The sequence below is a fragment of the Litorilituus lipolyticus genome, assembly GCF_006439335.1.
GTDB lineage: Bacteria > Pseudomonadota > Gammaproteobacteria > Enterobacterales > Alteromonadaceae > Colwellia > Colwellia lipolytica.
In genome coordinates, this window is sequence record NZ_SAWY01000021.1 from 57,672 (window position 1) to 115,342 (window position 57,671).

General features: G+C 37.2%; 45 protein-coding genes, 1 tRNA gene and 1 pseudogene (2 of these 47 cut by a window edge). 13 read left to right on the forward strand and 34 right to left on the reverse strand.

All coding sequences use genetic code 11. From position 1 onward, the window contains the following. The 12 genes and pseudogenes from EPA86_RS10900 to EPA86_RS10960 all read right to left on the reverse strand — a co-directional run. Positions 1 to 309, reverse strand: the 5' end (the start) of a protein-coding gene (locus tag EPA86_RS10900; protein ID WP_140603497.1) for a hypothetical protein. 396 nt of this gene lie to the left of the window's left edge; 309 of the gene's 705 nt are visible here — the first part of the coding sequence; the start codon lies at positions 307 to 309; its stop codon lies off the left edge, out of view. Between the two features lie 561 nt (positions 310 to 870). Beyond that, a pseudogene (locus EPA86_RS18375) lies at positions 871 to 1,395 on the reverse strand (DUF4823 domain-containing protein). Between the two features lie 774 nt (positions 1,396 to 2,169). After that, positions 2,170 to 2,922, reverse strand: a complete 753-nt coding sequence (locus tag EPA86_RS10915) for a DsbC family protein (protein ID WP_140603501.1) — start codon at positions 2,920 to 2,922, stop codon at positions 2,170 to 2,172. Positions 2,923 to 3,016: 94 nt separating this feature from the next. After that, the gene (locus EPA86_RS10920) at positions 3,017 to 6,604 is read right to left on the reverse strand and encodes a M43 family zinc metalloprotease (RefSeq protein ID WP_140603503.1); all 3,588 of its coding nucleotides are present in this window, start codon (positions 6,602 to 6,604) and stop codon (positions 3,017 to 3,019) included. Positions 6,605 to 6,962: 358 nt separating this feature from the next. Beyond that, positions 6,963 to 8,012, reverse strand: a complete 1,050-nt coding sequence (locus EPA86_RS10925) for a PEGA domain-containing protein (RefSeq protein WP_140603505.1) — start codon at positions 8,010 to 8,012, stop codon at positions 6,963 to 6,965. A gap of 74 nt (positions 8,013 to 8,086) precedes the next feature. Continuing rightward, the gene (locus tag EPA86_RS10930; protein ID WP_140603507.1) at positions 8,087 to 10,975 is read right to left on the reverse strand and encodes a TonB-dependent receptor; all 2,889 of its coding nucleotides are present in this window, start codon (positions 10,973 to 10,975) and stop codon (positions 8,087 to 8,089) included. A 347-nt stretch (positions 10,976 to 11,322) separates the two neighbouring features. After that, the gene (locus EPA86_RS10935; RefSeq protein WP_140603509.1) at positions 11,323 to 12,879 is read right to left on the reverse strand and encodes a sulfatase family protein; all 1,557 of its coding nucleotides are present in this window, start codon (positions 12,877 to 12,879) and stop codon (positions 11,323 to 11,325) included. Between the two features lie 218 nt (positions 12,880 to 13,097). Next, a complete protein-coding gene (locus EPA86_RS10940; RefSeq protein ID WP_140603511.1) occupies positions 13,098 to 14,285 on the reverse strand; it encodes a trans-sulfuration enzyme family protein in 1,188 nt (395 codons plus the stop codon). 7 nt (positions 14,286 to 14,292) lie between these two features. Continuing rightward, entirely contained in the window at positions 14,293 to 15,768 is a 1,476-nt protein-coding gene (locus EPA86_RS10945; protein ID WP_246058366.1) for a Na+/H+ antiporter NhaC family protein, read from the reverse strand. Next, entirely contained in the window at positions 15,743 to 17,707 is a 1,965-nt protein-coding gene (locus EPA86_RS10950) for a glycoside hydrolase family 97 protein (RefSeq protein ID WP_140603513.1), read from the reverse strand. Before EPA86_RS10950 ends, EPA86_RS10945 begins: the two co-directional genes overlap by 26 nt. Positions 17,708 to 17,853: 146 nt before the next feature. Then, on the reverse strand, positions 17,854 to 18,735 hold the full coding sequence (locus EPA86_RS10955; protein WP_140603516.1) for a helix-turn-helix domain-containing protein: 882 nt from the start codon (positions 18,733 to 18,735) through the stop codon (positions 17,854 to 17,856). 365 nt (positions 18,736 to 19,100) lie between these two features. Continuing rightward, on the reverse strand, positions 19,101 to 21,020 hold the full coding sequence (locus EPA86_RS10960) for a glycoside hydrolase family 36 protein (RefSeq protein WP_246058368.1): 1,920 nt from the start codon (positions 21,018 to 21,020) through the stop codon (positions 19,101 to 19,103). Between the two features lie 379 nt (positions 21,021 to 21,399). Here EPA86_RS10960 and EPA86_RS10965 point away from each other — a divergent pair, with 379 nt between their 5' ends. Both EPA86_RS10965 and EPA86_RS10970 read left to right on the forward strand, forming a co-directional pair. After that, entirely contained in the window at positions 21,400 to 21,837 is a 438-nt protein-coding gene (locus EPA86_RS10965; protein WP_140603518.1) for a glutaredoxin domain-containing protein, read from the forward strand. Positions 21,838 to 22,382: 545 nt separating this feature from the next. After that, positions 22,383 to 22,649: a DUF4156 domain-containing protein gene (locus tag EPA86_RS10970; protein WP_281284881.1), complete on the forward strand. Its 267-nt coding sequence runs from the start codon at positions 22,383 to 22,385 to the stop codon at positions 22,647 to 22,649. Positions 22,650 to 22,680: 31 nt separating this feature from the next. Here the strand turns inward: EPA86_RS10970 and EPA86_RS10975 are convergent, their stop codons facing one another. The 4 genes from EPA86_RS10975 to EPA86_RS10990 all read right to left on the reverse strand — a co-directional run bounded on the left by EPA86_RS10975 (position 22,681) and on the right by EPA86_RS10990 (position 26,623). Continuing rightward, positions 22,681 to 22,869 (reverse strand): hypothetical protein, encoded by a 189-nt coding sequence (locus EPA86_RS10975; RefSeq protein WP_140603522.1) that lies wholly within the window; start codon positions 22,867 to 22,869, stop codon positions 22,681 to 22,683. 51 nt (positions 22,870 to 22,920) lie between these two features. Beyond that, the gene (locus EPA86_RS10980) at positions 22,921 to 23,892 is read right to left on the reverse strand and encodes a lipid A deacylase LpxR family protein (RefSeq protein ID WP_140603524.1); all 972 of its coding nucleotides are present in this window, start codon (positions 23,890 to 23,892) and stop codon (positions 22,921 to 22,923) included. A 144-nt stretch (positions 23,893 to 24,036) separates the two neighbouring features. After that, on the reverse strand, positions 24,037 to 24,900 hold the full coding sequence (locus tag EPA86_RS10985) for an acetoacetate decarboxylase family protein (protein WP_140603526.1): 864 nt from the start codon (positions 24,898 to 24,900) through the stop codon (positions 24,037 to 24,039). Between the two features lie 199 nt (positions 24,901 to 25,099). Further along, positions 25,100 to 26,623, reverse strand: coding sequence for an aminotransferase class V-fold PLP-dependent enzyme (locus tag EPA86_RS10990; protein ID WP_140603528.1), 1,524 nt, complete (start codon positions 26,621 to 26,623; stop codon positions 25,100 to 25,102). A gap of 324 nt (positions 26,624 to 26,947) precedes the next feature. On the opposite strand from EPA86_RS10990, the gene EPA86_RS10995 reads away from it, so the two are divergent. Then, on the forward strand, positions 26,948 to 27,253 hold the full coding sequence (locus EPA86_RS10995; protein WP_140603530.1) for a putative signal transducing protein: 306 nt from the start codon (positions 26,948 to 26,950) through the stop codon (positions 27,251 to 27,253). A 162-nt stretch (positions 27,254 to 27,415) separates the two neighbouring features. On the opposite strand, the gene EPA86_RS11000 is transcribed toward EPA86_RS10995, so the two are convergent. The 7 genes from EPA86_RS11000 to rlmE all read right to left on the reverse strand — a co-directional run bounded on the left by EPA86_RS11000 (position 27,416) and on the right by rlmE (position 34,017). Beyond that, positions 27,416 to 27,501: transfer RNA gene (locus EPA86_RS11000), tRNA-Leu, on the reverse strand. Between the two features lie 34 nt (positions 27,502 to 27,535). Further along, a complete protein-coding gene (gene secG, locus EPA86_RS11005; protein ID WP_140603532.1) occupies positions 27,536 to 27,943 on the reverse strand; it encodes a preprotein translocase subunit SecG in 408 nt (135 codons plus the stop codon). A gap of 2 nt (positions 27,944 to 27,945) precedes the next feature. Beyond that, a complete protein-coding gene (gene tpiA / locus EPA86_RS11010) occupies positions 27,946 to 28,716 on the reverse strand; it encodes a triose-phosphate isomerase (RefSeq protein ID WP_140603534.1) in 771 nt (256 codons plus the stop codon). A 169-nt stretch (positions 28,717 to 28,885) separates the two neighbouring features. Beyond that, positions 28,886 to 30,223: a phosphoglucosamine mutase gene (glmM, locus tag EPA86_RS11015; protein ID WP_140603536.1), complete on the reverse strand. Its 1,338-nt coding sequence runs from the start codon at positions 30,221 to 30,223 to the stop codon at positions 28,886 to 28,888. 115 nt (positions 30,224 to 30,338) lie between these two features. Further along, positions 30,339 to 31,118: a dihydropteroate synthase gene (folP, locus tag EPA86_RS11020; RefSeq protein ID WP_140603733.1), complete on the reverse strand. Its 780-nt coding sequence runs from the start codon at positions 31,116 to 31,118 to the stop codon at positions 30,339 to 30,341. Positions 31,119 to 31,265: 147 nt separating this feature from the next. Next, positions 31,266 to 33,242: an ATP-dependent zinc metalloprotease FtsH gene (gene ftsH, locus EPA86_RS11025; RefSeq protein ID WP_140603538.1), complete on the reverse strand. Its 1,977-nt coding sequence runs from the start codon at positions 33,240 to 33,242 to the stop codon at positions 31,266 to 31,268. A gap of 145 nt (positions 33,243 to 33,387) precedes the next feature. Continuing rightward, positions 33,388 to 34,017, reverse strand: coding sequence for a 23S rRNA (uridine(2552)-2'-O)-methyltransferase RlmE (rlmE, locus tag EPA86_RS11030; RefSeq protein WP_140603540.1), 630 nt, complete (start codon positions 34,015 to 34,017; stop codon positions 33,388 to 33,390). 112 nt (positions 34,018 to 34,129) lie between these two features. Here rlmE and yhbY point away from each other — a divergent pair, with 112 nt between their 5' ends. Next, entirely contained in the window at positions 34,130 to 34,426 is a 297-nt protein-coding gene (yhbY, locus tag EPA86_RS11035) for a ribosome assembly RNA-binding protein YhbY (RefSeq protein ID WP_140603542.1), read from the forward strand. A 352-nt stretch (positions 34,427 to 34,778) separates the two neighbouring features. Then, a complete protein-coding gene (locus tag EPA86_RS11040; RefSeq protein ID WP_140603544.1) occupies positions 34,779 to 36,164 on the forward strand; it encodes a tryptophanase in 1,386 nt (461 codons plus the stop codon). A gap of 128 nt (positions 36,165 to 36,292) precedes the next feature. Here EPA86_RS11040 and EPA86_RS11045 read toward each other — a convergent pair whose 3' ends face one another. From EPA86_RS11045 to bamJ, 8 genes are all read right to left on the reverse strand, one after another. Further along, a complete protein-coding gene (locus EPA86_RS11045; RefSeq protein WP_140603546.1) occupies positions 36,293 to 36,490 on the reverse strand; it encodes a type II toxin-antitoxin system antitoxin in 198 nt (65 codons plus the stop codon). Positions 36,491 to 36,514: 24 nt separating this feature from the next. After that, positions 36,515 to 37,375: an SPFH domain-containing protein gene (locus tag EPA86_RS11050; RefSeq protein WP_246058372.1), complete on the reverse strand. Its 861-nt coding sequence runs from the start codon at positions 37,373 to 37,375 to the stop codon at positions 36,515 to 36,517. Positions 37,376 to 37,538: 163 nt separating this feature from the next. Beyond that, entirely contained in the window at positions 37,539 to 38,015 is a 477-nt protein-coding gene (gene greA / locus EPA86_RS11055) for a transcription elongation factor GreA (RefSeq protein WP_140603548.1), read from the reverse strand. A 101-nt stretch (positions 38,016 to 38,116) separates the two neighbouring features. Next, positions 38,117 to 41,335, reverse strand: a complete 3,219-nt coding sequence (gene carB / locus EPA86_RS11060; protein ID WP_140603550.1) for a carbamoyl-phosphate synthase large subunit — start codon at positions 41,333 to 41,335, stop codon at positions 38,117 to 38,119. A 27-nt stretch (positions 41,336 to 41,362) separates the two neighbouring features. Further along, positions 41,363 to 42,526, reverse strand: coding sequence for a glutamine-hydrolyzing carbamoyl-phosphate synthase small subunit (carA, locus tag EPA86_RS11065; RefSeq protein ID WP_140603552.1), 1,164 nt, complete (start codon positions 42,524 to 42,526; stop codon positions 41,363 to 41,365). Positions 42,527 to 43,105: 579 nt separating this feature from the next. Then, positions 43,106 to 43,912, reverse strand: coding sequence for a 4-hydroxy-tetrahydrodipicolinate reductase (dapB, locus tag EPA86_RS11070; RefSeq protein WP_140603554.1), 807 nt, complete (start codon positions 43,910 to 43,912; stop codon positions 43,106 to 43,108). Between the two features lie 37 nt (positions 43,913 to 43,949). Further along, positions 43,950 to 44,369 carry a ketosteroid isomerase family protein gene (locus tag EPA86_RS11075; protein ID WP_140603556.1) on the reverse strand — a complete coding sequence of 140 codons (420 nt, stop codon included), beginning with the start codon at positions 44,367 to 44,369 and terminating at the stop codon, positions 43,950 to 43,952. Between the two features lie 70 nt (positions 44,370 to 44,439). Beyond that, positions 44,440 to 45,060 (reverse strand): BamJ family beta-barrel-assembly machinery protein, encoded by a 621-nt coding sequence (gene bamJ, locus EPA86_RS11080; protein WP_140603558.1) that lies wholly within the window; start codon positions 45,058 to 45,060, stop codon positions 44,440 to 44,442. Positions 45,061 to 45,411: 351 nt separating this feature from the next. Between bamJ and EPA86_RS11085 the strand changes: the two genes are divergently transcribed. Continuing rightward, the gene (locus EPA86_RS11085; protein WP_140603560.1) at positions 45,412 to 46,749 is read left to right on the forward strand and encodes a Na+/H+ antiporter NhaC family protein; all 1,338 of its coding nucleotides are present in this window, start codon (positions 45,412 to 45,414) and stop codon (positions 46,747 to 46,749) included. 114 nt (positions 46,750 to 46,863) lie between these two features. Then, positions 46,864 to 47,262, forward strand: coding sequence for a hypothetical protein (locus tag EPA86_RS11090; RefSeq protein ID WP_140603562.1), 399 nt, complete (start codon positions 46,864 to 46,866; stop codon positions 47,260 to 47,262). 68 nt (positions 47,263 to 47,330) lie between these two features. On the opposite strand, the gene EPA86_RS11095 is transcribed toward EPA86_RS11090, so the two are convergent. The 3 genes from EPA86_RS11095 to zipA all read right to left on the reverse strand — a co-directional run bounded on the left by EPA86_RS11095 (position 47,331) and on the right by zipA (position 51,016). Further along, the gene (locus tag EPA86_RS11095) at positions 47,331 to 47,666 is read right to left on the reverse strand and encodes a DUF3392 domain-containing protein (protein WP_140603564.1); all 336 of its coding nucleotides are present in this window, start codon (positions 47,664 to 47,666) and stop codon (positions 47,331 to 47,333) included. After that, positions 47,666 to 49,738 carry an NAD-dependent DNA ligase LigA gene (gene ligA, locus EPA86_RS11100; protein WP_140603566.1) on the reverse strand — a complete coding sequence of 691 codons (2,073 nt, stop codon included), beginning with the start codon at positions 49,736 to 49,738 and terminating at the stop codon, positions 47,666 to 47,668. Before ligA ends, EPA86_RS11095 begins: the two co-directional genes overlap by 1 nt. A gap of 117 nt (positions 49,739 to 49,855) precedes the next feature. Beyond that, entirely contained in the window at positions 49,856 to 51,016 is a 1,161-nt protein-coding gene (gene zipA / locus EPA86_RS11105; RefSeq protein WP_140603568.1) for a cell division protein ZipA, read from the reverse strand. Positions 51,017 to 51,193: 177 nt separating this feature from the next. Between zipA and cysZ the strand changes: the two genes are divergently transcribed. The 6 genes from cysZ to EPA86_RS11135 form a co-directional block, all read left to right on the forward strand. After that, positions 51,194 to 51,961, forward strand: a complete 768-nt coding sequence (cysZ, locus tag EPA86_RS11110; protein ID WP_140603570.1) for a sulfate transporter CysZ — start codon at positions 51,194 to 51,196, stop codon at positions 51,959 to 51,961. 194 nt (positions 51,962 to 52,155) lie between these two features. Next, positions 52,156 to 52,776 carry a hypothetical protein gene (locus EPA86_RS11115; RefSeq protein ID WP_140603572.1) on the forward strand — a complete coding sequence of 207 codons (621 nt, stop codon included), beginning with the start codon at positions 52,156 to 52,158 and terminating at the stop codon, positions 52,774 to 52,776. A gap of 150 nt (positions 52,777 to 52,926) precedes the next feature. Then, positions 52,927 to 53,517, forward strand: coding sequence for a GNAT family N-acetyltransferase (locus EPA86_RS11120; protein ID WP_140603574.1), 591 nt, complete (start codon positions 52,927 to 52,929; stop codon positions 53,515 to 53,517). Between the two features lie 129 nt (positions 53,518 to 53,646). After that, entirely contained in the window at positions 53,647 to 53,928 is a 282-nt protein-coding gene (locus EPA86_RS11125; protein WP_140603576.1) for a hypothetical protein, read from the forward strand. A 120-nt stretch (positions 53,929 to 54,048) separates the two neighbouring features. Next, a complete protein-coding gene (locus tag EPA86_RS11130; RefSeq protein ID WP_140603578.1) occupies positions 54,049 to 55,983 on the forward strand; it encodes a tetratricopeptide repeat-containing diguanylate cyclase in 1,935 nt (644 codons plus the stop codon). Between the two features lie 7 nt (positions 55,984 to 55,990). Next, on the forward strand, positions 55,991 to 57,671 hold the 5' portion of the coding sequence (locus EPA86_RS11135; protein ID WP_170309633.1) for a GGDEF domain-containing protein. Its footprint extends 224 nt past the window's final position; only the first 1,681 of its 1,905 coding nucleotides appear in the window; it begins with the start codon at positions 55,991 to 55,993; its stop codon lies off the right edge, out of view.

Genomic DNA, 57,671 nt, shown 5'->3' on the forward strand with positions numbered 1-57,671 from the left:
CCCATTTACAAGGAGTTCTATATTTGAAATAGGCCAATCCAATTTAGAAAGTAAATTCACCAAACTATCTAGATTCTTGCCATCATTTAAAAATGGAGAGTAAACCAACGTTGATTGATTAATTTTTTCAGGAAAAGATAAAGTGTTTGTTACAACATCAAAGCCTAATTCTTCTATCTCTTCGCTAACTTTTTTTATTTCAGAATCAGATAAATACCGGCTATACAAATGAACCTTCGATGAAGAGCAACCTATTAAATAAAAGCAAATTAAAACACTAAATATGACTTTCATAACACTCCAGCTCATTGATGTATGCCTAACGCCTCTTAAGATACTAAAAATGTGTAGCGTAGTGAAACCAAGCAAACTGTTAGCAGCCCCGCTTTAAATTCTTGCTAGCTTTATTTATGTATCCGTGTAAATACATACATTACACTTCCTGCCAAGAAACCGACTAAAGACATAATACAAACTAACGTAAGTGACTTTGAATAACCAAAAGTGTACGCCACCATAGCAGATATAGATGTAGTGACCAATATAGCGGTCAAAACTAACGAACTGAAGCCAAATGGTAGCCACAATAATGTTAATACGTGCGTAAAAAGAGCTATTGGTGAAATAAAAAGCAGCAAAAGCAGTACAATAGGAAATGCTTGTAAATAACTGTCCTGAATCTGAAAATTAAAAACAAAAGTAGAAGCGAGCGAAACTATTGCAGCTGCAAAGAAGTAACCCACTGTAATTATAAGGTGATGTCGTTTCATAGAAAGCAAACGCCTCGTTAAGAGGCTAAAAATAGTTGATTAAAATAAGTGACGAAGGAAAAAACTTTATTTTTTCCTTGTTTAACAGCTTGTTATACTACTATCTGAATAAAGTCTTAATATAATCAGAAGTTGGTTTAGGCAACAAGTCTTGCGGATGATCTCCACCAAAAGTAGCTAAGCCGCTAGAGCCTTTAATTATGACCGATGATTTTACTTCTAAAGTTTTAACATCTACAACAACAATTTTAATATCTGCTTTATCAGCGATACCTGACCATTCAGTAGCGCGATCTTACCAGTGTAAAATACTTGGATAAAATAAATAATCATAGTCTTGCTCTTTTGCTTCGTTGAGCGAATTTTTATAATTAGATAAGCTTGGGGCTATGTCTGCCTGTATAACAAACTGTAAAAGTGATGAACGCAAAATATTTGCAACTGCCTGGCCAGAGCCTGAATAATACTTTTCTCCATACTGACCATCTTTTGGTAAAGAAATATAAATAGATGAACTGTTGGATAAAGCAAAATTTGAATATAAAGGATCATATTTTATTTTGCTTGTATCAACACAACCAATAACAAACACTGACAAAATAATTATGAATAATACCGACTTCATTTAATGCTCCTTGTCGCATAACACCCACTGAGGGATAAATAATTAGCTTAACTATACTTTAATATGTAGTGACAAAGCTAAGCTTTATTTACCGCTTTAGTTACTTGATAGGTTTTGATTTGATATCTCTCCACACTAAGTACGCAATATGCATAACTATCAGTACAGGGAGTATATATAATATGGCATCACTGACGCTACTAGAGACTTTTATCCCTAGCGGTATCCAGATGAAAAACCAAAATAGAACAAATGAAGCTATAAGTGTAGGTCTTTCGATTGCTTTACCGTGAAATATAAGCTGAGACATTTTCCACACACCTATAGCAGACAAACAACAGCTAACAATAAAAAATAATGGAAAAAAAAGAATCTCTAAAGGAGCCTGGATTAATACAACTAATGCTGCGCCTAATATGCCATTAACAAGAAGAACAGAATAGATGATTATTTCAATAGTGATCCATACTCTAGTTATTGCACTCATAAACACCTAACAGCTTATTACAAAGACTTCTCTGTAATATCCGTTCCATGATTTAAAATAATTAACAGCTAATATTCCATAATTTCAACAAATTAGAAAGGTAATTTTATTGCTAGTCGTTTCTCTTTTGATTTTACTGAGCACGCTCAGTAATATGCAAATAGAATCTGTTTTCCAAAATTTTAACAGCTACGCAGTTTATGAATAATCCTATCTGTATGAGGCATTAAAGTGACTAAAGAAAGTAACTCATTATGAGTTTTTTATAGCGATTAAGTTAAAATGAACTACTGAATCGAAAACACTTTGCCAGCTAATATTTTTGCTTGCTGATATCCTTCTACTAGCTCACCATTAGCTAGCACTATAGACGGGGTAACACGCACCCCTATTGATTTTGCTAATTTGTAATGAGAGTCAATTGAACCATTACAAGTATTAGCATCGATTTCTTTATTTAATTTGGCTTGAGTTAACGCACTTTGCTTATCATTAGCGCACCATATGGCATTCATAGTTTTATAGGTTGCTGAATTAAGCCCCATTCGCGGATAAGCATAATAATTAACAGTAATGCCAAGCTCATTCAACACTGTAACTTCACCATGAAATCGTCTGCAAAAACTACAATCGACATCAGTAAAAACACTGATCTGCGCTTTTTCTGTTCCCATGGCTGGGTAACTAATGGCAGTATTTGTAGATAAATTTTCAATAATACTTTGTCGTCTTTGCGTTTTATTTGCTTTAGTTACATTAAGATAACTGCCACCTTTTTCTGCTTTAAATAAATTTCCTGCCAGAAAATACTGTCCATTGGCAAAAGCGTAAATCGTCTCACCTGTCGCTAACTGAACTTCATACAGCGCATTAACAGGTGATTTGTGAATAGATTCAATAACTAGCTTTGGTGCATGCGCTAACAAGTTACTTTTTAAGGTTTCTATTTCATTGGCTTTGGCATTGGCAATGCCAATAAATGTTAAACCAAACAAACGGATCATGGTAATTAGGCTGACATTTGCAATGAGTTGCTTCATTAATACCTTCCCTTATTTCTATATAAAAATAACCCTGCATCTGCAGGGTTATCAATAATTTAATTAGATATAGCTTTACAAAGTAATTTTACGGCTAATTACAGTAATCACTCGCCACATCAACTTCAATGTTAAGCGCCGCACCAGTTTTATCACCCAATACACTGATATAGGTCCAAGTATTGCCTTCGCCAATGGCTTTAGTTATCACTAAACATTCTTGGTTGGCTGCATTTTCAGAGCTAGCATCACTGCCATCGGTTGCTGGCCAGCCGCCATTTTTAGCAAATAAACTCAGGTCTCCTGTACCATTATCTGTTCTAATACCAATATTGCCGTAGTCTTTTGAGTTACCTAAATAAAAGCCTAAAGCACTATTGCCGTCTTCCAGACATATTGCCTCATTAGGGTATAAATCAGAGCGATTAGCAACGGGGGCTTGAGTTAAACAAACATCTTCAACCGTTGAGGTTGGCGTAGTGCCACCACCATTATCACCACCGCCAGTACTGCCACTGTTATCAACACTTACTGAAAAGTTAACATCATTGTATGAAGCGAAGCCATACAACATTATTTGATAAATACCTGCACTAGGCGTATCAATTACACAGCTTTCTTCGTTACCTGACTTATAAGGAACACAAGTCCAGTTACTTCTGTTGGCTTTATCAATACGCGTTGCTTCATTAACGTATAAATCTACATCACCACTGCCACCCGTCAATGTCACAACTAAATTAGTCGAATCTACCGGTACATTAACAAAGTAATCAGTTTCAGAGTATCGCTCGCCCGATACCACGCTATTGGTATTAATTAAAACTTCTTCACCAACACCGGCAACAGCCGTAATATCATCAGCTTCTTCAATAGTTCCTGCTTTAATGCCCGTATCAGGTTTGCCGCTTAAACCATATTCAATAAAGGTGACTGTTTCACCATCGCTACTTACTGACAGTTTTATCCAACCATAGTGCATTTTCCCACTTCGTCTAAAGCGCACACCAATAAAACCAGTTTCACCACGCCAATCAGTGAAATTAGATTCACCATAGCTTAAACCATCAAGCATATGCTGACCTTTATCGCTCCAATATTCACGACCCGGCTGCCACGGACTATTTGGTCCAATGTTATCACCTTGAGATAACTTGATAACTTCGTAATTTCCATTCGCTAAAGCATCTTTACGCCAAGTAATAAACTTAAAGCCCGCAAGTGGGCCATCACCTGGTTCATAATTTTGCATCTGATAAGTTAACTGGTTATCAATACTTTCGTAAGATTGTAAAAATGACACATGACCACTCGTTTCATCAGCAACACTCGCTTCTTGATAGCGATCAACTGTTTGAATAAAACTATCGCCAATGTACTCAATAGCAAACAGCTTAGTTTTGCCAGTAACATCAACTGTACTAAAGGCGCTATCTAAAAATGAAATAGAAAACTCACTATAGCTTGAATCGCGCCATGTATGCCTTGATGCGTTACCATTGAGAGTAATTGTGGCTTGTGAGGCACTTATAACATCAACATTAACACTATGACCTGAAGGCAAGTTACTTACAGTAAAGTCTGTGCCTTGAGCCAAACTGCCAGTATTTGCAAAGCTCGCATTTTCAAGTTGAACTGTTAAGGCTGACTCAATAGAGCCATCATTGTCACTACTTTCATGGAATCTATCACCAAAGAACTCAAGTACCGGTTTATCAATGGCAGCACTAATTTCTTCGTTGGCATTTTCATTAATACCGTAACTTAGAACATTTACGGTCGCGCCATCTTCACTGACTCTTAACTTCAACCAACCATATAAGAAACCTTCGCTAAAAGCGGTAGGGATCCTAATAGCTGCAAAGCCTACTTTACCGTGCCATGCTGTATAGTCAGGTGAAGTAATAACAGGTGGATATTGGTTTATGTCTGGTCGAACAAACCAATCACCAGAGCTTGATGCAGATATAACATCGCCCTCAGTAAAGCGTTGTACATTATGGCTACCTGCAGTTGTTAGCATTTCAATCTTATTAATGAAGTTGTTAAATGCAACGCTATCACCATCAAAGTTCAACATATCAATGGCAACATCACCGCCCACTAATAATGATGAGTAGCCAATTTTGGTTGGTAGCATGTTAACAGACGACCAAGCCGTGTAGGTTTGCTTAGTTAAATTGCCGTAAATCACCTGATAATCATCAGAGAAGTTAATATCGAACGAACCACTCGTTGCATACAGTGCACTTGCACTACCCGTAACAGCGCCATCAAGCAAGGTTAATGAGAATGTTGCGTTATCTGCTTTATCATGCGCTGAGGCATTACCTGTTACATTAATCGTTGCAGTAGTGGCATCAATCACATCAACCGACAAAGACAAGCCTTGCGGTAAGTTTGCAACGTTATAATCTAATCCTTTAGTTAATTGACCTGTTTTGCTAAACGTAGCGCCATCAACGGCTTTAATAGTACGTTTATTTATAATGCTACCATCGTTTAAATGCGGACTCTCAAGGAAATACTTAAGCTTGTCTAAATCTTCATCTTCTCGTGTACTGTAATTAAACAGCACCCTTGGCCCTAGCGGTTGGGCAACACCAGTTTGCACTAAATTGTCTTGTTGCCATAAAGTCATGCGTGATGACTCTGCCAGTGCCGCATCCATGCGCGCAGTCTGACCTGCAGTAAACATGGCTTCACACGAATTGTAATCCATATGGTTTTGGCTATTTACTAGCTCACCAAAACAGTTATATTGCTCTCCACAGCCTAAGCCACCTGACGTTGCTGGTGTATCATCAACAAAATCACCATCACCTGCAGTACAGCCACCATTATCAAAGGTGTGATATAAACCAAGGTAATGGCCTACTTCATGAGTTAATGAAGAGGCTGGTGGTGAATACTCTAAATATTTACCGTTATAAACAATACGCGCGGTATTTTCATCAGTCATTCCTTGGCTTGGTAACCAAGCCGTACCTGAATTGGTTGTACTTCCTGCTTTAAGCACCACTTGTATGTATACATTCATATACTGGCTATTATCCCAAGCATATTTTTGAATGTCGGCATCTTTACTGCCATTTAAGGCAAAGCCTTCTTCATATTGGTGAAAAATCACCCCATTAGTGGTGTTTCCATCAGGATCAATTTGTGCCAAACGAAACTCAATATCCATGCCCGCTTCTATAGCATCAAATGGTGAGTCTATGCCTGATTTGTCACTATTAAAATTAGCATTAACTTCGGCTAAACCAGCTTTAACTTTGGCTTCATCGATTATACGCTCAATGGTTGTACCATCAGATGCTGTGCCAAAGTAATCATCATCTCCACCATAAACATGGAATACAATAGGAATGACATAACGCGGGTTACCATTGCTTGATGTTTCTACTTGTGCTGTACGCAATAGTCTTGATAAGCCCGTTGAATTTTGCGCAATTGATTGTTGGATTGATTGTTCAAATTTAACAACTGGATCTTCTTGACCTTTTTTGGTCATTAAATCAGAAAAATCTTTCATGTCTTGTTCAAATGAACAAGCCACTCCATCAGTATGTTGATGATTTAATGATGTTAAATGAGGTATTTCTTTACTATAAGTAGAGAAACTACCAATGCTTAGCGCTAAAACACTGAGCCGAGTAGCTGTTGTTATTATGTTCTTCAAAATGACTACCTTCTATTTTTATTATTGTATCACTGTAAAAGTGACTGACGATCTTGCGGTTTAAAATTTCACCACCTTTCGATACTATTCGCGATAGAAGCCATATTCAATCCGGTAAAATAACAACCTATTACGGATAATTAACCTAAGCTAACATATAGTTAAACAATGAATAAAAACAGGAGAGATATTTTGTAACAAACTGATTTACAATGACTTTAACGGCCATTCAAATCAGTTTGTTATAGAAGGGAGTCAAATAAAAACCAAGTCATTCTTCGTTGAAAAAGCTAAGTTTCAACAAGAATTCATCAGCGAATGTCAGCAATTATCATATTCCATTAGCTAACCTTTGGGTTTACTTTTTACAAGTGTCCAACGCTGTTCTAGCAACACTGCAACTAAGCAATGCCTCAGGACCTATGCCAACATACTTTTGTCCAAGTGGTACTTGACCAGAAATTAAGTCTTTATACCATTTAATCCAAGGGTAGTTATAACCATAAGCTTGAGCAGAATGTAGAATTAACTTATCTTTGGGCGTTAGCGGTGTTTGTACACCTAAGTTAGGGTAAAACTGTTCAATTACCACATGTAGCCATTCATGAGTCCAAACGCCTGGATCTGTTGCTAAATACTCATCAATTCTTGCTTTCACGCCAATATCTTTAGGATTGAATTTCACCGTAACATACCCTGTTTGCTTGGTTTCTTTATCTGTTGGGTCAAGCCATGCTAAACCAAAATAAGGGCTTTTAAAGCTACAATCACCCTGCTCTTCACGCCAGAAAAGAAATACCGTATCGTATTGACCTGCCTTTAAAGCGCTTAACTCTGCTAGCCCTTGCTCTGCTTCTACCGTATACCACTTGTTTTTAGGGTTGTAAGTTAATTCAACAGGTGTGGTTAAATCTTGACGGTCAATTTGCCATTTAACGGTGTTATATGAGAAAGGCTCAATGTGCTCTGTTAAATTATGATTAAAAAAGCTAAAAGCTTCATCAAGATCATTTTCATTAAAGTGTGTGCTACATTCCCCTGTGCTCGACTTTCCTGTAACGGTTGGCACACCAACAAATAGCGCTTTCCAAACAGCAGGAGCAACTTTATCTTGTGCTGTTAAATGCACGTTTTGTGGAGCATCAGTAAGGGTTAGTTGTTTCTTTAAATATTGACGGCTGTTTTCAGTTCCTACCGAGATACTGTATTCACCTGCTTCCATGGTGAAACTATGTGGCGTTTTTTGCCCAGTATACTCACCATCAATATATATACTGCCTATTTCTTCACTTGTTACTAAAACATTACCACTCATAGGTGCTTGTTCAGACTCAACAATGCTTGAGCAGGCAGATATACCTAGCAACATTAAACTCGTCAGTATTAACTTTCGATTATGGCTTATCACAATCCTTTCCTCTAAATTTCAAACAAAAAAATCCCCGAAGCAAAATTAATTGCTTCGGGGCTAATCAGTTTATATTAAAACTTATATCGCATTCCTACAGAGAAGCTACGACCATAACTTGCTGTGCCAGTGGTATATTGACCTGTGCTTGCACCAGCAGCTAATAGTTCTGTTTTTAACGCATCAACAGTTAAATGCTCTTCAGGATCAAGTAGATTATATGCATCAGCAGTAAACTGTAAGTTTTCTGAGAAGTCATATGAAATACCTACGCTTAAGTTCTCCCAGCTCGGGGCTATTGCGGTTTCAGTTCCTACGCTGCCAAATGTTTCATACGTCCAATGCCATACTTTACGTGCAGTGTATTCTGAACGATAGTTATAAGCGATATTCGCGCTAAAACCATCAATTTCATAAAATGCTACAACGTTGACTTGGTGATCAGACAAACCGAAGAAAGGTATTTTTTCTCCTTCACTGTTTGTTTCACCTGACTCTGAGTTATTGTAAGTATAGTTAGCTGAAACACCGAAACCTTCTAAACTTGCAGGCAAGAATTCATCAAAGGTTTGATACCAAGCTAATTCATAACCACGCATAATAGCTGGGTTTGCTGTGTCGTTGTATGGTCTGGTTACTTCAAACTCCTGACCTGCAACCATTTCAGTGGTTGTATCATTTTTAATTTGACCAACAAACTCTTTATAGAAAGTTGCAAAGGCTAAATTACCAGTATCGCTATAATACCACTCAATTGCCGTATCAAATTGATCCGCTGAATATGGTGAAAGTCCCGGATCATTCTCAAACATAGAGCGAGTTACTTTACCATCTCCACCTTCATCAAGTTCAGGGCTTAAGCTTGTATTAGGCGTTAACTGAGTAAGAAATGGTCGAGAAATCGCTTTAGAAGCCGCTAAACGAAGCACTAACTCATCAGTTAAATTAATTTTGAAGTTCATGCTAGGTAGCACTTCACTATAATCGCCACCGAACGTTACAAAGCTACGATCTTTCCAGTTATCATTAGCAAGAGTGCCGTCTGAATTAAATTCTAAGTTGGCAGGATCTCTAGAGTAACCATACGATTCAATATCTGTTTGTACATAGCGAACACCCACATCTAACATGTAAGGAAGACCAAATAATTCATCTTCAAATTTAGCTTCGACGTAAGCATGTAAAGTTTCTTCTTTTACACCATAGGTGTTGCCACGCGAACCATTTAATTGTGGTAATAACTTTTGATGTGCTGCTGGATCAAGCTGTTCGAAGTAACCAAATAAATTATCCATATTAATACTAGGCCAGTAGCTAGGAACATTTGCTCCATCACCAAAGTTTTCACTAGTACCTGGGTTAATTACGTTACTTGGTAATTGCCACATAGTTTGACCACCAATCTCAACCATTGGAGCGTCAAAAGATGGATTAACATCATCTATATGATCAAGGGCAAAAATACTTGGAGATTCAGGCCAGAAATATTGACGATCTTTCTCTTGAGAATTGTAACCTGCACCAAAATATAAGGCAGTTAAAATGCCATCAGATGGCTCCCATGTGCCATCTACAACAAATCTAGATGTACTGTTATCAGTGCTATCACCAAATCTTCTTGAGTGATGTGCGCCATAGACAGCAGTATCGTCAATCTGTTGAGATAAAACCATATCAGGAATTGACATACCATTATTAAAGTTAATAGCGGCACCATCAATACCTGCTCTGACAACAACAAGTCGACCATCGTTATCATTTTTATTTGATGCTTCAGAAACCGCAGCATCAAAGTTCAAAGTTACTTCATCAATGATCCAATTTGCATTCAAACCTATTTGATAAGTATCACTTGAACGCGGCACACCCGTTTCTAATAATTCTAATGTTGCATCATTCCAAGCGGCACTATCTAATAAACCATCAGGACCTACATTAAAATCAGTATATGTACCACGAGCACTCCATACGTTAGGTAGTACTAAAGTCATTGCTTTAGCGCTATTCTCAACATTATATGAGCTATATAATGCATCAAAATTGATATCTAAATTATCACCTACTAACCATTGTAATGCTAAGGTACCGCCAATACGCTCACGATCTGATTCTGTTCGTGTAATACGCGGCCAGCTAGGCATACGAAAAACATCGCCCATTGCAGAACCTTCAGGTAATACATCTAAAATACTATCGTCACCATGCAACTCACTGTATTCATAGTCATCCCAGTTTGTTGAGCCATAAACATCATAGCGAGTAGTTCTTTTATTATGTACAAACGTTGCTAATGCACCAAAGTTACCATCATTAAAAACATCACTTACCACAATAGAGGTTTTCGGGTTAAATGATTCAGCACGCTCGTTATAATCACCTTTAACAGAAACACTTAATGATTTGCCAAGTTCAAGTGGTTTACGTGAATAGATATTGACCACACCACCAACAGCACCTTCTTGTAAACGAGCTTGTTGTGTTTTGTGTACTTCTATTTTACCTACTAGCTCTGAAGCAATAACATCATAGTTAAAGTCACGTGTATTACTATCTGTTGCTAATTGTCGACCATTAAAAGTAGTAATATTGTATTTACCCGACATACCACGAATAGTGACACGTTGCCCTTCACCATCAACGCGGGTAACACTTATCCCTGGTACACGCTGCAATGCTTCAGCAACGTTATCATCAGGGAACTTACCGATGTCTTCTGCAACGATTGCATCTACAATGTTATCTGAAAACTTTTTAATGTTTTGTGCTTCTTTTAAACTACTAACAATACCTGTAACTTCAATAACTTCGATATCTTTTTCTTTTTTTGCATCAAGTTCTTTTTGCGTGGCTTGCTCAGCCATAGCTGCACCTGAGGCACAACTTAAAAGTAAACATAGCGCAGAAGCAATTGGTGTTAAGGAGAAATGCTTTTTATTAGAGTTATTTTTATATAATTTACTCATTTATCTTCCCTTGGAATGTTTCAAAAAATTCCTATTCACGACAAATTTAATCAGTGAAAAGGTCCGAATAAATACTGAACGGATCGATAAAAATTAACCTCCGAAAAGTTAGATAACTGGTCTTGAAAATTAGTGCTTTGCACTTTTTAAGTGATTAATTTGTAACAAGGCAGTTACAAGCGCCTTTAGAAAATGTCTAGCCTTAGCGGCGTGCAGGGAGGATAGATATAAAAAAGCCTAAGATAATACGCTTGAAATATGATCTTAGGCTTGAAAGCAGTATGAAATTATTTGATTTCAATAATGCTTAATGCAGTGTTATTTTTCGGGAAGTCGTTTTATTTGTGCTACTTCACATCCGTTACTTTTTTAAAACGAGCATTCTTTAAATGAAACTGTGAGCCCGACAGCTGAGGATATTTCTTTCTTAACTGATCAAATTCTGGGTTAATTGCTGTATCTCCCCATATACCCAACATGAGTTTTAACCCTTCTTCATTTTCAGGGTATTGTCCTTTATCATCGCTTTGCTCAATCCAATTTGATAGTACGTCTCTATGTTCCAGTAAAATATCTTGATAACGAGCATCAAGTGCTAAGTTTACAATCTCATGGGGGTCTTTTTCTAAATCGTATAGCTCCTCTACAGGCCTTGTTGAGGAGAAGTGCTGTGCTTGAATCGCGTTGAGTTGACCTTGCTCGAATAGGTTTTTACTCACTTTCGTCAGTTCCCAATAGTCGCGATAACTCGGCTGCATACCTGAGCGCTCTGGATGAAAGTTTTTAATGTACTTATATTTGTTAGAACGTACCGAACGAATACGGTCAATAGTAAAATCACAGCGATCTCTCGCTGAAATGACATACTTTTTACCTTGGTACTGTTCATCAAATAAATCATTACCTTCAAAGTATTCAGGCTTTTCAATATCGGCTAATGCTAACGTGGTAGCACTAATATCAAGTAAACTTATTTGCTCATCTCTGACAGTATTCGCCACAATGTTTTGATGATTTTTCCAATAAGCAATAAACGGAACTTTTAAGCCACCATCATAAAGAAACTGTTTATGACGAAGTAGTCGCATACCATGATCAGCAAAAAAGAAAATAACAGTATTTTCCAGCTCTCCGTCAGCTTCTAAACGCGCTAGAATATCTTTTACTTCCCTATCAGTAATTTGTAATGATTCTAAATATTGAGCCCATTCTTCAATAATAATGGGATGTTCAGGGTAGTAAGGCGGTAACTGAATTTTATCTCTATCGATAGGAAGCTGAACTTTATCTTTAAATTTGCTGCTAAAAATATGTTTACCACCTTTTAGTTGGATTTGACCAAAGAAAGGTTGGTTTTTATTTTTACGCTGATTCCAATCAATCTTCACACCTGACTTTCCATAAAGAGGATGCGCCATATAGTCACCTGAATAAAGATCAAAACGATCATAATCAAAATTATAATCATCTTTACCACTATTAAAGGTAAAGTAGCCATTTTCTTTCATAATTTCAGGTAACGTTTTCACTGAATCAGGTAACGAAATAAGCGATTCAGGCGTGCGCGAGCTATGGTGATTATGCACACCTATATTAGTTTGCATTTGCCCTGTCATCATGGCAGAACGCATTGCTGAGCAAACAGGTGCTGGTGTAATAGCATTCGTAAATTGGCTGCCCTGACTTGCTAACTCATCTAACGTAGGTGTTTTAACAAGTGGCTCACCATAACTACCAAGGTGCGGTGAAATATCTTCAACATAGATCCATAATATATTCGGTTTTTTCAGCTGCTCGGTATCGGCTGCATTTTCTATCTTATTAAGTTGATTAGCTTCTTGTTTCGCACATCCGAGCACAAAAAATATCAGTAATGAGATTATTATTTTTTGGAAAATGTTCATGAGTTTCCTTAGTAAAGCCTAATGTTCAAAAGACTACTTATCAAAATTACGATTTATTAATAAGATTCGTAGTATGGTAAAACGTTAGTTTTGTTCCGTTAACATGCTTAAAGTAACTCTTTCAAGCAGCTAACTCGGTGAGCTATATTATTATGCATCTATGCTCTTTGATGCATACTATTTACTAACTATTCATTCCTAAAAGTTAATGTACAAAGCTAAATATTATCTAAGGCATTAGTTAAGTCAGCAATTAAGTCATCAGCATTTTCTAAGCCAATTGAGACACGCATATTGCTAAGTGATATTCCCATGCGTTTCATATGCTCAGGTGTTTGCTCCACGCTGCAACTTATGGCCGGTGCATATATTAAACTTTCATGCCCGCCCCAACTGACGCCTTTTTGAAAAAGTTTAAGGGTATTAAAGAAGTTTTTGATTAATACCAGATTATCGGTTTTCAATTTAAAACTAAATAATCCACTAAAGCCTGTCATTTGTTGCCCCGCAAGCAGTGCTTGTTTAAATGAAGCAAGCCCAGGATAAAAGACTTCGGCAATCTTTTCGTGATTATCTAAAAACTCCGCAATACGCATGGCACTTTGTTGATGTCTTTCCATTCTAATGGGCAAGGTACGTAAACTTCTTAATAACATACTGGCATCATTAGGAGACGATGCAGCACCCAGTAACTCATACTCTTTCATACTAATATTATTGATCAGTGACTGACTACCAATTAATACTCCACCAATAATATCGCTATGACCACCAAGGTATTTAGAGCAAGAGTGCATTTCTAAATCAATCCCCAATGCAAGGGGCTTTTGGTATAGAGGCGTTGCCCAAGTGTTATCGATCATCGTAGCAATATCATGCTCTTTTGCTAATAAACTGATCTGTTTTAAATCTTGTAATGAAAATATCACCGAAGAGGGGCTTTCAAGGTATATTAATCTAGTATTAGGTCTTATAGCTTTGGCTATTTCCTCAAGACAGTTACCAGAGACATACGTGACTTCTACTCCCATTTTAGGAACAAGCATATTACGAATTAACGTGGCTGTTGGCCCATAAATATTACTTACCGTAATTAAATGGTCACCTTGAGATAAAAAGTGCAATATGCCAGCTGACACTGCAGCCATACCAGAAGAGAATAATTTTGCTCTTTCACCACCTGCCAGCAAAGCTAATTTGCCCTCAGTGTATTGTACCGTTGGATTATTACCTCGCGTGTATATAACGCTATTCTCTTTATCTGCAAACGCCTGTTCAAGCGCTTCCCAACTGTCAAAGGTAAAAAGAGAGTTTTGATAAACTGGTGGAACTACCGCGCCATAAGGGTCGCTATTATCATCACCATCGAATACTAGTCCTGTTTCTATATGTTGCTTTTTTATCATCCTAATACTACCTAGTTTTGTTCTTCGAATAATCAATTGCGAAAATTGCCAACAGTAATGCAACGGCAATGTTGAATAAGCTCATTAATTGCCAATACCAATATTCAGTAAGGGCAATGTCTAAAGTGGCGTAGATAAATACTGCCGTGGTGCTCCATGGCACTAGACTTTCTATCATGGTGCCAGTGTCTTCAAGTGATCGCGATAATAACGGCTTGGGGAGCCTATGTTCACGATATTTTTTAGAAAACACCTCACTAACAATAAAGCTATTGGCATACTGACTTGATGTTAGAGAATTGGTTAATGATGATGCAAATAAGGTGGAAACAACTAATGATGAGTCTCGCTTTATCTTATGCAACATAGCACTTAACGTGCGAGTTATTGCGCCCATTTCATCCACAACACCAACATAAACAAAAATTAAAATGGTGATAACAATAGGATCAATTAGAAAATATAAACCACCACGATTCAAAATACTGTTAATAGCAACCCCACTGGTGTCTACTGTCATATTGGCTGTTGATACAAACATCGAAAGGTCAAAACCTTTATGAATTGTAGTAAATATCTGCTCTAACGATATAGCTTGAAAACACAAAGCTAACAAACAAGCACTAATAGAGGAAACAACTAAAGTTGGTAGTGGCGGAAAACGCTTAATTGAGCCAATCAAAATGATAAGCGGTGGTAAAAATAGCCAAAAGCTAAAGTTAAACAGCCCTTGAAGCTGAGTTTGAAATGTCAAGAGTACGCTTTCTTGTGCAGCAGTGCTAGCAACGGGATAATAAAAACCCAGTATTATATAAGCAAACAATGCCAAAACAGCTGCGGGTATAGTGGTGTATTTCATTGCATTAATATGCGCTTGAACACTTACCCCTACAGCAATAGCAGCAATGTTTGTCGTATCAGATAACGGAGACATTTTATCGCCAAAATAGGCTCCTCCTATAACAGCGCCAGCCAAAATACCCAAATGTGCATTAGCTGTTTGCCCAACGGTAATTAACACTACACCTATGGTCGCAATAGTACTCCACGATGAACCTGTACACAGAGAGAAAACGACTGATAGTAAGAATGCTAAGGCGTAAAAATAGTGCTCGCTAACTAAATCTAACCCTAGGTAAACTAACATTGGAACCGTACCAGATAAAATCCAAGTACCGATTAAAATACCAATAACAAATAACAATAAAATAGTGGGAAATGCCCGTGTTATTTTCGCATTGACATTATTTATTAAACTCTGCCATTGATAACCTAAACATAATGCCTGAGCCATCACCATAACCGAGGCACTAAGAAACACTAGCTCTAATGGCAATGCTGTTTGATTTAGCCAAAGCGGCCTGATTATCAAACCATAAGCCACACTTGCAACAAGAATCATCACTGCCAACATCGAAGACAGTAGATGATTCACATCACTTAATGGACGAGAAAGACTATTTACTTGTGGTAATTCGTGCAACCCAACCACCACTTGGCGCTAACTCAACATTGATTTTACTTTGACTAGTTACCTTACTTGTCTGCTTTTTGATATCACTAGCGAATTTATCTGCGTTCACCCCATCACTCATGGAGATCATTTGATATTCACCCTGCCCTAAAAAGCTTAAATCAATATCAAAATTTCTCGCTTTACTGTTACCTAAGACACCAATAAACCAATCATTGCCTGAGCGCCTTGCACTAATAATATGATCTTGGAATTTTGCCGATAAAATCTTTGTTTCATCCCAAACTGTTGGCACTTTAGAGATAAATGCAGTGCTTTGCTCGTTGGCTAAGTAATTTGATGGACTATCTGCCAGCATTTGTAATGGACTTTCAAAGACGACATACAAGGCTAATTGATGAGCGCGAGTCGTTTTACTCATTGGTCGATTGAAGGAAATTCTAAAGTTTTCAGGTTGAGTATTCACCATCGCCCCTGGAGTGTAATCCATAGGACCTGCTAGCATGCGTATAAAAGGCAAAGTTAAATTATGCTCTGCGGTAATATAATCACCCCATTTATTATGCTCTAAACCACGCACTCCTTCTCTGGTGATAACATTAGGATATGCTCGTCTAAGCCCAGCAGGTTTGTATGAGCCATGAAAATTAACTAATAATTTATTTTTCGCCGCTTCTTTAGCAACGCGCCAATAATATTGCACCATCGCTTGGTCATCACGTTGCATAAAATCAACTTTAATACCTTTCACGCCCCAATCAGCGTATTGCGACAATATATTAGCTAAATCTTGTTCAACGGTTTCCCAAATAACCCATAAAATAATATCGACATTTTTGCTTTTGCCGTAGGAAATTATTTCGGCTAAATCAATCTCTGGTACTATGTTTAAGGCATCGCCTAACTCGTACCACCCTTCATCAAGAATGATATACTCAATACCAAATTTTGAAGCAAAATCAATGTAGTATTTATAGGTTTTTGTATTAATACCTGAGTTAAAATCAACACCATAAATGTTATTTGCATTCCACCAATCCCAAGCCACTTTACCTGGTTTTATCCATGAAGGATCGTCAATTTCCAGTTCGTTTGCCAATAAAAATGACAACTCATTTGTTAAAAGTTCAGCATCATTCTGGCTAATAGCAAAGATTCGCCATGGGAAATCCATACCCTGTTTTTTGTTTATAACAGCAATATCATTATATCGTTGGGTAATATTCTCATTTCTGTCGGAATCTTTTTTAAGCTCGGCTGATTTAACCCGTTTTGGCTGTGTTCCAATAAGGCTATTACTATTAGCACCCACCACCCAAAGTCCAGGGTAATCCTTTAATGAGGATTCAGTAAATACAACTTTTTGATTTTCAGTTTCAACTAATAGCGGCAAACTTGCTAAGTTCTTAGCTGAGATATCTGTTATTTTTTTGGTTATATAAGATCGTTCATTGTGAGAATAAAAACCCTTTTCTAATGGGTATTGTGCAGTAAAATCATCAGCAAAATTTAGTGAGACCTCTTCATCTAGAATAACCATATCTCGTGCTGATTTTGTTCTAAAACGATAAGCTACCCCTTCATTAAAAACACGAAACTCTATTGATAAACCACTATCAAATTGCACGGTTAACTGATTATAGTTTTCGACTACTTCTTTAGATTTTTGTTGAACAACAGGGTTAATCACCTGATTAACCGAAGTGATTTTATGAGAGTGATATTCTAGTTTTGCTTGTTCATATTTAGAAGATGTAAGCGAAATATTTGCTTTTGCTTTAGATATAATCAATTCATTGTGCGAGGTAATATCGTATTCTATGTAGCTTGGTTGATTGCTAACTTTAAGGGTTATTTTTTTATCTGGCGAGGATAGCGAAATCGTTTTACTAAACGCTGAAAAGCTAACAAAAACAACAAACAGCAGTAAACTTAATACTTTATTCATGTAAAGACCTAAATATTCTAATTAACTCAGTGGCTATGTTTAAAAACATAGCCACTTTCAATAATTTATAAATTTAAGCATGATTGAAAATTTTAAGCGTACGAGTTATTCAGAATCCACTCCTAAAAAGTAGTATTAGCAAAAAATTAAGCATTGTTGATAGAGTTACGAAACTCCACTGGAGATATATTTAACTCTCTTTTAAATATATCGTAAAATCGGCTCACTGAGCCAAACCCTGCCTTATTAGCGATACAAACCACAGTATCATCAGTATCAACCAATAACGCTTGAGCATGATGTAAACGAAGCTGATTAATATATTGCTTGATGCTCACTTTCATCACTCGAGTAAACAATTTCATAGCATAGTTTTTATGCAATCCAGTAGAATCAGTGACATTAGAGATTTTAATACGTGTATCAAAATTATCGGCGATATAAGCCAACATAGTTTGTACGTGGTTAATACCACAAACCACTTTTTTGTTATCTACTAATTCAGATTCATCCGTTAATTGAAATGACGTGTACGACTCAATTGCCATACGGCTGATTCTATTTCGTATTTCACTGATCACTTGAAAAGTTAAATCAGCATTATCTTTCTCAAGATCTTTCTCCCAAACATCAGTTAATAACTGATCACTCTCATACAAGCTTTCTGAGACCAAGACTTCGCCATCAAGCAAAGACTTAATATACTGATTAGGCAGTTTCCATGTTAAAAATGCCTGCAATGGAATATACAGGTTCACCATATAACCATCACCATCATAATGGGTCATTTGGTGGGGTATCGATGCCCAGAAAATAATCATTTTACCTTCAGGAACGTTTATTCGCTTACCGTTAATTAAGTAACTGGCCGAACAGCCAAATAAATAATTAACTTCTATGTGACCATGCCAATGACTTTGTTCCATTATTTCTGGCACATGCTTTTGGAACCCAAATTTGGAATCCTCTCCTTGCACTTCTAAGGGCCCAGATTCGCGTTGGACGATTCGGCTTATCCAATTTAACATGATGCCTCCAAGTAGAGTAAAGTTAGCTCCCCTTATTATTTTAATATATTTTTCGAGGGGAATTGATTAATTTAAAAATTCTCATTTTCAAACTTTTTACTCCTCAAATTTAAGTTTTCTCTGCTTTATGTGCAAGAACATTAAAGCCCTTTGTTATTTTTTAAGAATGAATTCTTCATAAACAGGACAATAAAACCAAGCTTAAACAGAAACTCGCTAAGAAAGGAAGTAATTAAAACTTTATCTAAGGTATTGAATTAGACAAATAAAACCCAAAACCTATTGTTAGGTTTTGGGTCTTTAAATTGCATTAAGCTTTGCTAAAAGCTAATGACAATATTAAAAAAGCGAATAAACGAGAAGCATTAGAACTGCAAAGAAGCAATACCTGAAACAGGCACTTCAAGTAACAGCACTTGCTTAATGTCGTTAACCGTATAGCGTTTCACAATGTTGCCTTGTACGTTTTTAATTACGACTTTCGCTGTTGAAATGGTTGGGTTTAGATTTACCACCACATTTTTAGATTTTTTGGCATTTATAATATCAACTTTATTAATTACCGATTTTTTCTCAGGAACATTTACAACTAACTCATCATAAATAGTAGTAATTTGTTTATTTCTTGCTGTACTAGTAATTAATGGGTAGTTAGCTAAAACCCCCTGAGGGCTGAATTTTCCAGCTAATAAAATATCTTTATTATCTTTCCAATAAGCCGTGTAATGAGTAACCATATCAAAATGCGATTTAGGTAATTCAGCTAAACGTACAGATATTTGTGGCACAGAATAAAGCACATTAAGTAATTGCAATGCCGCAATTTCAGCAGGCTCGTCATAATGCCACATTAACATATCTGAATGTACAGCAGTATCGCCACTTAAAACCCGTAAGTTAACTATTCTTTTCTTATTAGTTACTGCCCCATTTGGGATATCTGTAGCGCGAAACATGTTGCCATATTTACGCATAGCAGGCCCAATATAACGCTGCCTAAACTCCACCATTACGTCTGGGTTTATTGCTTTTAGCCTATCAATAAGGTCTGTCATTAACTTATCAACAGCAACATACACTGAGGCAAAGTCTCTACCATCTTTCTTTTCAAGAATGGTATCGTCATAGCTTTTGAATTGATCAATAAAATCAAGCTTTAAGCCATCCCAACCCCAAACTTTAATAGCCTGCTCGTAATGACCAATTAAATACTCCCTCACTTCCGGGTATCTAGGGTCTAGTACGTAGGTTTCTAACCCTTTACTGTGGTTTAAATACTTACCTTGAAAACGCTCTGCAACTTCAGCTTTTTCACCAACAAAAGGGATGGAATACCACAAGATAGCTTTCATGCCTAATTGATGGATATCATCGACAAAGTCTTTAATGTTAGTTAACCGTTCAGGTTTCCAATCTCCCGTATAGGCATAGCCACGATTACTATCGTTAGTTTGCCAACCGTCATCAACTATGATGGCTTTGTAACCTAAACTGGCAGCGACTTTTGCTTCTGCGAGTAAGCTTTCATGTTCAACTGATTGATGATAGCTATACCAAGTTGAATACATAGGTTCTAAAGCATCATCAGGAACAAATGTCGGTGTGTATCTCGAATCTTGCTGCCACCACTTAGCCACATCATTTAACGATTGGTAGAATGGCACAGTTCGAGTATCCAGCCTGACTTTTACCTGATATTGCTTAACTTTTTTGTGTTTTTCAGAGAGAAACTCTACCTCATGATAAATAAAAGAGTCTTCCTCTCTTATTTTAGCTGACATATGAACTAGATTAATTGCATCATCAACTGATACGGTATAGCGATTAACATCGTCGTGACCAAATAAGGTATAAACAGGTGCATTACGAGTTAACATCGACTCAAGCTTTTTACTGCTCCAATCTGCTGGAATAATATAATCAACATTAAATGCAGGCGTCCATACTCCTGCGACATCAATAGATGGAGTCTTCCAATTCAAGGTAAATTTTGGTGGTTGTTGCGCAGTTTTTGCACTTAAGGTAATAGTGGCAATATTGACATCATTAGCCACTTTCTCAGTTTTTACATGAATCTCAAAATTATCAGCAGCTGCCGATAGCTGAAATAACTGTTTATTAATAAAAAACTCTTGCGCATTAACCGGAGTTATTGCCATAGGTATTAACAATATAAGCACAGCAATAGCTTTAATAAGACCAAACAAAATATTCACCTCTGTGGAATTTGAACTGTAGATACTAGATTTTTCATCAATCAAAGCATCAAATTTATGATTACACAAAAATATCACGGCTTAAGATAACAGCATATATCGAGATGTAACTATTGATTCTTAAAAAATAACCTACCTATTTATTTCAATGTGCCCTAGCTCAATTGTAACAAGCATATTCATTGATTTTAATTTAAGGTCTTGATTTAAGGTCTTGATTTAAGGTCTAGATGTAATATATTTTCATTTAACGCTAAACAAATTCGTTGTAACAAACGTTCATTATTTAAGAGTGAGCAATACTCGTTTCCCCCAAAAGCCTAATGTTTAAACTTATTAAGCGTGCAGTTTTTTTTATGCTCGAAAGAAACTCATAAATAATTTATTTGAGAATAATAATAGTGTAGCGACTAAACTTTAAATTTAAGATTTTTCAAGGAAGAAAATTATGATGCGTATAAATTTATTGGTCATTTTTATGCTTTGCATAAATCCACTAGCACAAGCTCAGGAAATATATAAATGGGTAGATGAACAAGGCAAAGTACATTTTGGTGACAGAAAACCCGATTCTCAACAAAATGTTGAAGAATTAAACATCAAGCTTGTTAACTCAGTAGAAACGGTTTCTTACCAAGTTTCTTCAATAGATATTGGTAAAAAAGTAGTCATTTACACAACAAGCTGGTGCGGTTACTGTAAAAAAGCTAAGAAATATTTTTCTGATAAACGAATTCGTTATACAGAAAAGAACATTGAAAAAAGTAAAATAGCCAAAATGGAATTTAAAAAATTAGGCGGCAAAGGTGTCCCTATAATTTTGGTAGGAAAGAAAAAAATGAGTGGCTTTAGTCAAGCAGGTTTTGAACTCATATACGCGCCTTAACTTAAATTATACTAAGGCGTTTAGGGTACATAGTACTCTCTTTATCAATTAACTGGTTTCAAACTGATATTTTCATTGATGTGTACTATTGATGGTAAAAGCTTAAAAGCAGGTTTTGCACAAATACACACAGGTTATAGTTGAGGAACCAACAAACTTTTAGCTGCAAGCAACTCCCTCAGCGCTTACCTAAAAACGCTCCCTAGAAGAACTAATTCTTTCACCTAGCTCATTGTTGTCAATGCAATTATACGTCTTGTTAGGTTAATTAGAAAAAATAGTAAAGCAACGCTTTAGATTACGCAGTTTTCACACGTAACTGCTATTCGCTAAACTCTATAGGGCGTGTTAACACACAAGCAGAATATTTTGTGTTAAGTCAGCAAATTCCGTGTAATATCTAGCACAAAGTTAATCAGTTATTTAAAGCGTTTCCATCTTCAGTAAGGTAAATATTAGCGATGAAATTTAAAACGATTGGAAAATATGGACTATTCACATCTCTTTTTTTCATCAGTTCATGCAGTTTATTAAGCACACATCAGATACATGAGAAGTCGGAACAAGTTAACGTAGTGACCTCTTATGACCAAGTAAAAAACTGTCAGTTTTTGAGCGAACTAGTCGGTACAGAGGGTAAATGGTACAACTATTTTTTCATTTCAAACCGTGAGTTAACTACGGCCAGTATGAATGACTTGAAAAATCAAGCTAACACTATAAGCGCAAACCATGTCTATATTAAAGAGAAAATGGAATTCGCTACTTCGGTTACTTTTATTGGTCAGGCATACTCTTGTATAAACGAATAAACTTAAAGCCAAATAGAAAGCATTAAGGACATTAACTACCCAGAACATTGTTATGGCATTGAAGGTACAGAGTATTGACGTTACTACCACCATTAACGTTACCAAAGAAATCTGAACTAGCAAAAATGCCTGAACGATGATGAACTGACCAGCCAAAGTAGCATTCTTTTAGCTTTTCAACTTTGAAAACATCACCAATACTGACATCTATACAAATCATGATATTAATTACATTCTCTTTATGTGAACAGAAAGCTAAAATCTAATAAAACTACAGTGCCCAAGTAAATTGTAATAAACCATAGCCGTGCCATTTTTTACTATCGCCATGGTATTCTTTGTTATAAAAGTTGAAGCTCCATGCCACTGTACCTAATGAGTAGGCGTACACTATACCTGTTTCAGCACTCGCTCTAAAAGCATTCATCTCAACATTTGATTGATAGGGTAAATCACCGTCTATAGTTAAATCATTAAAGCGATAGCCCACTTGCAAGCGAGTGAATAAGAAGTATGATTGTGGTGATAATGTTCCTGTATAATTGCCAACATGACCAAAATGACCACTTAGTCGTCCGAATGAGTCAGTTAGGATAGCACCCCAACGTAAAGTTAAGCCAGCATTCACTTCACTACGAAAGTTTCCCAGCGAATTATAGCTATAGCCACTTATCTCCCATTGACTATTAAACGGTGCAGAATTTTTTAACAGGAGATAATCAATTTCATATGACAGCTGTATTGTGGGCGTGTTGTCAATTTGATATTGCCAACCTTCTGGCGTACTTGCCCCCAATAATTTATGTATAGCACCCTGTAATTGTTCTGTACCCGATGCAGGGCCAATAATGCCAAGTCCAAACCATACTTTTTGGGCTACTTGCTCGGAGTAGAACGATGCATGCTGTTCAAATTCTAAAAAGCCTGCATAAGGGCGATCATCAGGCTGTGGCTCAGTAATTTTAATTTCAGAAGGAGTCCACATGCGCTGGCTTACTTTTAAACCCCATGCCTGTTGGGCATTTTCTTGCTTAAAGAGTAATACACTTGGCCAAGTACTAAAACTTATCCCTTGCTGTGCATTTAAAATTTCAAGCTCACTTTGCCACCCTAAAATCATGCCATTACTGTAGTTACCATCTTCCTTGAATGTCACATCATTCTCTAATTGAAAGTGAACCTGCGAAGCATTTGCTGATGGCAAACATAGCAAAATAATAATGATGAAAAGGCGCTGCATCATAAAGAAAACCTAATGATAATTATTTAAAATAACACTGTAAGTTATCTTACAAAGGAAAACTTCATTAAAACAGCTATTTCACAATAACATTTCTCATGAATACATTTACCTTTAAATAAAGCGACTTGCTAAATTACTCTCTAATTAATAATTAGGGTTTGGTAAATCAAAACAAGCATTCATACCTGAACAAAAACGTGTTTGAAAAGGTACAGGATTAATCATTAACTCACGCAGCGTATCGGCCTGCTCCCCTTCGCCCAACATTAAAGCAGCTTGACCTTTACTCGCCTTAGAAAGTAACTGTCCCATGTTTTTAGTTACATTAAAGTTACCATTAAAACAGGTTTCACTTTGTTTCATTTCGCCATTTAACACTGAATATAAATTAGAGCGCACATCAAACTGAGTACTTTTTCCTTGGGTAGGTATCGTTAATGATAAGTAACGATTGCCATGCTCATCTATGGCAGTGGTTGTAGAGCTTTTATCATCAATCGCTATATCAATATCATTAACCACTTTGGGTAGCCCCCATATTTTAAGGCCTCTGATTTGATTTTCTAAACTGGTAACGGGCATATGAATAACATGATAACCAAAACCTGAAAATAGCTTTTCTGCAATGATTGGTAATACTGGTAGGTCAAAACTAGGGTTTACTTGAATAGGAATAGTTACTGCAATTTCATTATAAGGTGCAACACCAAGAACTTTTTTATATTCATAACATGAAATAGTGACTAATGCCCTGCCGCCTGGCATTTTTACCGGCTTCATAGAGGCATTAGGCAACTGTTCTAAGGCTGCTTGGTAATCACATAAGAACACACCTATAGAGCAACTTACATCACCATAAAAGGTGGGAAATAAATAATCTTTAGTGATGCTTTTATTTAACTTTAATGGGCTAGCAGCATTACGTAAATTAAACTGATTAAAATATTCTGCGCTAAAGTCATCTTTATTATTTAATAACTCAGGCGAAATGATGGTGTTAGCTTTCATAGTAGTCCTGTTTTTTCTTTAACCATACAAAATAGAACAGAAAACTAACATAGTAAAAATTACCTAATAGCTATTAACTAATATGAAGCACCTATTATGAATCCCCTCTCATTTCGTAGGCCTTTAAAAAGAAGTAAAACTTCAGCAAGCCATGAAAAACATAGACTTACCGAAGATTTAAAATAATGAAAATAATAATTTAACCAAATAGCTTTTTAATAAACGTCTGCTTTGGTGTTTGTCTCATTGGAATACCCTCACCTAGTGGATTAAAGTCATTTAAACTAGGAAATTGAATATCACTATGTTTATGTTCAAAATCACCTAATGCAGGGTTAAAGCGATATTCAGCTCCCCACTGCTCGATATTTTCGGTAATTTCATTGATTGCCTTAACCACAAAGCGTACTTCTTCATCAGACGTTGTTGGATGAAATGATGCGCGAACCCAGCCTGGTTTATCTGCATAATCTCCTGAATCTATTTGTTTGGTGATTTTTTGAGAGGTACCTTGATCAACATTCAATAAGATATGTCCGTAAGTCCCTGCACAAGAGCAGCCACCTCGCGTTTGAATACCATATCTATCATTTAACAGTCTAACAACAAGGTTATAGTGTACGCCGGGTACATAAAAAGAAACAATGGCCAACCTGTCTTTGATATTTGGTTCGAGCATGACTACACGTTCATTCTTACTCAACTCCCCCATAACATAATCTGTTAGCTCTTTTTCTCTGGCTGCAATATTCTCAACACCCATTTCATCTTTTAGTTTTATTGCTAATGCAGTACGAATACATTGAAGAAAACCTGGTGTACCACCGTCTTCACGCATTTCAATATTATTAAAGAAGCTATGCTCTCCCCAAGGGTTAGTCCAAGTTACTGTGCCACCACCTGGGTGATCAGGCACTTTATTTTTATATAGCGCCTTACTAAACACTAAAACACCTGAACTACCTGGGCCTCCCAGAAACTTATGCGGTGAGAAATAAATAGCATCTAAACACTGACGTGGATTTGCTGGATGCATATCAATATCGACATAAGGCGCAGAAGCAGCAAAGTCGACAAAGCATAAACCATCATGATCATGCATAATTTCAGCAAGCTGATAATAAGGCGTTTTAATACCCGTAACATTCGAACACGCTGAAAAAGAGCCAATCTTCACTTTACGGTCTTTATACTTTTCTAGTAATTCAACCAAATGTTCTGTTGATGGCAAGCCTTGCTCATCTGGATTCACTATCTCAAGCGTTACATCGCACTCATACCAAGACGTTTGATTTGAATGATGCTCCATATGCGTTATAAAAACCACAGGCTTATCGTTTTCAGCAAAGTTAACTTGGTCTTGCATACGCTCAGGGATACGTAAGCCTAAAATGCGTTGAAATTTATTAATTACTGCTGTCATGCCTGCACCTGCTGTAATTAAAATATCATTCTCACATGCATTTACATGACGCTTAATAACCCCTTGAGCGTCATGGTAAGCATGAGTCATTGCACTACCTGTGAGGTTCGTCTCTGTATGAGTATTTGCAACATAAGGGCCTAACTCATTATTGATATAGTCTTCAATTGGCTGGTATAAGCGGCCACTCGCAGTCCAATCAGCATAAATAATATCAAGGTCTTGGCCATTAATTCTATGACGTAGATTTTGGCCATTAACATTGTTTCGAAAAGGTAGAAAATAATTTTCAAGAGACATGTTATTTCACTCTTATGGGTTATAGTCTTATGAATATATACTAGCAAAAAGCCAAACCACCGCAATACAAAACCAACAAACAAAGCAAATAAGCAATATAAAACCAAAAACAACCAGAAAAAAGAAACATAAAACCAGCCCAGCTAGAATTAGTTAGCTAAAATGAAAAATAATTCTAGAAAAATCACTCTCCAAGGTCACGCTGTTGGTGTTTTGCACGAAATAGTTGAGAAAACTAACTTTACTGACTCGAAATATTAATGATCAAGCGAAGGTCTGATATAACTATAAGTCACATAACAAGTAAGCAATTGGAGTTAATAAATGAAAATGGTTTACAGCAATGAAAATAGTTTTCTAGTAAACAATGTAAAAAACATCATTGAAGCTCAAGGCATACAGGTATTTATCAAAAATGAATATGCCCAAGGCGCTGTAGGGGAAATTTCTGCATTTGATTCATGGCCAGAACTATGGGTAGTTAATGATAGTGATGTTAAGCAAGCAGAGCTGATTATTAAAACTAACCAAAACCAAACTAGTTATACACAGTGGATATGCAACAATTGCTGTGAAAGCAATGATGCCTCTTTTGAACTGTGCTGGAAGTGTCAAAAAGAAAATACTTAATCCTTCCAATTTTCCGTCAAAAAACATAAGCAAGCGACGTTAGGCATGTTTAACAATTAATGCTACATTTCTACACTTTAAAATTCAAAAGCATAAAAAAACCGGAGAACCTTGTTTTAATTAGGCTTTCCGGTCTTTATTGGTTCTTACTGAACCTTGTAGTGGTGCGGATGGTGGGACTTGAACCCACACGAGCATAGCTCACCACCCCCTCAAGATGGCGCGTCTACCAATTCCGCCACATCCGCATAGTAATTTGTCAAACTATATTAATTGCTAATATTAGTTTGGAACGTCACCGTCGTTTTCTTTTTTCGCTGGTGCGTCTGATGCTGGTACATCGCTGTTTTGTACTGCTGCATCTTTAGCTGGTTCAACGCTTTCGGTTGGAATAGCATCAACAGCGGCTTCAGCTGCTGGTGCGCTTAAGTCATTCCACTCGTCAACCGCTTTAGTTCTGTTAGCAGTTAAGTTACCTAAAATAAGGCTGATAACAAAAAAACCAATCGCTAAATACGTTGTTGCAGAAGTTAGGAAGTTACCTGAACCACCTGAACCAAATACAGTCGCTGAAGAGCCTGCACCAAATGATGCGCCCATATCAGCACCTTTACCTTGCTGGATTAACACTAAACCAATTAAGGCTAAGGCAATAATTACATATGCAATAATTAAAACTTGATACAACATTTCTATTTTCCTTTAGCTGCTAAACAAATCGATGAGAATTGTTCAACTTTTAAACTTGCACCGCCAATAAGACCACCGTCTATATCTGCTTGTGCGAATAATTCTTCACAGTTAGTAGCATTAACGCTACCACCATATAATAAAGGCACTTTAGCTGCTACCAGCTCATTATTTTGTGCCAAAAATTGACGAATAAACTGATGCGTTTCTTGCGCCATTTCGCTTGATGCCGTTTTACCTGTACCAATAGCCCAAACAGGCTCGTAGGCAATAACCACATCAACAAATTTTTCAATACCTACTTCATCAATTACCGGTTGTAATTGAGAGGCTAAAACAGTTTCTGTTTGCTCTGTTGCACGTTCGCTTTCACTTTCACCGATACAAAGTATTGGTGTAAGGCCTGCGTTCAGTGCTGCATTGACTTTGTGAGCAACTTGCGTTGATGTTTCTTTATATAAACTTCTACGCTCAGAATGCCCTACAATAACATAGTTTACTGATAATTCTTTCAACATATTTGTTGAAACTTCACCGGTAAAAGCACCGCTGTCATGCTCACTAACATTTTGACTACCTACAAAGAGGTTAGTTGCCACATTAGCCTTGCTTAATTCGCTTTTAAGCTCAGATAAATATGGAAAGCTAGGACAAATAACAACATCAACATTTTCAGCTAATTTAATGTCGCTTAAACCAGTAACCATAGTGTTAACTAGGGCTGAATTACCATTCATTTTCCAGTTAGCAGCAACAATTGCACGTCTTGTCATGTAAATTCCTCGATTCATTGCCAAAATGAAGCCGCGAGATATTAACTAACCTAAGCAAAAGATACAAGTAAATAACGTGATATCTTTTGCTATTTGTATGCTTTTCAGACAAATATTGTCACGAAGTTAAGATCTTGCGAATAATTAAAGCAATTAACTTTATTAATGATTACTTAACTTGCTTAACTTGTTCAGCTATTTGGTTTGCCAAACGTGTTACTTCATCTTTATCTGAACCTTCAACCATCACTCTGATAAGAGGCTCTGTGCCTGATTTTCGAAGTAACACACGTCCGCGTCCGGTTAACTCAGCATTAACCTTTTCAACTTCAGCTTGAACGTTTTCGTCACTGAGCGGATCGTTTTCACCTGTGAACCTTACATTAACTAAGACTTGTGGAAGCATGGTCATGCCTTGTCTTAATTCAAATAAGGTTTTATTGTTTTGACAAACAGCAGTAAGTACATTTAAGGCGGCAATAATACCATCACCTGTGGAGGTATGATTTAAGTTGATAATGTGACCAGAGTTTTCTGCCCCTAGATTCCAGCCCTTTTCTCTTAGCATTTCCATAACATACCTATCACCCACATTACTGCGCGCAAACGGTATATTCAAATCAGCAAGTGCAAGCTCTAAGCCCATATTACTCATTAGGGTACCCACAACACCGCCAGATAAGTTGCCTGATTTCAAATCATTACATGCGATGATGTATACCGCTTCGTCACCATCAATAACATGGCCTGTATGATCAACCATCATCAAGCGGTCACCATCGCCATCAAGTGCGATACCTAAATCAGCTTCATGTTCAACTACCGCTTTGCTGATCATATCCATTGAGGTAGCGCCACAACCATCATTAATGTTAGTGCCATTAGGTGAGGTTGCTAACTCAATAACCGTTGCGCCAAGCTCCCTAAAGACATTTGGTGCAATATGATAGGTAGCGCCGTTGGCGCAATCTACAACCATTTTAATGCCTTGAAGCGATAACTGGCTTGGGAAATTACTTTTACAAAACTCAATATAACGACCTGCAGCATCAGCAATACGTGTTGCTTTACCTAAATGAGCTGATTCAACACACCCCATAGGTTGGTCTAATTGTGCTTCAATAGCGAGTTCAACTTCATCTGGTAACTTTTGACCATCTTGAGAGAAAAACTTAATACCATTATCGTAAAATGGGTTATGTGAAGCACTAATAACAATACCTGCTTCAGCCCTGAAGGTTTTAGTTAAATAGGCAATACCTGGCGTTGGCATTGGTCCTAATAAACCGATATCTATACCTGCAGCTGAAAAGCCTGCTTCAAGGGCTGATTCAAGCATGTAGCCAGAAATACGAGTATCTTTGCCTATTAAGACTTTTTTAGTACCTTGCGCTGCAAGCTCTTTACCTGCGGCATAGCCAAGTTTCATAACAAATTCTGGTGAAATTGGGTATTGACCAACTAAGCCACGTACGCCATCGGTACCAAAATACTTACGTTTAGACATAGGTTTTCCTTTTTATCTTTTATATTGTTCACTTTAAATACGCAGGCAAAGTGAAACTGAAAATAGTGCGTTTAAATTATTTAATAATTAGTCGTTATTTATCTTTATATTGCAATTACAAATTCTGTGTTACAGCGGATAACACTTTCATGGCATCAGCCGTTTCTTCAACATCATGTACTCTAATGATATTAGCGCCCTGCTGGGCTGCAAGTATCGCGGTGGTTAAACTACCAGCTAAACGGTGTTCAACCTCTTTATTTAACAAGTTACCTATCATAGATTTGCGTGAAGTACCCGAAAGTACCGGTAAGCCCAATACTTTAAACTTCGATAAATGTCCTAACAGTTGATAATTTTGCTCTAAGGTTTTACCAAAGCCAAAACCAGGATCAATAATTATCCGCTCTTTAGCAATACCCGCTTTTTGACATACATCGATACGTTGCTGAAAAAACAACATTATATCATCAATCAGATCGTCATATTGAGGATTATTTTGCATTGTTCTGGGTAAACCTTGCATATGCATCAAGCATACTGGCACATTGCTATTTGCTACCACTTCTAAACAATGCTCATTTTGTAATGCACGTACGTCATTAATAATATCGGCACCATGATTAATCGACTCAGCCATGACTTCTGCTTTACTCGTATCAACAGAAATAAGCACATCAAAATGTGCTTTGATAAGCTTAACTAATGGAACTACACGTGAGAGTTCATCATTTTCACTGACCTGTGCAGCACCAGGCCTTGTCGATTCTCCGCCGATATCGATAATCGTTGCGCCTTGCTCTATCATCTTGGTAACTTGCGAAATAGCTGCATCTGTATGGGTATATTTACCACCATCAGAAAACGAGTCAGGGGTTACATTTAATATCCCCATTACTTGAGGCTGAGCTGTTTGATTTAAAATTTGCTTTAACAACGGTGAAGACAAAATAATTACTCTTTAATTTATGATAGTGGCAGATAAAACAAAGCCCCGATGTTTAAACAACAACGAGGCTTAATATACTTATTTTAGATGCTCTTAACTTGGGCTATCGCCCTTAGGCTCTGATAAGTCAGGATTCGTTTTATCTTCACTGACTTCTGTTGCCTTTGCTGCTGTTTCATCTTTCTTCTCAGCTGATGCATTTCCGCTGGTTGAATTAGAATCAGACTTGTCGTCTTTATCTTCCCAATCAGAAGGAGCACGTACTTCTTTACGCTCCATTAAGTCATCAATCTGATTTGCATCAATGGTTTCATATTTCATTAACGCATCTTTCATCGCATGAAGAATATCCATGTTATCTTTAATTAAGTTTTCCGCACGCTCATAATTACGGTGAATAACTTCTTTAATCTCATCATCAATGTCTTTCGCTGTTTCATCCGACATATGTAAAGATTTTGCTGATGTTCTGCCTAAAAATACTTCGCCTTCTTCTTCAGCAAACAACATTGGTCCCATTTTATCCGAAAGACCCCATTGAGTAACCATCTTACGAGCAATGTTAGTTGCACGTTCAATATCATTTGATGCACCCGTTGATACTTTATCTGAGCCATAAATAACATCTTCAGCAATACGCCCACCATATAGTGATGAAATATTACTTTCTAAGTGTTGCTTAGAATGACTAAATCTATCTTGCTCTGGTAAGTACATAGTTACACCGAGGGCTCGACCACGAGGAATAATACTTACTTTATAAACAGGATCATGATCTGGTACTAATCGACCAACAATTGCATGACCTGCTTCATGATAGGCAGTCATTTCTTTCTCAGAATCACTCATTACCATAGTGCGACGTTCTGAGCCCATCATGATTTTATCTTTTGCTTTATCAAACTCTGCCATCCCCACTAAACGACGTGAAGTACGAGCAGCAAATAATGCAGCTTCATTAACTAAGTTTGCTAAATCAGCGCCTGAGAATCCAGGTGTACCACGTGCAATAACTGACGCTTTAACATCATCAGCAAGAGGTACTTTACGCATATGAACTTTAAGAATTTGTTCACGACCACGAATATCAGGTAAACCTACTGTCACTTGACGGTCAAAACGACCTGGTCTTAATAACGCAGGGTCAAGAACATCTGGACGGTTAGTAGCAGCAATAACAATAACGCCTTCGTTACCTTCAAAGCCATCCATTTCTACAAGCATTTGGTTTAAAGTTTGCTCACGTTCATCATGACCACCACCTAAACCAGCACCACGTTGACGACCTACCGCATCAATCTCATCGATAAAGATAATACAAGGTGCTGCTTTTTTTGCTTGCTCAAACATATCACGAACACGTGATGCACCAACACCAACAAACATTTCAACAAAATCTGAACCTGAAATAGTAAAGAATGGTACTTTAGCTTCACCCGCAATGGCTTTTGCTAATAATGTTTTACCGGTACCAGGTTGACCAACTAATAAAATACCCGATGGAATACGTCCACCTAATTTTTGGAATCTTGTTGGTTCACGTAAGTAATCAACCAATTCAGCAACTTCTTCTTTTGCTTCATCACAACCTGCTACATCAGCAAAGGTGGTTTTAATTTGTTCTTCATTTAATTGACGGGCTTTACTTTTACCGAAAGACATTGCGCCTTTACCGCCGCCACCTTGCATTTGACGCATGAAGAAAATCCATACACCAATTAACAGGATCATTGGGAACCAAGAAACAAAAATAGTCGTTAAGAAGCTTGTCTCTTCAGGTAATTTACCTTGAGCACGAACGCCTTGTTTCACTAAATCATTAATTAAGTCACCATCGTAACCACCTGGGATCACGGTAACAAATGCTTCACCGCTACGTTTTTCACCCGTTATAACGCCGTTTCTATCAACACTAGCTTCACGAATTTGCCCTTGGCGAACGTCCTGAATAAAGCGCGTATAGTCCATTTGTTGTTCATTTGCGGTATTTGGAGAAAAACTCTGAAATACGCTCATTAACACAACCGCAATAACTAACCATAAAATAAGATTTTTTGCCATATCGCTCAACTTAATGACCTCTTTTGGTGCTTAAAAAAATTTTCATTAATATACATTTAAAATTATAGCGCTTAATCTACTACAAATTAAGCCCTGTCGCTATTTAACTTTAGTAGCTATTAACAACTAGTTACACTTGTCGTTAATTTACTTATTAGCCTTTATAGCCCGTAGCTACTAGGTATACTTCCCTTGAGCGCGCTCTAGATGACTCTGGTTTACGAGTTTTAACCGTTTTAAAAACGGCACGAACTTCTTTCATATATTGTTCAAAACCCGCCCCCTGAAACACCTTAACAACAAAAGCGCCATTTTGTTTTAATACATGGCTACACATATCTAAAGCTAATTCTACAAGGTACATACTCCGCGCTGAATCAGCACTTTCATTGCCTGTCATGTTAGCTGCCATATCAGACATCACCACATCAATATTTTTTCCGTTAATACGTGTTAGCAATGCATCTAAAACAGCTTCTTCACGAAAATCGCCTTCAAGAAAATCAACTCCAGCAATAGCGTCCATGGGTAAAATATCACAAGCAACAACTTGGCCATTATCTCCAACCACTTTGCTGGCATATTCAGACCAACCACCTGGAGCAGCACCTAAGTCCACAACTTTCATACCGGGCTTAATGAGTTTGTCTTTAAGGTTTATCTCTTCTATTTTAAATACTGCACGAGAGCGCAAACCGAGTTTTTGCGCTTTTTTAACGTACTCATCATCAAAATGTTCATCAAGCCAGCGTTGACTGCTAACCGTATGCTTTTTCTTGCTCATGCTTATTTTGCTCAGATAAGGTCTTAAACAAATAATTGTCTAACAAATTAGTATTAATCACTAGATAAGGGTAAAATACTCATAATTCAAGCCAACTTGTTAAAAATTTCAAATGACTTTAAATAAAAAACAAATTCAACACTTAAAAGGTTTAGCTCACTCGCTAAAACCTATCGTATTGCTAGGTAGTAACGGACTTACTGAAGCCGTTATAGCAGAGATTGATTATGCCCTTAATCATCATGAGTTAATCAAAGTAAAGATTCCTACTGATGACAGAGAAACAAAAGCGTTAATAGTAGAAGCAATATGCCGTGAAACTAACGCAACTAAAGTGCAAGTTATCGGTAAAACATTGATTATCTACCGCCAAAGCGATGAAAAGAAAATTAGTATTCCGAAATTGTAATACTTATCTCTGATAAAAAAGACCGTTATCGGTCTTTTTTATTCATAAGCTGTATTTCTAGGTTAAATTTTTAAGCTTTTAACGACTTTGACAAAAAAAACATTTTGTCCCTAGCTAAATTCCCTGTATTGACAAATTAAAAATTTTGTTTGCATAATTAATTTATGAAAAAGCAAACACATCACAACCAATACTTTAGCAAATGGTATAACCAAGACTTCAGGTTAGCCTTTGCGCTGTTCTGCTACTAACACACATTTCATTTTTACCGCTACTCTCTATTCACTTACTTAGAAGAATTACCCTCATTCGTGTAATAGAGATTTTATTATTAGCTAATGAGACTATAAAAATGAAAACAATTATCGAACCATTTCGAATCAAATCAGTAGAGCCTATTCGCATGACCAGTGTTAGCGAGCGAGAGGCACTTCTAAAACAAGCCAATTACAATTTATTCTCTTTAAAGTCTGACGATGTATTAATAGATCTACTGACTGACTCAGGTACCTCAGCGATGAGTACAAAGCAATGGGCAGGCATTCAAATGGGTGATGAAAGCTACGCTGGCTCTCCTTCGTTTTATCGCTTTGAACAAGCATTGAAAGAGTTAGCACCTTTTAAGCACATTATTCCAACACACCAAGGCCGAGCAGCAGAAAAGATTCTTTTTTCTATTTTAGAATCGGCTCAATCAACCGATAGCAGTAAAACGCAAATCATACCGAACAATACGCATTTTGATACTACCCGTGCAAATATCGAAGCTACAGGTAGTCAGGCATTAGATTTAGTAACAAAACAAGGGTTAGATCCTGAACTTGAATTGCCGTTTAAAGGTGATATGGATTTAATGCGACTACGCGATCTATTAGAAACTCAAGGTGATCAAGTACCTATTGTCATGTTAACTATCACGAATAACTCAGGTGGTGGCCAACCTGTATCAATGGAGAATATTCGTCAAACTAAAGCCTTATGTGATGAGTTTAATAAACCGCTATTTCTTGATGCCTGTCGATTTGCTGAAAACGCTTATTTCATTAAACAAAGAGAAGCAGGTTATCAAGACAAAACACCGAAAGAAATTGTACAAGAGATTTTTAGTTATGCTGATGGTATGACGATGAGTGCAAAAAAAGATGCCTTGGTAAATATGGGCGGCTGGTTAGCACTGAATGATGATAACTTGGCCATGAAAGCGCGTAATGTGCTTATCCTTACCGAAGGTTTTCCGACATATGGTGGCTTATCGGGGCGTGATTTAGAAGCAATGGCAGTTGGCCTTGAAGAAATTGTTGAAGAGGATTACCTCAACTACCGAATTAGCTCTACGGCCTACTTTGGTGATGCACTCGATAAACTCGGTATTCCCATTGTTAAACCTGTCGGTGGCCATGCAGTATATATTGATGCAAGAGCTATGTTACCTCACATCTCTCCAAATGATTACCCTGGACAAGCACTGGCCATTGAGATGTATCGCTTAGGGGGAATTAGGGGCTGTGAAATTGGTACCGTTATGTTCGGACAACAAGTTGATGGTAGCGAGAAGCTTGCAGCGATGGATTTAGTCAGAATGGCTATTCCAAGGCGAGTCTATACACAGTCACATATTGATTATTGCATTGAATGTTTAGCTGAAGTTAATAAAAACAAAGAGAAATTACGTGGTGTAGATATTAGCTGGCAACCACCAATGCTAAGGCACTTTACCTGTCACTTTACTCCAAAGTAACTTACTTGAAATACATATAAATTTTTTACGCTATTTAATACGCAAAAAGTGCCTAACAAAGCTATGTTGTCAGGCACTTTTTTATTATATACACCCCAAGAGTACTCCTTAGGCGCCCAGATTAGCTGTTACTTTTTCTCAGTATCCTCTTCACAGAGTGTAATTGTTTTTTGTACCAGCTTCACGCGACCAGACTCTACTAAAGCATTTCGAAGAACATACTCAATTTGCGCATTAACACTACGCAATTCATCATCTGACCATCGCTGCATTGCGGCTAATACATCTGGGCTAATTCTTAAAGGAAAGCTTTTTTTAGCTGCCACTATGATCTCCCATTACGTATCAATTTAATATAATGAGCCAGCATTCACTATAGGCTGTGTATTTTGATCACTACATAACACCACTAATAAATTACTTACCATGGTTGCTTTACGCTCTTCATCAAGCTCTACGATTTGTTTTTCAGATAACTGATTTAATGCCATATCAACCATGCCTACTGCACCATCAACAATCTTACTTCTTGCGGCAATAATTGCAGCAGCTTGTTGTCTTTGTAACATCGCGTTGGCTATTTCAGGTGCGTAAGCTAAATGACTAATTCTTGCTTCGTGAACTCTTACACCCGCTTTTTCTAGACGTTGCTGAATTTCACCTTTAAGTGCTTCAGATACTTCTTTAGGGTGAGAGCGTAACGCTATTTCATCGCCTTCATGCTGATCATACGGGTAGCTTATGGCCATATTTCTTAGTGCTGATTCACTTTGAATATTAACAAAGCTTATATAGTCATCAACTTCGAAAACCGCCTCTGCCGTATCATCGACTGACCAGACCACCACTGTCGCAATTTCAATCGGGTTACCATGGTTATCATTTACCTTCATTTGATTTGATTCGAAGTTACGAATTCTTAATGAAATATTCTTACGAATAAAAAACGGAATAGTCCATTGTAAACCACTGTTTTTAACAGTTCCTACATAGCTACCAAAAAAGGTCATCACCTTCGCTTGATTAGGTTGAACGATAAAAAAGCCAGGCAAAGAAATAATAGCCAAAATAAAGAATAATACTGTACTAACACCCACTTGCGCTGAAAGCACATCTGATACCAGATAAGCTGCCAGTAGCAGTAAAACAATAAAGGCTACATAGCCATTAAGTGATAACCCTTTCCTTTCTTTCATACTTTGGTTCGACATAAAGAACTCCTGTTTATATTATGCAATTCATTAAAACATAAAAATGATATCATTTTGATATCACGGAATATAACAGAAAATTTCATAAAGGCAAATAACACGCAAAGAAAAAGCCCTAAGTTTTGCAACTTAGGGCTTTCAAAAATATAAAATCTTATAATGATTAAATATGATCTACCGAAATAATTTCATATTCAACTAAACCGCCAGGGGTTTTAATTTCTATTTCGCTATCAACAGTTTTACCAATTAAACCACGTGCTATAGGTGAATTAACTGAAATACGGTTTTGCTTAATATCAGCTTCGTCGTCACCTACAATTTGGTATGTCACCTCTTCGTCCGTTTCTATATTTAACAAACCTACAGTGGTACCAAAAATAACTTTACCTGTATTCGGTATTTTAGAGATATCGATTATTTGAGCATTACCCAACTTACCTTCAATATCTTGAATACGACCTTCACAAAAACCTTGCTGCTCACGTGCTGCATGATATTCGGCATTTTCCTTTAAATCACCATGCTCACGAGCTTCAGCGATCGATTCTACAATTTCAGGACGTTTTACAGTTTTTAAATGGTTCAGCTCTTCACGCAATCTGTCTGCACCTTGAACCGTCATCGGATATTGACTCATAATATTCTTCTTCTTAAATAAAAAAGTTGTCTTAACAACAACTTTTTAAATTACATCAATGTATAAATGCTGTACTCATCATAAGTACAGCAACTAAACTTTTATTTACAACGCTTATGAAGCTCTTGAATAGAAGTAACAGTATTTCTATCATCTGCCGCATGAGACATACACGTCGCGAACGCAGCATTTAATGTTGTAGTGTACGCCACTTTATAACGCAATGCACCACCACGCAATACTTTAGAATCTTCAATCGCCTTACGGCCTTCTGTAGTATTAATAATGTAGTTGTACTCTTCGTTCTTAATTCTATCAAGAATATGAGGACGACCTTCGTGTACTTTATTCACTAAACGTACAGGAACATTCGCTTCACCAAGCACAATGGCCGTACCATGTGTTGCATCTAATTCATAACCTAATGCAACCATTTGTTTAGCTAAATCGACTACACGCTCTTTATCACTATTACGTACAGAAATTAATGCTCTACCCGACTTAGGTACTGAAACACCTGCACCTAAGTTAGCTTTTGCGTATGCTTCTTCGAAAGTATCACCAACACCCATTACTTCACCTGTTGAACGCATTTCTGGTCCAACTAAAGGATCACTACCATGGAACTTGTTAAACGGAATAACAACTTCTTTAACAGAAAAGAAAGGTGGGATAGTTTCTTCAGTTACGCCCTGCTCTGCTAGTGATTTACCAGCCATAACACGTGCGCCAACTTTAGCTAAAGGTACTGACGTTGCTTTTGAAACAAAAGGAACAGTACGTGCAGCACGCGGGTTCACTTCAATTAAATACACTTTTCCGTCTTTAACAGCCATCTGTGTATTCATCAAACCAACAACACCTAACTCAAACGCTAAGTCAGAGACTTGCTTGCGCATAACATCTTGAATATCTTGGCTTAAGCTATATGCAGGTAAAGAACATGCTGAGTCACCAGAGTGAACACCCGCTTGCTCAATATGTTGCATAATACCACCAACAACGACTCTTTCACCGTCACAAATAACGTCAATATCAACTTCAATAGCATCATCAAGGAAATGATCAAGTAATACTGGTGCTTCATTTGAAACACTTACAGCTTCAGTCATGTAACGACGTAAGTCATCTAAGTCATATACAATTTCCATTGCACGACCACCTAATACATACGATGGACGTACAACAAGAGGGAAGCCAATAGCTTCAGCTTTAGCCAGTGCTTCATCTAATGAAGTTACGGTAGCATTTTCAGGTTGTAATAAACCTAAACGGTCAACAGCCTGTTGGAAACGCTCTCTATCTTCTGCTCTATCAATTGCATCAGGTGAAGTACCAATAATTGGCACACCAGCCGCTTCTAAAGCACGTGCCAATTTAAGTGGTGTTTGACCACCGTATTGCACAATAACGCCCTTAGGCTTTTCAATGCGTACTATTTCAAGAACATCTTCAAAAGTAATTGATTCGAAATATAATCTGTCAGAGGTATCGTAATCAGTAGAAACGGTTTCAGGGTTACAGTTCACCATGATTGTTTCAAAGCCGTCTTCACGTAATGCTAAAGCAGCATGTACACAACAGTAATCAAATTCAATACCTTGACCAATACGGTTTGGGCCACCGCCTAAGATCATGATTTTATCTTTATCACTTGGATTCGCTTCACATTCTTCATCATAGCTAGAGTACATGTAAGCCGTATCTGAACTAAATTCAGCAGCACAAGTATCAACACGCTTATAAACTGGGAATATTTCTGCATTATGACGCTTCTTACGAATCTCAGCTTCTGCCACACCAATTAAGTCAGCTAGACGAGAATCAGCAAAACCTTTACGTTTTAATTTACGTAAGTAGTCAGCCGTTAATATTTTTAAACCACCTTCACTAACTTTAGCTTCTTCTAAAACGATATCTTCAATTTGTACTAGAAACCAACGATCAATCTTAGTTAGTCTAAATACATCATCAACTGTTAAGCCTAAACGGAAAGCATCTGCTACGTACCAAATACGGTCAGAGCCAGCTTCTTGAAGTTCATGCATAATTTCAGTTTTAGCACCCGGTTGCGTCACATCAACTTTCGGGTCAAAACCGTTTACGCCAACTTCTAAACCACGAAGTGCTTTTTGCATTGATTCTTGTTGGTTACGGCCAATTGCCATTACTTCACCAACAGATTTCATTTGCGTGGTTAACCTGTCTTCTGAGCCTGCAAATTTTTCAAAGTTAAAACGTGGAATCTTAGTCACAACGTAGTCAATTGTTGGCTCAAATGACGCCGGTGTAGCACCACCAGTAATATCATTTGATAATTCATCTAAGGTGTAACCTACAGCAAGTTTTGCTGCAATTTTAGCAATTGGGAAACCTGTAGCTTTTGATGCCAACGCAGATGAACGAGATACACGTGGGTTCATTTCAATAATAACCATACGGCCAGTATCAGGACAAACACCGAATTGTACGTTCGAACCACCCGTTTCAACACCAATTTCACGTAATACTGCAAGAGATGCATTACGCATGATTTGGTATTCTTTATCTGTTAGGGTTTGAGCTGGTGCTACAGTAATTGAGTCACCCGTATGAATACCCATTGGATCGAAGTTTTCAATTGAACAAATAATGATACAGTTATCATTTTTGTCTCGAACCACTTCCATCTCGTACTCTTTCCAACCAATTAATGATTCATCAATCAATAACTCATTTGTTGGTGATAAATCCAAACCACGCGTACAAATTTCTTCGTATTCTTCTTGGTTATAAGCGATACCGCCACCAGTACCACCCATAGTAAATGATGGGCGAATAATACAAGGGAAGCCGATGCGTTTAGCTGTTTCTCTTGCTTCATCCATTGAGTGAACAATTTCAGCACGAGGACATTCTAAACCAATGTTTTTCATTGCTTTATCAAAACGTTCACGGTTTTCAGCTTTATCAATCGCATCTGCCGTAGCACCAATCATTTCAACGTTAAATTCTTCTAAAACGCCTTTTGATTCTAACTCTAAAGCACAGTTAAGTGCCGTTTGACCACCCATTGTCGGTAAAACCGCATCAGGACGTTCTTTTTCAATAATTTTACGAACAACTTCCCAGTGAATTGGCTCGATATAAGTTGCATCGGCCATTTCTGGATCAGTCATTATCGTTGCAGGGTTTGAGTTAACTAAAATAACTCTATAGCCTTCTTCGCGAAGCGCTTTACAGGCTTGCGCGCCTGAATAGTCAAACTCACAAGCTTGACCAATTACAATAGGACCAGCACCTAAAATTAAGATACTTTTTATGTCATTACGTTTTGGCATAGTTTTTCGTCTCTCTAATAGGTTGTATTAAGCTTTATGCTGTTTAATTAATTCAATGAAATGGTCAAATAATGGCGCTGCATCATGTGGACCTGGGCTAGCTTCAGGATGACCTTGGAAACTAAATGCTGGCTTATCTGTACGATGAATACCTTGAATAGTGCCATCAAATAATGAGTTATGAGTAACTTTTAAGTTCTCAGGTAAGTTGTTCTCATCAACCGCGAAACCATGGTTCTGAGCAGTAATCATAACGACATCGCGAGCATGATCTTTAACTGGATGGTTACCACCGTGATGACCAAACTTCATCTTAAGTGTTTTTGCACCACTTGCTAAACCAAGTAACTGGTGACCTAAACAAATACCAAAAACAGGAATATCTGTTGTTAAAAATTCTTGAATCGCTTTAATAGCGTAATCACATGGCTCTGGATCACCTGGGCCATTTGATAAGAAGATACCATCAGGGTTTAACGCTAATACATCTGCTGCAGATGTTTGTGCAGGTACAACGGTTAGTTTACAGCCTCTATCAACTAACATACGTAAAATATTGCTTTTTGCGCCGAAATCATAAGCGACAACATGGTAGTCAAAACTTTCAGGTTTGCTGAAGCCTTCGCCCATAGCGTGACCTAGTGACCAGCTACCTTCAGTCCATTCAAATTGCTCTTTCGTAGAAACAACTTTCGCTAAATCCATACCTTTAAGGCCTGGAAATGCTTGGGCTTGAGCTAAGGCATTATCTTGAGCAGCTTGTAAACTTTCTTCACTGCTATCATCAATGGTTAAGATGCAGCCATTTTGTGCACCTTTTTCACGTAAAAGTCTTGTTAACTTACGCGTATCAATATCTGCGATTCCTAAAATATTATTTTCAATTAGGTAATCACTTAAGTTTTGTTCATTTCTGAAGTTACTTGCCAATAAAGGTAAGTCACGAATCACTAGACCTTTGGCATAAATGCTATCTGACTCTCTATCTTCACGGTTGGTACCTGTGTTACCAATATGAGGATAAGTTAATGTGATTATTTGCTCTGCATAAGAGGGGTCGGTAAGAATTTCCTGATAACCTGTCATCGAAGTATTAAAAACCACTTCACCAACAGCCGATCCTTGTGCACCGATTGCGGTGCCTTTAAACACAGTACCATCTTGTAGTACTAAAATAGCAGATATAGCCAATGTAACCTCCAAAAAGAAGAAGAATCTTAAAAGTAGTCGCTAAACGACACTCAAAAGCGCAAAATTCGTCGGTACAAACCCTACTTTCTAATAAAGTAAAACTCACACATAAAAAATGCCAAAAACATAGCGATTCAATAAAGAAAGGTTAATTTTTGACAAAATCCACTTATTTTACGCTTACAACACTCGTTCGTCTAGTAAAAAATGTAAAAACCAGCCCTTTTTTGTGTTTTTGTTTTCAAACGACCAAAACCAACACTAAACTTTGTAAAAAGTATGTTAAGAGCTTATTTAAAGATGAGTAAATTAGCTTATACCAATCAGTATAAGAAAGTGATCGCTTAGCGAGAGTTTAAAGGCTTAGAGGCAAGGCATTGATTGAAGAGAATGGTTATTCCCTTGTTAAAACCAGTAACGCCGTATATAAGCCTTTAAAACTCGCCCTTGGGAACGCATGAGCATCATGATAACTACACAAAGTTTGTTTAATGTGTAACTATATCCAAACAAAGTTTGTTTGCTCTAATGTCGCTCATGCAGTTCTACGTGTTCACTCCTTTATACTGAATGGTATTACTAATCTTTCAACCCTAATACGTCTTGCATATCATAAAAACCAGCATCAGCTTCACTCAACCAAAAAGCTGCGCGCATAGCACCTAAGGCAAAGGTCATACGTGAACTTGCTTTATGGGTGATTTCTAACCTTTCACCTAAATCAGCAAAAAATGCCGTATGTTCACCGACAATATCACCAGCACGAACCGTAGCAAAACCTATGGTTTCTTGGCTTCGCTCATCAGTAATGCCTTCGCGACCATAAACCGCACATTTGTTTAAGTCTCTACCTAAGGTATCAGCAATAACTTGCCCCATTTTCACCGCAGTACCAGAAGGTGCATCTTTCTTAAAGCGGTGATGAGCTTCAAATATTTCTATATCAGTATAGTCGCCAATTGCTTTTGCGGTAACTTCTAGCAACTTAAACATTAAATTAACGCCCACACTAGTATTTGGCGCTAAGATCACTGGCATGGTTTCGCCAGCTTTTTTAATTAATTCAACTTGTTCATCGCTAAAACCAGTGGTACCAATAACTAACGCTTTTTTGTGTTCGTTACACCATTGAATGTTATCAAGTGTCGTTTCGATACTGGTAAAGTCAATATATACATCTGCTGCTCTGAGTTGTGATAACTGTGTTGATGTTTTTATACCTATTGCACCAATACCAGCTAGCTCACCTAAATCAAAATCAACGAATGAGGATGACTCTCTGACACTTCCTCCCACTAATTCAATACTTTTATGCTCATGTGCCGCTTGAATTAAATTACGCCCCATGCGACCACTACAACCTAAAATTGCTACTTTTACTTTCATTATTTTCTCTATTCATTATCCATTAATGATGACTTAATTAACTCAACGTGAATGAATGCGCTAAATTTAAAGAGTGCGTCAAATCATGCGAGGCAACATTAATTATTTTATGCGAACTACCGACAGATTCAACATGATAAACAGCGGAAAAATCGGCAAAGATTTGCTCATTGTTATCAAAAAACACCCAGTCAATACAGACGAGACTAACTGACGGTGTCATTGCCTGATAACTTACCTTTTGCGCCACTATCTTTTGCGTATTAGCTTGCTTTAGTTGCTCAAAGATAGCTAAAAATTCTTGCTGGCATTTTTCCTCGCTATCAATTAACACTAAATTATCAGGGGTGTTCAGTGTACAAGGTATATGATAACAATCTGTTACACCGGCTAAATCATAAACTCTAAAAGCACTTAAGTACTGCTGAAACAACTGCTGCAACGTATTTTCTATCATTGTTTTTTATAACTAATAACTATTTTATTTGCCAAAAAAAAGCCCTCAACTGAGGGCTTTAAAACATTGTTTATTTGATGCTTAATAATTCAACATCAAATACTAACGTTGCGTATGGAGGGATAGCACCCTGTGAGCCACGCTCACCGTACGCAAGGTTATAAGGAATAGTTAAGCGATACTTTGAACCTTCAGTCATTAATTGTAATGCTTCTGTCCAACCAGCGATAACACCTTTAACTGGGAATTCAGCAGGCTGTCCACGTTCAACAGAACTATCAAACACGTCACCGTTAGTGAAAGTGCCGTGGTAATGAACACTTACCGTGCTATCTGCTGTTGGTTTTTCACCGTCGCCTTCAACGATAACTTCAAACTGTAAGCCAGACTCAGTTACTGTAACTTCGTCACGCTTAGCATTTTCTGCTAAGTAAGCTTCACCTTCAGCAGCAGCTTCTTTAGCCATTGCTTGTTCTTGCTCTTGTAGCTTTTTAGAAACTACAGCAAACGCTTCACTTAAAGCTTCTTCAGAAACTTGGCTAGCAGCATTTGCTAATGCATCAGCAATACCCGCTTGTACTGCTGCTACGTCAAAATCTTTAAAAGGATTATTACGTAATTGATCACCTAGTTGACGACCTACACCGTAACTTACACGTTGTTCAATGCTTTCAAATTTATTATCAGACATAATTTCTCTATTCGTTAATTAATAGGTTTCAAAAAATTGCCGCGATTCTAGCATAAATGTTCAGCAGTCTGTAGAGGAGAATAGCAAGTAAATTCAGATAATCTGAGATAAATGATAATTTTTCAGTTCAATTGTTTCATAAGTTGATTTTCTCATCTTATTCTCTACCTGTTAACACACTACACATCTAAACAAGATTTTTTTAGCCATCTATACCTCCATATTGACAAGGTATCATATACACCTATAATGGATGCTCAAAAATGCTAACCGAAAAAATAACACTTATCATTTTAACTTAGCAAAAGGGTTATTCACCCTGCTCGACTTATAACGCCCTTGGAGATAAACATGGCATTAACCACCCCACTACCTGAAAATGCTATTCAAGGAAGTTTACTTGCGCTATTACCCTTTGCCGTATTTCTAATACTCTTTTTGGGCACAGGTATTATATTAACACTGCAAGGTGTAGAGTTTGCTTTTTATCAGCTACCAGCCAGTATCGCCATAATCCCTGCGATTATTATCGCAATCTACTTAGGAAAACGTTCTAGTCAAAGCACGATAGAGCAACAGGTTGCACAATTTATTAAGGGCGCTGGCCATAGCAATATCATCACTATGTGTACCATATATTTACTCGCTGGTGCTTTTGCTGTGGTTGCCAAAGCAACAGGAAGTGTTGATGCGAGTGTCCAGTTAGGCTTGGCTGTTTTTCCCGACTATTTACTTTTACCTGGTTTGTTTATTGTTGCCGCTTTTTTATCTACTGCCATGGGTACTTCAATGGGTACCATTGCCGCCATTGCACCTGTTGCTTTAGGCTTAATTGAATCAACCCAGCTTGATGCTGCAATTGTTGCAGGTTGTTTAGTATCAGGTGCCATTTTTGGTGATAATTTATCAATCATTTCTGACACCACTATTGCTTCAACGCGCAGTCAAGGTGCTCACATGAAGGATAAGTTTCGTGTTAACTTCAAATTTGCGGTTCCTGCGGCAATTATCTGTTTAGTTATCTTTTTTGCACTTGGAGAAAGCGCACCTTATATCGAAAAACCAGAAGCCACGATTATTGGTTTATTACCTTATGTTGTTATCCTTGTTTTAGCGTTAATGGGGGTAAATGTTTTTGTCGTATTAACATTAGGCATTATTTTAGCAGCAGCTATTGGCATGATCTCTTATGATTATCAGTTATCGGCTTGGATATCAGATATCAATAAAGGCTTTGCCAGCATGCAAGATATCTTAATTTTATCGCTGTTTATTGGCGGTTTAAGTGAGCTAGTGAGAACACAAGGTGGGCTCGCTGCCTTAACCTCAGCAATTGAGCGCTTTTCACAAAAAATTAGCCCACATAACAACAAGCGCGCCGCAGGTATTGGCATAGCTGGCTTAGCATTTGTCTGTAACTTCTTCACCGCTAATAACACGGTTTCTATTATTGTCAGTGGTGAAACCGCTAAAAAACTGAGTCAAGATGGCGAGTTAACCGCTGCGCAATCAGCAAGTTTACTTGATGTATTTGCCTGCATTAATCAAAGTTTACTGCCTTATGGTGCTCAAGCATTATTACTTGGCGCAACGTTAAATATTTCCCCCTTAGAAGTAGCAACTCATGCATTTTATCCTATGGTGTTATTCTTCGTGGCGGGCTTTTCTTTTTGGCGAATGACAAAATAATCGAGTTTGGGGTAAGTAGCTTTATCAATAATTTTAGAAAGTTGAATAGAACCGTTGAAATGCCCCTATTTTGTAATAGGTTACTTCAACCTATTTACTCGCTATACTAATAATATGAAGTTATATTTTTCCCCACAAACCTTTCACACTATCGCGACACAATTAGCTGACAGGCGTTGGCGATTACTAGTATGGAGTTTTTCCTTACTGGCATTATTTGCCCTAATACAAACTCAAATAACCAGTACAACGCCTAATATATTAATTTTGATTAGTTTGTTAATTTTATTTTCTGGGTTGCAAGCATTAGTGATGGGGGCTTTTATATTTTTCTTTCTTCACTTACCTTCACTCAAGCAAGCATCACAAGAAAACAAAAGCAATAAACAGACAGGCTATTGGCTTAAATTTTATCAAACCGTTGAATGGTGCGAGGCAACATTGTTTTTTATCTTGCTGCCTTTACCATGTTTAACTTTCTTCTACGCGGTATATGTTGTTCTGTTAGGTTAATTTGGCGGTGATACACCTAGCTACTTCAATCAGTTCATTCAATTAGCTAATTGTATTAAGCAGTCAGCCTAAATATGGCGCTGCTTTTGCGCATACATTCCCATACAAAAGAACGCGAGAAAAACCACAGGAACAATATAAACGGTTGGCACCTTAGCAAGCTGAGCTGCTAGTAGACTAGTTAACCAAACCGTTATTAAGCCATAGCCAAAAGCGCACACCAACACAAACACTAAAGTACGTACCATAAAGTGTTGCTTTGCCACTAATGATTTCACTGCATTATTAATTTCATTGCCAAAAATAACCAATAACGTCGCAATCATAGCTAAAGCTGCTTGATATTGATACGGCCTAAACCAATGACCCAGATCTGTTAAAAACTCTATTAAAACAACTGGCATTACACTGCTATACCATGTTGTTTTAATAGTGCCAGCATATCTTCTTCCGTTAACACCTCAACACCAAGATCTTGCGCTTTAGTTAATTTTGAACCAGCTTTTTCACCGGCGACTAAATAGTGGGTTTTCTTTGAAACACTGCCTGAGACTTTTGCTCCCAAAGACTGTAAAGCTGCTTTGGCTTCATTTCTGCCCATTTGACTAAGTGTTCCCGTTAGCACAAAGGTTTGCTCTTCTAATGGAGATGTACCTGCTTCTTTTTTCACAATTTCTGGCCAAGTCATAATGTCAGCCAATTGCTCAACAATCGTCATGTTGTGTGATTCTTTAAAAAAGCTAACAATATTCTTTGCAACAATAACCCCCACGTCATCTACTTGTTGTAAAGTATCTGAATCTGCACTTTTAATTGCATCTAAGGTTAAAAAATGCTGAGCTAAATTAGCCGCCGTTGCTTCGCCTACTTCACGAATGCCTAACCCATAAACAAATTTAGCTAACGTCGTTTTTTTTGCTTGATCTAAGGCGTTAATTAAATTCTTAGCAGACTTTTGTCCCATACGCTCCATGGTACTAATTTGAATTTCATTAAGGTTAAATAAATCAACCGGGGTAGAAATCAGTTTTTCATCAACCAACTGTTCTACTAATTTGTCACCTAAACCATCAACATCATGAGCTTTTCGCGAGGCAAAATGCTTAATGGCTTCTTTGCGTTGGGCTTCACAAAACAAACCGGCAGTACAGCGAAGAACTGCCTCGCCTTCTGCTTTAGCCACCTTAGAATCACAAACAGGGCAAGTAGCAGGAAAATCAACACCAACTGCATTCTCAGGTCGTTTGTCTAATACCACACTGACAATTTGCGGGATCACATCACCCGCACGGCGAATAATTACAGTATCAGAAATTTTCAACCCTAAGCGTTGAATCTCATCTTGATTATGCAATGTTGCATTCGAAACAGTAACACCACCAACAAACACTGGTTTTAAGCGAGCAACAGGTGTTATAGCCCCTGTGCGTCCTACTTGAAACTCTACATCTTCAACAACGGTTAACTCTTCTTGTGCGGGAAACTTAAAAGCAATAGCCCATCGAGGTGCGCGTGCTACAAAGCCAAGCTGCTTTTGTAAGCTAATGTCATCTACTTTTAATACCGTACCGTCAATTTCATAACTTAATTGCTCGCGCTTAGTTAAAATATCTTCATAAAACGCTTCACAATCGTCTTCACTTGCTAGCAGTTTTACTTCTGGACACATAGGTAAACCTAGCGCTTTAATTTGGCATAAACGCTGATAATGGGAGTTGGCAAAAAACTTCTCTAATACTGCTGAAGGTTCAGCCGTTTCTATGGCTGATTCACCAACAAAGCCTAAACTATATGCATAAAAGGCTAAGTTACGTTTAGCCGTCACTTTCGAGTCAAGTTGTCTTAAACTACCCGCAGCGGCATTTCTTGGATTTGCAAATACCTTTTCATCACGCTTTTTAGCCAATTCATTTAATTGCTCAAAACTCGCTTTGGGCATAAACACTTCGCCACGTACTTCAACTATTTCAGGGTAATCCACCCCCAACTCGCCTTGAAGCTTCAATGGAATCGATTTAATGGTACGGATATTTTGAGTGATATTTTCACCAACAGTGCCATCACCTCGGGTCGCAGCTTGCACAAACACACCTTGCTCATAACGTAAACTTACTGCCAACCCGTCTAACTTAGGCTCTGCACAAAATTGCAACGTATTGCTTGTTGCCAGTCTATCTTTAATACGTTTTACAAAGGCATGAAAATCCGCTAAATCAAAGACATTATCAAGGGATAGCATTGGCAATTGATGTGTAACTTGGCTAAACGACTTCAATGCTTCTCCACCAACCTTTTGACTGGGCGAGTCTATTGATTTCAATGCAGGGTTTTCTTTTTCTAGAGCGATTAATTCATTCATTAATCGGTCGTATTCCGCATCAGGCACTGTCGGCTCATCGAGTACATAATACTGATGATTATATTGGTTAATAAGTTGGTGTAATTCGTGTACGCGTGATTGTGGCATTGTGGTCATCGCTGTATCTTGAGAAATTGAATGATTAATATGTCCCTAACACTGAAAGTTCATTAGGGTAATGTTAATAAGGCTACTGAGAAAGTAGCCTTATTAACATGAGTACAAATTCTGGTTTTACTCAGCAAAAGCAATACGACTTTTACGATCAAACTCTCTAATTTTACTCATGTAATGTTGTTCTGTTTGTTTTGTCATGACGTTACGCTTATCGTCAAGTAATTGGGCATTAAACTCTTGCGCCAATTGTTTTGCCGCCGCCAACATTTGTTCAAAAACGTTAAACGGATCGCCAGCGTTAGGAAGCGTCATAAATAAACTAACGCCTTGGGTTGCAAAGGTTTCCATACTATCTAAATCAAATGAACCAGGGTTAAGCATATTCGCTAAACTAAAAGTAACGGCACCATTGCCCGCATTATCTTGATGACGATGGAAAATATTCATTTCGCCATATTTCATTCCTAAGGTGAGTAGCGAGGGTAATAAAGCCGCACCAAACATTTGCTGACCTTGTGGCATAACTACCGAAAGAATAATCACTTGTGGCTCAAGAGTTTCTGGTGCTGCTGCAGAGTCGGTGGCAGAGAAACTTGGCATTTCATCGCCTGTAGCTAATTCATCATCAAAATTAATTTCCATTTGATTACGTTTTAGCGCCGCCTTTGTTGCTGATTTAGCTGGGGCTTTTCTTGCAGGCTTCTTTAGTTTAATTTCTGGTTTAGCGTGGGTAACTGGCTCTTGATATACAGGCTCAGCCGTTTTTTCAATCTGAGTAATATCATCACCTAATTCGTTATTATCATAAGGCTTTTCGAATGCTTCTTGAGCAAACAAATCATCACTTGCAAGGCTGTCATGGCTTTGATTCTCAGGTTGTTCATTCTCTTGAACACCCACAGATTCTTCATTCAACGATTTAAGCTGGCTATCAGAAAGAATGGGCTCTTGGCGCGCATCTAATTCAGTATCACTGGGACTTTCTTCTGCTATTGCTTGAGATACATTTTGATTTCGAGCTAAATCAACACGTTTTTCACTTTGTTCTTTTGTAGGTGCATTTTCAGGGTCAGTTTTAAGTACTTTAACTTGTCCTACACCGTCTTGGTCAAAACCTGATCCGTCAAAACTTCTATCTATTGGCTCAATTTTTTCTTTACTGGTTTTTAATTTGTAGGGATTTTTCTGCTTTCTAATTGTCCACAAACCATGTACAAAAATTGCCCCGATAACAATGCCGCTAAGAATAATTAATGCGTTTCTGAAATTGTCTTCCATTGCTTAAGCCTGTTTACTCAATCTGTTGATATATTGCTTTGGGTTTGACCAAATATCTTAGCAAGTAACTTTACCAGAATCCTTGGCATTTTGTAACAAGTTAGTACTGTAAAAAGTTGTAACACAGTTTTATACTCCTCGAAGTATTTTCAATAGCTTAGCGTACTAAATATTACCATGACACCTGAACAACATTCGCAAACAAAAAGCACATCTAATGCTATCGCCCACAGTGGTGCTGGCTACTTTATGAAAGGCTTTGAATTAATAAGAAAAAAAGGCATTCGTCGTTTTGTCTTTATTCCACTGACTATTAACATAATTTTATTCAGTGTTGCTTTTTATTTTATGTTCTTACAACTTGAATATTATATGGTCAGCATTATGGCTTGGTTGCCAACATGGTTAGATTGGCTAGAAGTTGTTTTATGGCCCTTAGCCGTTGTCACTATATTAGTACTATTTTCTTTTATCTTTAGTACCGCCGCGAATTGGTTGGCTGCCCCATTTAACGGATTACTGTCTGAAAAAATAGAAGGAATTTTATCGAATCAAGGTGTCCCCCAAGGCAACGCAATGGACGTGATAAAAGATATCCCCAGAACCCTTGGCCGAGAATGGCAAAAGCTAGCTTACTACTTACCACGAGCTATTGGCTTTTTTATTTTACTTTGGGTGTTACCAGTAATTGGTCAAGTTATATGGTTTTTGTTTATTTCTTGGATGATGGCTGTGCAATATAAAGATTACCCGTTTGACAACCATAAAATTCCATTTCATCAAATGAAAAACGCCTTAAAACATAAGCAAGGTTTAAGCTATAGTTTCGGCATGACCGTGGCATTATTTTCCATGTTCCCTATTGTCAATTTAGTGGTTATGCCTGTAGCAATTTGTGGCGCAACCGCTATGTGGGTTGATCACTATAAAAAAGATATGTATTAAACACATTGTACAGATAATAAAAATATCATGCCCGTGCATACTAATTTTTTATTAAACAATTATTTTTTAAATTTTGATCAACATGCTGAACTATCAGACAATTGTTGAGTTTTTATCATGCGATTGTCGCCATGTTGTCAAAAAGCATGTATATTAAAATAACAAGCAAATGAATTTTAAAGGAAATGGCTAAAATGAAATCAAAACAAGGTGTTAAATGCCAAGCCAACAAGGGTAAAAACATGACACAACTATCACTATTACCAATCGTTTGTGCATTAACAATTTCGACTGCTGCGCACGCTTATACTGTTGAAAAATCTAGCCAAGTTCAATTGCCTGAAAAAATAGCCTTACAAGAAGTTACACCTGAAAAACCTGAAGAAACGAAAGTAGAAGAAACAAAAGTAGAGATCCCTAAGGTAGCTGAAGAGAACAAAGTAAGCGTACCTAAAGTAGAATTTACTGAGCCTGCTGCAGAGCCTGAACTTAATACTGACGTCAACTCGACAAGTGCTCCAATTCCATTTCATAGCGATTATGAAAACAAATACATTCCTGTTGTTGATAATGCCAAGGTTTTTGCTAACTTAACCGAAGAATTACCCGCAGTGCTAAATTACTTTACTCAATACAGTGAAGAAGAAGTTATCACTTTTTACCAACAAAGTTATGGTGATGCATTATCGCAAGAGCGCAAGCGTGGTCGTTTAACATTGCACTATCAGCAAAACGAACAAAAAATGCGTGTAGTTATTTCCAAGCAAGGTGAACAACGTCAAGTCGACGTATTGGTTGAAGAAAACGCAGAATAACAAATGCTTTTATCAGCATCAGTATCAGCAGCTTAAACTTAGGTTAAGCTGCTGATATAACGCCAAAAATCATAACAGGTTTCATAAGGTGCCAATACTACGCTCTGTGCACTCTTAAAGCAGTAAGCCTTTCACATTAAAATTACATTCATGCAAGAACTGCCAAGCATTGAAAAGTTTAGCCTTAATAACTTTACTTTCTCACCGATTAATAGCAGCCATAAAGCGTTAATTGTCTCCCTTTATACCAACAGCAAAGCAATGACGTTTGTTGAGCCAGTACAAAGCGAGCAAAACGCGATAAAAATACATCAGTCTTTTGTCAAAAAAAACACTAATCGCCAATCAGGCTTTTATACTTGGGCAATACAAAACGAACAGCTATTGCCAACAAATAAGTCAGAAAATATTGATATCAACAAGTACATTGGCTTTGTCGTGTTATATACCAAAATAGGGGCAAAGCCTTTAACGCACCCAGAAATTGGCATCATGCTAAAACCAGAAAACAGTCATTGTGGTTATGGTACAAAAATATTCACTGCGTTAATTACTTATGTTTTTAAGCTGTTATGTTGTGATGCTATAAATATTCGCTTTCAACCTAGCCATGTCGCTATGCAGCGCATGAGTAAAAAATTAGGCTTTATTTTCGATGAGCAACAGCAAAGTAAAGAAATAAACTTCGTCCATGACGAGATGCGAATCGAAACCCTATTCCAACAAAATTGGCCGTCTTAACAAACAGCATGAAAACACCAAAATAGCACTAGACTTAACAGGTAAGATCAGCAACAATCAAAATGCAGTAGTAGATTTTATTAACAATGTTTTTTAACAATAATAATTTAACTAGTACGGGGTGTTTAAATGATTGAACAGCAAACCAGTAATACCATCGCATTATTGTCACAATTAGCAAGTGAGGCTTCACTACAAGAAGATTTTTTGAAAGAGTCAGCAATAGCACAAACCAATATTGATGAAGCACTTAAAGCCTTAATCAACAATGAAGATGTTCTTGCCTTATCAAAAGCTCTTAAAGTTGACACTTTAATAAAATGTGAGATTGTTCGTAGTCCTGATGAAGATGATGATGAAGAGCAAGAGCAACCTGACAGCACCGAGGAAAAAAACCTCGCGACGGGTTAAGTATATTTGCTTCTTTACCTAAAAAGAACAACTTAAGTGGCATGAAGGATCGTGCCACTGTCTTATAGATATTTTATTTGTGAAAATTAACTTTTAACTTTACCCTTACCTTGAGTTTTTATGCCCTACCGGCAATCACATACATTTATTACATATTCATTTAAAGGCAATGGTTTTTCTGCAGTACATTTATTTATGACTATGCTTTTTAAAATCTTTATTAAATTCAGTACGCTGTTAATAATATTGTTTGCCTTGTTAACGAAAGTACAAGCAAGTGTAAGCGTACAGCTATTTATTAACACAAACCAAGTAATAAGCTTAACTACTAGCGCAAACACTAGCCTAAACAGCAATTTTACAAACCTATCATTTGATGAATTACTACAGCATGCCGATAACAACCGCAGTAGTAACAATCAACTGTCTGTCAGCCTAATCAATTACTTGCAAAGTCAAGAGGCGCAACTATCTATTAAGCAACAAGAGTATTTAACGTATTTAACAGCTTACCAATTTACCTTTAGCGCCAATTATCAAAAGGCAATGCTTTTACTGAATCAGTTAATCCAAACCAGTCAACAAAACAACATTGTTATTCGTAGCCATGAAACATCTATTAGTATTAACTCGGGAACCCAACAATGGACTGAAGGGTTAGCTCATATTAAAACGCTTATTAGTTTAATTAATGATAGTGACGATAAAAAATTAGTTGAAGGTAGTTTAATTACCATTGCTGCATTTTTTAATAACCTTGGTCAATATCAAGAGGCGTTGCTTTATATACAACAAATTAATCAAGACGACATAACTCTTCAGCGTGATATTTGTTTTATCAACCAACAACAAGCGTTAGCCAATTTACGGTTATTTTTAGCTAAAGCTGAACCGTTTAACTTAGAAAAAGCAGCGCCGTTAGAAGCACACTTAAATGACAGCATCGCCCTTTGCCAGCAAGCCAATGAACCGTTAGTAGTCAACCTTTTACGCACTTACCTCGCTGAATTAGATTTATTTGAACAGCGTGCTGAACAGGCTTTATCAACTCTTTTACCCAATATTGATGAAGTCATTGCTACCAATTACCCCGTGTTAATTAACCTAACTTATAATTTACTCGCACAAGCATACTGGCAACAGCACGATATAGCTAACACAGAAAAATATATTAATTTAGCGAAAAACAATATTGAGTTATTAAGCCAAACTCAACAAACAATACAAACCTATTTACTACTCTCTCAGCTAGCGGAGCAGCAAGGGAATTATGCGCTAGCCCTTAAGTATCACCAACAGTACAGCAAAGCCAAACAAAAAGTAGCTGATGAAGAACAAGCCAAGCAATTAGCTTTTCAATTGGCCAAACAAAGCGATTATCAAACTAAAGAAAATATCAGACGTATTCGGCAACAAAACAGCATTTATTCCAGTAAACAAAGCCTCAGCCAGCAACAAGAAGGTAATCATTTATTATTGATTATTTTACTTATTGTTCTGTTAATTACCTTATTCATTTGGGGCTATAAATCGTGGCTAACACAGCAAAAGCTTAAATTAATTACTGAATATGATCATCTCACCCAAGTCAACACACGAGCACAGTTTGTTGAATTAGGTCAGCAAGCCATAGAGCGCTGCAAAGAGATTAATAAGCCCTTAAGTTGCATTATGTTTGATTTAGACCATTTTAAAAACATCAATGATGTATATGGACATTCAATTGGGGATAAAGTACTGCAGCAAGTAAGTACTGTTTGTAAGCATACTTGTCGCCCTAATGATTTTATTGGCAGAATTGGCGGTGAGGAATTCGCCATAATATTGCCTGATTGTAACTTGTTAGTTGCTGAAGATATTGCCCAGCGTTGTTTGTCAGCAATTGCAGAATTAAATGTTAAATCATTAGGAATAACATCTCCTGTAACCGCAAGTTTTGGTATCAGTGATGCAGAACGAGTCAATTATGATTTAACCCGCTTAATGGCTGATGCTGACAGCGCTATGTATGCTTCTAAGCATCATGGTAGAAACTGTATTAACGTATATAGGTAGTTATATTATGCAGTTATTCAAGTATTTAAAAATTATGACGCTAAGCAAAGCCTTTTCGAATAGAAAGAATGACTTATGTCAAAAGTTACGAGCAGCCCAATTTATAAAGCAATACTTAAATAGTAAAGTCGCTATATTGTGTTTTTTCGCACTATTTCATAGCCATAGTTTTGCTGCGAATAATAGTGCTCAATCAAACATACTAAACAAGCAAGGTTTAACTGAAAAAACATTGCCTGTATCTGAGCATGCACTAACAAAGCAAGATATTAGCTTAATGCTAAATAGGGCTGATAAATTACGTAGCAGTAACAATGCAATAAGTCGTCAAATATTAGAAAAACTTAAAAAACAGGCTTTTCTAACCCTTGAGCAACGTAATTTCTTAACTTACTTAACAGCGATTCAAGCAGGGTTTGAGGGGGATTACAGTCAAATTGAACTGCTCTTAACCACTGTCATAAAGAGTGAAGCCAGTGATTTACTAAAATATCGTGCAAATTACAGTTTGATTAACCTATACACTGAGCAAGAGCGTTGGCGTGATGGTTTAAAACAAGTAGAAACCTTGCTTAATATAGAAAGTAATATTGAACAACATTACAGACGTTTAGCTTTAATGGCCGTCACTGAATTTTATATCCAGTTAGAGCAATATTCTTTAGCGTATAAATATAGTTTACAAGTAATCAAAGAAAGCACTTCACCACGAAATATTTGTATCGCTAAGCAATTACAAGTTGCGGTAAAACTTAAAAGTAGCAGTCCACTTTTAAAAGAAGATGAAGTTGTTGATGCAATTAATGCCTGCGAACAAATAAATGAGCAAATATTTTTAGGTTACATCAGACTTTATCAAGGTGAGATGTATTTGAATGATGCCTTAACAAGTAAGGCGATAAATGCTACTTTGCCCTATATAGAAGATATAGTCGCAACAAATTATTACCCGCTAATAGGCAATAGTTATCGACTCATTGCTGAAATATATTGGCAACAAAAACAATATAGAAAAGCAAAAAACTATGCCTTTAAAGCACAAGAGTATTTTCAAGTAGACACTTCCTTAAAAGATAAAAAAGCAATTTTTTATTTATTATTTCAATTATCAGAACTTGAGGAAGACTATATACAAGCATTTGAATATCATAAATTATATGATGAAGCCAACAGTGAGTTAATAAAGAACACCCAAGAAAAACATTTAGTATTTCAGTTAGTGCAGCATAACGATTTGGCCAATAAAAACAAAATTGCTCAACTCAACAAAACCAATACCTTTTTAAAAACACAACACGAAATCACCTTAGAAAAAGAACAGACTATTATTTTAATTGTGATGATTTTAGTAGGGCTATTAACACTAGGCTCTTCCTGGGTTTATAACTCTTGGTTAACACAGCAAAAATTAAGACAAATTGCTAACTTTGACAGCCTAACTGGCGCTACTAGCCGAGGTCATTTTTTTGAATTAGCTGAGTTGTTGTTACAAGAACAAGTAAAGTTCAAACAAGATTTATCCTGTATTATTTTCGACTTAGATCATTTTAAACAAATTAATGACACCTATGGTCATGCTATAGGAGACAAGGTATTAACAGCCGTTGCAACAGTATGCCAAGAACAGTTACGCCACCAAGACTTATTGGGTCGTTTAGGCGGTGAAGAATTTGCGATAATCTTACCTG

Coding starts and splice junctions, on each gene's coding strand:
- EPA86_RS11095 (WP_140603564.1), bottom strand. CDS start 47,666: ATGCCAGTTGTTTTAATAGAGTTTTTAACAGATCTGGGTCATTGGTTT.
- EPA86_RS10940 (WP_140603511.1), bottom strand. CDS start 14,285: ATGATAAAAAAGCAACATATAGAAACAGGACTAGTATTCGATGGTGAT.
- bamJ (WP_140603558.1), bottom strand. CDS start 45,060: ATGTCTGATAATAAATTTGAAAGCATTGAACAACGTGTAAGTTACGGT.
- EPA86_RS11040 (WP_140603544.1), top strand. CDS start 34,779: ATGAAAACAATTATCGAACCATTTCGAATCAAATCAGTAGAGCCTATT.
- EPA86_RS10965 (WP_140603518.1), top strand. CDS start 21,400: ATGATGCGTATAAATTTATTGGTCATTTTTATGCTTTGCATAAATCCA.
- EPA86_RS11090 (WP_140603562.1), top strand. CDS start 46,864: ATGAAGTTATATTTTTCCCCACAAACCTTTCACACTATCGCGACACAA.
- EPA86_RS10995 (WP_140603530.1), top strand. CDS start 26,948: ATGAAAATGGTTTACAGCAATGAAAATAGTTTTCTAGTAAACAATGTA.
- EPA86_RS11120 (WP_140603574.1), top strand. CDS start 52,927: ATGCAAGAACTGCCAAGCATTGAAAAGTTTAGCCTTAATAACTTTACT.
- EPA86_RS10915 (WP_140603501.1), bottom strand. CDS start 2,922: ATGAAGCAACTCATTGCAAATGTCAGCCTAATTACCATGATCCGTTTG.
- folP (WP_140603733.1), bottom strand. CDS start 31,118: ATGGGGATATTAAATGTAACCCCTGACTCGTTTTCTGATGGTGGTAAA.
- EPA86_RS10990 (WP_140603528.1), bottom strand. CDS start 26,623: ATGTCTCTTGAAAATTATTTTCTACCTTTTCGAAACAATGTTAATGGC.
- EPA86_RS10975 (WP_140603522.1), bottom strand. CDS start 22,869: ATGATTTGTATAGATGTCAGTATTGGTGATGTTTTCAAAGTTGAAAAG.
- EPA86_RS11050 (WP_246058372.1), bottom strand. CDS start 37,375: ATGTCGAACCAAAGTATGAAAGAAAGGAAAGGGTTATCACTTAATGGC.
- carB (WP_140603550.1), bottom strand. CDS start 41,335: ATGCCAAAACGTAATGACATAAAAAGTATCTTAATTTTAGGTGCTGGT.
- EPA86_RS10950 (WP_140603513.1), bottom strand. CDS start 17,707: ATGAATAAAGTATTAAGTTTACTGCTGTTTGTTGTTTTTGTTAGCTTT.
- EPA86_RS11130 (WP_140603578.1), top strand. CDS start 54,049: ATGCCCTACCGGCAATCACATACATTTATTACATATTCATTTAAAGGC.
- secG (WP_140603532.1), bottom strand. CDS start 27,943: ATGTTGTATCAAGTTTTAATTATTGCATATGTAATTATTGCCTTAGCC.
- EPA86_RS10980 (WP_140603524.1), bottom strand. CDS start 23,892: ATGATGCAGCGCCTTTTCATCATTATTATTTTGCTATGTTTGCCATCA.
- ligA (WP_140603566.1), bottom strand. CDS start 49,738: ATGACCACAATGCCACAATCACGCGTACACGAATTACACCAACTTATT.
- tpiA (WP_140603534.1), bottom strand. CDS start 28,716: ATGACAAGACGTGCAATTGTTGCTGCTAACTGGAAAATGAATGGTAAT.
- glmM (WP_140603536.1), bottom strand. CDS start 30,223: ATGTCTAAACGTAAGTATTTTGGTACCGATGGCGTACGTGGCTTAGTT.
- greA (WP_140603548.1), bottom strand. CDS start 38,015: ATGAGTCAATATCCGATGACGGTTCAAGGTGCAGACAGATTGCGTGAA.
- EPA86_RS11125 (WP_140603576.1), top strand. CDS start 53,647: ATGATTGAACAGCAAACCAGTAATACCATCGCATTATTGTCACAATTA.
- EPA86_RS11075 (WP_140603556.1), bottom strand. CDS start 44,369: ATGATAGAAAATACGTTGCAGCAGTTGTTTCAGCAGTACTTAAGTGCT.
- zipA (WP_140603568.1), bottom strand. CDS start 51,016: ATGGAAGACAATTTCAGAAACGCATTAATTATTCTTAGCGGCATTGTT.
- EPA86_RS11085 (WP_140603560.1), top strand. CDS start 45,412: ATGGCATTAACCACCCCACTACCTGAAAATGCTATTCAAGGAAGTTTA.
- EPA86_RS10985 (WP_140603526.1), bottom strand. CDS start 24,900: ATGAAAGCTAACACCATCATTTCGCCTGAGTTATTAAATAATAAAGAT.
- EPA86_RS10955 (WP_140603516.1), bottom strand. CDS start 18,735: ATGTTAAATTGGATAAGCCGAATCGTCCAACGCGAATCTGGGCCCTTA.
- rlmE (WP_140603540.1), bottom strand. CDS start 34,017: ATGAGCAAGAAAAAGCATACGGTTAGCAGTCAACGCTGGCTTGATGAA.
- yhbY (WP_140603542.1), top strand. CDS start 34,130: ATGACTTTAAATAAAAAACAAATTCAACACTTAAAAGGTTTAGCTCAC.
- EPA86_RS11115 (WP_140603572.1), top strand. CDS start 52,156: ATGAAATCAAAACAAGGTGTTAAATGCCAAGCCAACAAGGGTAAAAAC.
- EPA86_RS10935 (WP_140603509.1), bottom strand. CDS start 12,879: ATGAACATTTTCCAAAAAATAATAATCTCATTACTGATATTTTTTGTG.
- EPA86_RS10930 (WP_140603507.1), bottom strand. CDS start 10,975: ATGAGTAAATTATATAAAAATAACTCTAATAAAAAGCATTTCTCCTTA.
- cysZ (WP_140603570.1), top strand. CDS start 51,194: ATGACACCTGAACAACATTCGCAAACAAAAAGCACATCTAATGCTATC.
- dapB (WP_140603554.1), bottom strand. CDS start 43,912: ATGAAAGTAAAAGTAGCAATTTTAGGTTGTAGTGGTCGCATGGGGCGT.